Below are 57,671 nucleotides of genomic sequence, written 5' to 3'. Positions count from 1 at the left end.
TTATAAAATTATTAATGCTGAAACATTGGATAGTAAAAACTTAAAAGCAATTTTAAGTCCGTTTCAAGCATTAGTAGTGCCTGGTGGTTTTGGTATTCGTGGTGTCGAAGGTAAAATCCTTTCCATTAATTATGCTAGAATTAATAAAATCCCATTTTTAGGATTATGTTTAGGGATGCAATTGGCTTGTATTGAATATGCTCGAAATGTATGCAACTTAGAAGACGCTCATTCTACTGAATTTAATGAGAAAACTAAAAATCCGATTTTTGATTTACTACGTGGTAAAACTAAAACTGACCAAATTGGTGGGACATTACGTTTAGGAAATTATCCAACCACATTAGTTGATGGTTCATTAGCAAAAACACTTTATAAACAAACAGTAGTTATTGAACGTCATCGTCATCGCTATGAATTCAATAATGAATATAAAACATTTTTAGCAGAAAAAGGTTTAATTTTTAGTGGAACGTATGTAAAAGAAAACTTAGTAGAAGTAATTGAACTACCAACCAAAGTTCATCCTTACTTTATTGCTAGTCAATATCACCCTGAATTTACTTCACGAATTAACAAACCAAATCCTTTATTTTTGGGATTAATTAAAAGTATTATTAACAAATAAAATATTAAATAAAGATTCTGTATATAAAATTGTTATAATTTTTATGAAATATATATTCACATTAATCTCATGGAGGAAGAAAATGATAAAATTCGTTAGTGCAACAAGCATGATTAACAAAGCCAAAGCAGGTAAATATGCTGTAGCTCATTTTAACATTAATAACTTAGAATGAACAAGATCAATCTTAGAAATAGCGCAAGAAACTAATTCACCAGTAATTATTGGTGTTTCAGAAGGTGCTATGAAATACATGGGTGGGTATAAAACTGTTCACGATATGGTATTTGCTTTATTAAATGATTTAAAAATTACTGTGCCTGTTGCGTTACATTTAGACCACGGTCAATCAGTAGAATCATGTAAGAAAGCTTTGGATGCTGGATTTAGTTCTGTTATGTTTGATGGTTCACATTTAGAATTTAATGACAATGTAAAAGGAACAAAAGGAGTAGTAGCATATGCTAAAAAAACTCATGCTTCAGTAGAAGCAGAAGCTGGAACTATTGGTGGTGAAGAAGATGGTGTAATTGGTAGTGGTGAAATTGCTAGTGAAGAAGACTGTATGGCACTTGCTAACCTAGGTATTGATTTCCTTGCTGCTGGAATTGGAAATATTCATGGTAAATATCCTGCTAAATGATCTGGATTGAAATTTGATGTGTTAGAAAAACTATCTGTTGCCTCTAAAAAACCAATGGTATTACATGGTGGTTCAGGAATTCCTAAAGACCAAGTGTTAAAAGCTATTAGTTTAGGAATTAGCAAAATTAATGTTAACACTGAACTCCAAGAAGTATTTGCTTTTGCGACTGAGAAATATGTTAACTCTGGAAAGTTAAAAGAAGATAAAGGTTTTGACCCAAGAAAAATTTTTAAACCAGGAATGGAAGCTATTAAAACTAAAGCCAAGGAATTACTAACTGAATTTGGTTCATTAGGAAAAGCATAATTATAAATAATTAGTGAAAGGGTTAACTCTTATTCAAAGTTAACCTTTTTGTGCATAAAATAAGTGTTCGTTTAAAATGTGTATATAATTTAAAGTAAGATAAAACAAGGGGGTAAGATGATATGAAAAAAACTTTAAAAATATTATCAGCAATTGGTTTGACGACACCATTATCAGTTAGTGTTATAGCCTTGTGGTCCTGATAATGTTAAACCACCATCAATAGTAAAATCACCACATTTAACAGATTTAGGGTTTCCTACTCATGAAGTATACCCACTATCTGCAACTACTGCTATTTTTAAGTCTACTACTCATGGTGAAGCTTGATTTTTTGATAGTTCTAAATCAGCAGGAAGTCAGAAAACAGATTTAAGTAAATTTATAAATAATTTTTTTCGTCTTAGTGACAAAACAGGCATATTTTTGGACAGTACAACAGCTCCTGCTAATAATACTTGATTTTTTGATCTCTTACTACTGGATCACCAGTAGTTACTGATTTAAAACAAAATTTAAATATTCAAAATGCTGAAGACAACTGCGATTGTTAAGTCTGCTTCATCAAGATTGTTATTTTTTAATGTTGCTAATCTTACAACTACACCTCTTGTAGAATTAGATCCAACTAATCCTGCTTTAGTTGATTTTTATGCTCTTTCAGAAACAACAGATAATAAAACATTTTATTTTCAGTATAAATAATTTATAATTCAGGTAAATAAAAAATTATATCCTTAAATTTTATTTTACGGGTATAATTTTATGTTTGTGGTTTGATAAATATAATATATTAAGAACAATAGTTTATCCAACTATATATTTTTTTAAATATCTCAAACATGGAAGTTTGATTTACTATCAATTACTTGATAGATTTGTTTATCATTTAAGACATCTATAATCACTTCGACTTTGATAGCAACTTTAGCATCTTGCATATGACCACCAATGACCTTAAAATTATCGTCACCAATGATAGTGTGGCAGTGAATAATAGGGTGTCATACTTTCTTTATCTCAACAAATAGTGCCTGTTCCTGAAAGTAATTCTCATTGGTTTTGAAATGTTTTTCACACATACTCATTATACTTTTAGGTGGTACATATCCTAAAGTGACATCAGTAATAGAACCAATCATTTGAAATTGGGCCATTCCAATTTTTTCACTATTAGCAAATTAGCTTAACATCTCAATAATCATTTCATCTTTTTCGATAATTAAAGCATATTTATTACCTAACATTTTTTTAATTTTCATATTTATTACCTCACTCTAGAAATTATCTTTATCTATTGTAACACACACATTTAGAATAGAAAATTTATTTATTCAACTGTTAATCTAAGAGGAAAAAGTCACCCTTTTCCCCTTGACTTCAAAACCCAACGTGAAACTTTCATTTCATTGGGCTCCTCTATAATTTGGTGCTTGTCATACATACTTTTTGTGTAAGTAATTATAACAATATACGTGCAGTAAAGATAAATTCTCATACATGTTATTCTTTTTATTTAAATCTTTATGATGAATTTCTAATTTATCATCACTTTTAAATCAAAGATTACAATTATTACATTTACTTTGTTGTAACTTCAATAAATTTGTTATTATTTTTGGTTTTCCTAGCACTTTTCTTTAAACGATTACCCCAGTAAACTCAATCACCATCATATGGGGATTTAGTTCCTTGTACTTTGATATGTCGTTTAATAACATGCTCACTATGTCAAATAAGGTATGCTGTGTTATTTGTCATAAATCGCCAGTTATCATTCCCTAATGTTTTAAAGTACTTTTTCTTAACTCAAATTTTGCCTTTTTTTGGATGCCTAAATACTGCTCATTTTCAGAGTTTTTTGTACATTAAACTATCTAGTAAAGAAAAAGTTGCTTTGGAAACTGCTGAAGAAAAATATTGGCTTCAACCCCTAATAATGGGATTTAATTCTTTTATTACTTCTGCTTGTGTTGCTCCAAGTTTACTTTTAAGTCTATGTTTTAGTTTTATAGACTGTTGTTTTATGGAATTTTTACTTGGTTTGATTAATAACTTGTAACCTTTCTTGTTATTTTTCGTTGCATAGTGTCTTATTGAAAATCCAAGAAAATCAAATCCTGATTTTTCCCCATTAAAAGTATGGGTAATTCTTGTTTTAGATTTATTTAGTTCTAAACCAATAGTTTTTAACCATTTTTCCACTAGGATTTTTGCTTTAAGAATAATTTCTTTACTTTCATGTATTATCACAAAATCATCAGCATAGGGAATTATACTAATGTTGTGTTGAGCCGTTTTATGTGTCGCCTTTCCATTTTTCTTTTTCAAATATTGAAACAGTTCATCAGCTAGGGTTTCTTTAATGTGACTCTCTAAACCATGTAGTGCAATACAAGCAAGTAGTGGTGAAATTGCCCCGCCTTGAATTGTACCTGTCTCTGTGGATTTGAACTTTCTGTTTTCCATTATTCCTGCTTTTAACCAACCTTTTATAATTTTCTTAAAGGTTGGTGTAGTATTAAGTTTCCCTAATAGAGTTTCTTGATTTATGTTATCGAAACATGCAGAAATATCAGCATCTAAAACATACGCTGTTTTTCTGTTAAGAGCATTAAATATGGCTTCTATGGCATCATGACATGTTCTGCCAAGTCTAAAACCATAGGTGTTAGGTTCAAATTTTGCTTCTAACTCTGGTTCTAGTGCCATTTTCATCAGTGTTTCTTTTACTCTATCAGTAATAGTAGGTATACCTAATGGTCTTTTTCCTGTTTTATCAGGTTTTGGAATTCAAACGCGCCTTGTTGGTTTTGCTTTCTCTCTTATATTTAGAGAATATGCTAGTTGTAATCTTTCTTTTTGATTAAGATTTGCTTTTCCATCAATTCCTGCCGTTTTCTTTCCTTTATTATCTTGGGTTACTTTTCTAACGGCTAGTAATTTAGCACTAATTGAATTTAATAATAATCTTTGAAGTTTATGTACTTTGTTAATATTTTTACATTTTTCAGCTTGATAAATTCGTTTTTGTAACTTAAAAATATCCTTTTCCAACTTTGGTCAAGGAATATTTTTTCATTCATACCTAACAATTTCTTGTTGGTTCATAACATTTGTATTACTGTTCACGACTTTACCTTCCAAACTAAAGTGTCTATGTCTGCATATCCCAAACATTACTTTGGGCATTGGCTTTTAGACAATCCTTCCACATAAATGTATACGGTTGGCACCTGCTTATTATAAACTAAGAGCATTTATGTGGTTATCCCGTTCCATAATTTTGTTTCCCATCAAAACTTAGATTCCTACTATTTGCCGGAAACTGAGAACATCAAAAATCAAGATAGATAAACTTGATTTCTCTTACGTTTCAATACCATTTTGGTGTATGCGTAACAGCCTTTTCGCATATTATTGTTAACGACAATTCGAACATAGGTTTCTTGCGTAATCATATTTGGCTTTGCTTGCGGTGGTATTATTATTAGGCTAAATGAGTTCCCGCTTTTGTCTCATGCTTGCACCCTAAAGGTTGCCAATCTTTAAAATGTGAGACATGCTTTATCTCTGATGTCTAGAGAAAAGGGAATTGAACCCTTACAAAATTACGACTTTCGGGTCGCACTATCTAACCGATCCCATTCTTTTATATACAAAATTACAGTTAAAATTTAAAAAAATTAGAAAAAAATAACATCTATAGTTTATTATTAAATTAGGATATAATTTTTAAACATTAGAATGGAGAAAAAGCATGGATAGAAATAACCCAAAAAAAGGAAAAATATATATACCCATAGCCCAGAAGACATAGAAGCTGCTCTTGAAAGATGAAGCAAAGGGACGTTAAAATATTCATCCTTAGGTAATTATGATCTGACAAAGCCCGAAATTAAAAAATATGCAGGAGAACATGATTGTTTACACAAACTTAAAATAGTGTAGGGACAAAAAAGGAAAGAAACCACCAGAAGAATGAGGAGAATATTTTCGAAGATGAAACAAAGGGAAATTAAAATATTCATCCTTAAATAAGCATGTGCCAAGCAACGTAATTGAAAAATATGCAGAAGAACATGGTTGTTTAAATGAATTTAAACAAGCCAGGAAAATTGAAAACAATAATAGGAACCAAAGAAGAAAAAAAGCACTTTCAATTAAAGCAAATTCCGAACAATTAAATTCAAGAAGGATAATAAATGATTCAATGCCAGATAATTTATCATTACATACTAATGATAATGATTTAAATAAACCATCTACTTCTTCACAAAATCAAACTGTTTATACTTCAGGTGTAAATTGGCATAAAGTACCTACTGTTTTAAGAGAAATATCTGAAACAAAATATCCAGAACAATATGAACTGAATATGAAATCATTCAATACACCCTTATTCCCACGCGCAAATGAAGACTGTGGTGAAAATGAACAAGCAATAAACAGTTTGGGATCAATAGAAAAATTAATAAGCAATATAAATCTTGACAAATCAAATCCAAGAATAATAAATTATTCAATGTCAGATAATTTATATTTATCTAATGATAATAATTTAAATGAACCATCTACTTCTTCACAAAATCAAACTGTTTATACTTCAGCAGGTGTAGATGGGCATAAATCTACTGAAAGTAACAAAAATGATGATCATTTATTTAAAAAATTAAAATTAAAACTAATTAAACATCATTCAGAACTTCCACCAATGACTAAAACGCCATCTATGAAAGAGTGCTCTTTTAAACAACCTGTACTTGCTTCTTACAACAGTGGAGATAGTGTTAAAGTTGCAAAATTAGTCCAAAAAGTTCAAGAAGAAAAACAAAAAACTCAAGAAAAAACAATTCCAAAACGCAGAAATGTTCTTTAATTTTGTAGAAAAGTAGTGGGATTACTGATTACTTAAAACAACTATTAGCAGAAGATAGTGAAAAAAATAGTACTATAAGTAATATAGAACCATTTACCAATTGATTAGTTCCAGAAGAAAAGTCATTAGTAGAACCTACAGAAAAGTATGGAGTTTTATGATTTAAAATTATCAAATAATAAAACTATTGATTGAAATGAAGATGCAGTAATTAAAAAAAGAAAAATTGAAGAAAAAGAATCGTCAGAATCAAACAAAAAATTAAAATTTAATTTAGCGAGTTGTTAGTTCTTTATTTGATTAGGCTCTTAAACTAAGTATGTGAAAGGTAAAACCTGAGTAATAAATTTCATAGTTTATGTGTCTGATTTTTATTATTCCTGAATTATAAAATTAAATCGTTTAAATAACTGAAAAAGATACTATCTTTGATAATTTGTTAGTATAATAAATTTAAGTTTTATTATTATAAAGTTAAGGAAGTGATAACGTTGAAAACAGAAACGTTAGTAGTTGCTATTGGTAATGACCATACTGCTTATGAATTTAAATTACCAATTATTGAATATTTAACAACAGCGGGTTATGAAATATTAGATCTTGGTGCTAATAATTGTGAACCAGTCGATTATCCTGATTTTGGACAAGCCGTGGGACAAGCACTTATTGATAAAAAAGCTAATTTTGGTATTGTTATTTGTGGTACAGGTATTGGCATAAGCATTGCTGCTAATCGAATTCATGGCGTTAGATGTGCGCTATGTTATGAAGAAGAAACAGTTAGAATGGCACGACTGCATAATGATGCCAATGTCTTAGCAATGGGCGCACGAATTATTGCAAGTCATAAAGCTGTGGAATTAGTAAAAGTATTTTTAACAACTAAAACTAGTACCCAAACAAGACATAAGGTAAGAATTAAAAAATTAAATTAAGATAAGGAAGTAATTATAAATGGATAAATCTTTTACCAAGGGACTTGACCCAGAAATTAAAAAAGTTATTGAACAAGAATTAAATCGTCAACAACATCATGTGGAGTTAATTGCTTCAGAAAACTACGTATCACCAGCAGTTTTAGATATTGCTGGAACCATTCTAACTAATAAATATGCCGAAGGTTATCCTAATGCTCGTTATTACAATGGTTGTGAATTTGTTGATAAAATTGAAAACTTAGCTATTGAACGTTTTAAGAAATTATTTGATTGTCAACATAAACCAGGGGCATGTAAGAAAGGTAACTTTCACGCTAATGTGCAACCTCATGCTGGCAGTCAAGCTAACGCTGAAGCTTATGCTGCTATTTTAAAACCAGGAGATACCATTTTAGGAATGGAACTTGATGCTGGTGGTCACTTAACTCACGGTTACAAAATTAATTTCTCAGGTAAAACTTATCATGGCGTTGGTTATGGTGTCAATAAAGATGAATTACTAGATTATGACGAAATCTTAAAAATTGCTAAAGCATGTAAACCACAAGTTATTGTGGCTGGTGCTAGTGCTTATTCTCGAAAAATTGATTGATCTAAATTTCGCAAAATTGCAGATGAAGTTGGAGCATACTTAATGGTTGACATGGCTCACATTGCTGGCTTAATTGCCACAGGGTTACATCAAAATCCTATTTGTTATGCTGATATTACTACAACAACAACTCATAAAACATTGCGAGGGCCACGTGGTGGCGCCATTCTTTGTACAGAAGTTTTAAAAAAGAAAGTTGACAGTGCTGTTTTTCCTGGTAACCAAGGTGGACCATTGGAACATATTATTGCTGCTAAAGCACAAGCGTTCTATGAAGCATTACAACCTGAATTTAAGGTTTATCAACAACAAGTAATAAGGAATGCTCAAGCCTTAGCAAAAACATTTTATGCTGCTGGTTTCCATGTTGTTGCAGATGGTACAGATAATCATTTATTAACTATTAATGTTACTACTATTAATGGTTTAAATGGTGCAGTTGCTGTTAATATTTTAGAAAAAATTAACATTGTTGCTAATAAAAATGGTGTACCATTTGATAAATTGCCACCAATTACTACGAGTGGTGTTCGATTTGGTAGTCCTGCTATGACAACAAGAGGCTTTAAAGAAAAAGAATTTATTGAATTGGCAAATATTATTATTAAAGCATGGAAATTACCAAAAGGAATTGAAGATAATGGTTTACATGACTTACGAAAAGAAGTAGATGATTTATTAAAAAAATTCCCAATTTATGAAGGTATGGAATTACCAAAATAAAATAGTACTTTACTAGATTAAGTAACACAATTCAATTAAGTAACACAATTCACCGCAAGATAATTTATTAATTATTTTGTTTTTTGTGTTATGATTAGTTTGTTAGTAAAAATATATAAAATTATTAAAAATGGTTGGAGTTTTATATATGCAAGAAAATTTTTATATTAAAAAAGTTTATTATGGTGCTTATGTAAAAAATATAATTTTACCTATGAGTGCTATATTAAATAATAAACGTAATGAAGTTGGTATTAAAAATTTAGGTATTAATGATAAAAAGTTACGTAATAGTACTATTCGTACTAAAACAAAATTAATACATAAAGCGTATCATAATTTTTATAATTCAAAGATTTTAAGTTTTGTTACTTTAACTTATGCTGATAATATGCAAGATATTAACAAAGCAAAACATGATATTGCTATATTCTTTAAACGTTTAAAGCGTTGATGAGATGACCCTAAGCGTTCCAAATATTTAGGTGAATTAAAATATATGTATGTTTATGAATATCAAAAACGTGGTGCTATTCATTTTCATATATTATTTAATAGAAAAATATATAAAAGTATGTTACCACAATGATGACCATTTGGTTTTAATGATGTAAGAGTTGTTCAAAAAGGTACTAATGAAAATATAGTTAAGTATTTAAGCAAATATGTTGTAAAAGTACAAAATGATATAAAATCTCAAAATCAGTATGATTTAGGTGTGCGTGCTTATGCTTTTTCTCGTAATTGTTCTAATCCAAAAGTGATTAAAGGTCAAAAAATAATGTTATATCAACGTTTAATTGATGCTTCTGTTAATGCTTTACATACACAATTTTTTAAAAAGAAAATTGATAATTTGGGTCGTACTATACTTTTTGGTGGTAGTTTTGATACTACTGTTTTTGGTGATAATTTTAAAGATTATGATGAATATGTCTCAATTGATAGTATTAGGTTTAGAAATGCAATTAAACGTGTACCAAGAATTTTACATTAAATTTATTTTTTTTCTTTTTTATATTATAATTATTTTATTAAAAAGAAAGGTAGAAAAGTTAAACATAATGAATTTTTTTGATATTAAAAAAGAGAATGGATTAGTATTGATAATTATGTTGATGTAATCAAAAAAGATTTGGATATTAAAGAAAAATTGGATTTACATGTTGCAAAGTTAGATAATGACTGTATTATTTGTTATGAAATTTTATTAAAATTATCAAAAGAAAATGTGATTTTTTATTCTTTTAGTTGCTCCTTTATCTATGTTATTTTGATTAACATTAATTTTGTGTTTTTATTTTTTTGTTTGTAGTAAATGGTAATTTAATTGAATTATTTTAATAATATAACTTGTATATATATAAATGGTTAATAGCAAAGATGTAAAATTTTACCAACCATTTAACTTTATGTTTTTGCTTTTTTTTGTTGCTTTTTTATTTTTTTATGTTATATTATTAACTAATTAGTAATGTTAATTACCCGCATTATTAATCTAGGTATTATGATTTTAATATCTTAAATGGTTAGAGGTTAATAAAATTTTATTTTTTATGTCAATTGACAAAAATTAGAAGTAATGAAGTAATTAAAGATGAGAAAAGTGGTAAGTCCAAAAATTATGATGTACTTACTTTTTCGCCTTTTTATATTACTGATAAAGGTATTAAAATATCAAGTGGTGAAAAATCTAAGGATAAATGAGTTTTACATGATAGTGAATTATTTACTAAACTTTCTAAAATGAATTTAAGTCTTGGTTCTTATTATGATATTGCTAAAAATATGATTAAACATGTTAAGTATAATGATTTTGATGATTGGGCAACAATTCCATGAAATTCTGCTTATTTTGATGTTGACCAACCAGATTTAAAATTAGTTTCTGGTGAAATTATAGGTGGTTTTGGTAATCATTTGAATATTGATTACCAAAGTGATGTTGTTGGTGTTCAAAAGAAATTAATTGATGTTGGAACTGGCGTTTATGATTTTAATAGAAATCAATTAGATGATATTTCACGTATTATGTTTAATCATAATTTTGTTGAATATGGTAAAACAAATTGTTTTATGGTTTATAATTTAAACCGCGAAGATAAACCTTTAAATTTACGTTTTGAATTAAATTTTGAAATTGATAAACCATTAAGTTTTTATATTCAAGGGTTTATGTTTTATTTTAAATTAGTTATCGTTGTTCTTATGATGATGTTTTTAAATTTAATCAATTAAATACTAATTATGCTTTTAAAGAGAATGATATGGTTGTTTTAGATGAATTAGGTTTAAAGATTAATAGTAACGATTTGTCACCTGAATTTAAAGAAACACAAGAAAGTTTGGGTATGTTTTGTAAATTAATAGGTCATAATTTTAACGGAATAATGTATATGATTGAACAACACCCTGATAGAATACCAGAACAAGCACGTGAAAAAGTAGAATATATTGTTCAAGTTAAGAGAATGCGTATTTTATTATTTTTAGTTAAGTTTAAATTAAATATTTATACTAATGTTGATGATTATAATAAAATTGTTTTGTCTAAAAGACAAACTAAGAAAATAATTAAAAAGGGTGGTTTTCCGCCAAGTTATAGTGGTGAAACTATGACTTTTAGTTTATGACTTCCTAGGTCTTATTTACAAAAGTATAATAGTCGTGCTTTAAATTATATTCATTCCTTAAAAGGTGAATTAAGTAATGTTAAAGAATATGACCAATCACAAGGTTTAGATTTCACTGTTGATGATATTAAAGCAAGTTGGGTTAGATAAGTTGGATAATATATTACAGACTGAAAAAAAAGAAATTGATAATACTGCATGCCGTGTTTGTTATTATAGAGATTTACATTCTAAAAAAAATAAAAAAAATGTTAAAATAAAATAACCTCATATTAATGGTCGGTGCCAACCAGAACCTTGGTTGGTTGGCCGTGGGGTTTACCCCACTACTGGGGTGAGTTGCGAAGCAACGAGGGGCAAAGCCCCTACTACTTGAGACTAAATATAGTTTTTTACTCATTGCTTTAATTATAAAGTAAATGGGTTTTTTATTTTTAAAGGAGGAAAAATATGAAGAAGGAAAATATGAAAGATAAACCTTTATTAAAAGAAGTTTTAAGAAATAATTTTTTAAATAGATGACTATACTCAGATCTTAAAAAAGACTTAGAGAGTAAATTATTAACAATAAATGGATTAATATCAAATTATTATAAGCCGAAGTTTTTTCCTTTAATATTTACCAAAATAGAAGAACTTTTTTCTTATAAATATAATAAAGAAATGTCATTAATTGATAATATTTCTTCAATTAATGAAAAAATAAAAAGAGTTAATAATTTTATTCAATATGAATCTTTACTTGAAGATTTAGTAAAATGAATTACTGAACAATGTGGTATACAATATGAATCAATAATTAAAACTAAAGACATTTTTGATACTGATGAAGATGAAGAAGAGCATCCACCTCAATTCTTTCAAGTTGAATCAGAAAGTGATTCTAGTTCAACAGTACCTCTTTCAAATGAAGTCAATTGTGAATCTGAAAAATCTCCAGATACAGATAATTTTGAAACAGTAAAAAAAGTAACGGAAAGTATAGAATTACCGCCACTAGAATTGCCAAACTGGAAGCAACCGAAAATTGTAATTCATGTATGATAGTTTAAATCAAGAAATTTTAAAGGGTTTAGTTAATACCATTACTAGTTTATAATAGCTTTGGTGCGAAATAATACTCAGAATAATAAAAAATAATCAGTCTTTGTATTAAAAAGACTGATTATTGAACTTAATTATTTTTTAAACTATCTTTTCTTTTCAAGATTTTATTATTGAGTTTGACAATAGTTGTTTTAATATTATTGTAATAAATAAAGATGAAGGTAAATAATAAGACACTAACTGCTCCCATTGTTATACCAATGGTAAAAAATACAAATGGATTAGCATTAATATCATTAAATAATTTATAGAAAGCAAAACCTAAATGAATGAGAATAATTACAGGAATGACAATTAAATATAAGTATTTAAATCATTTATGTCATTTGATAGCAGAATATTTATTATTAAATTCAGCAAGTTCATCCAACTAAATGAGGACATAATTTTATTGGAAATCAACTAATAAAATTGATTGAAAAATGATAACACAAGGTATTTTTTATTAATTAAAAGGCACCAACTAATTCAAAGATACCAATTATCATTTGTCAAATGCCAGCAATGATCAAGCAACTAAAACACTATATAACACACAACAACTGTTTGTAAAAAACCAAAGAATGTACCTGAAGTTTTAGTTAAGTCAGTAAAAAAAGAGTTCATAGAACTCTTTTTTCGTATATACCAATAATATTTTAACGCTTTGAAAATTGGGGTGCTTTACGAGCAGCTTTTAAACCATATTTTTTACGTTCTTTTTTACGTGCATCACGAGTTAATAATCCGAATTGACGTAATAATATTCTATAATCTTCTGATACTTTCACTAAAGCATTTGATAATGCTAAACGTGCAGCACCAGATTGACCAGTTCTTCCTCCACCTTCAACTTTAATATTGATTTCAAAACTTTCTAAAGTGTTAGTTACTTTTAAAGGTAATAACATATCTTGAACTAGGATTTCTTGCTCTAGATACTTTATTGGTTCTAAACCATTAATTAAGATCTTTGTTTGACCACTGTTTTTTAAGTGCACACGTGCAGTTGACGTTTTACGTCCACCTGAACTTGAATAAGTTACGGGTTTGTTAGATGTTGTCATAAAAGTCTACTCCTCTTGGCCTAGTGTTAAAACTTCAGGGTTTTGGGCTTGGTGTTGGTGTTGGTCTTGATTATAAACATGAAGATGTGTAAATTGTTTACGACCTAAAGTAGTGCTTGGAAGCATACCTTTAATAGCTATTTCTACTAATTCAGAAGCATTTTTAGCAATCATACTTTGGGCATTACGTGTACGTAACCCTCCAGGAAATTGTGAGTGATTGTAATACTTCTTGTCTTGTAGTTTATTACCAGTTAATTTAATTTTGTTAGCGTTAATAATAATAATATAATCTCCACAATCAAGATGAGGTGTGAATGAAGGTTTATTTTTACCACGCAATATCATTGCAACTTTAGTTGCAAGACGTCCTAAAACTAAACCGTTGGCATCAATAACATATCATTTTTTTTCAATGTTCTTGAAATTCATTGTTGTTTGACGCATATTTTTCTCCTTACAGTGTAATTTTACCGGGACTACATTGCTTAAAGCATTAATAATTATATATAATATTAAGAACAAAAACAAGGATAATTGTCAATTTTAATACAAATATTTTTAAATTAGTTGGTATCTAGTAACACTAAGTGAATTATATCGTAAAATCAGCAATATTTTACATTTTTAACTTTAGAATGTGCCCTTTTTTTAATAAAAAATACCTTGTGTTATCATTTTTCAATCAATTTTATTAGTTGATTTCCAATAAAATTATGCCCTCATTTAGTTGGATGAACAGAATCAAAGAAAAAATAATTGTCAATATTTTCAGGCTTAACATCAGGGTTATATTTTGGTGTTAAAGTACCAGTTTTTAATAACTGTTTAAAATCAGTAGTTACTGCATTGTCAGTAATATTGCGATTAGGATCTTGTTTAAAAGCACTTATTGCTTGATTCATACCATTAAGTAAACTATAACTTTTAATAGAATTATTATATTTTGCATTTAAATTATTAATCATTACTGTTCATTTATCATTAAACATGTTAACTAATTCTTTAACTCTTGAACTTTTTGTTGTGTCTTTGTTAAACATAGGAATTGTACTAACATCAGGCAAATTAGCAACTAAAATATGATTTTCACCCTTAGTAATTAATTTTTCTAATGCTGTTTTTTCATTAAAAATAGCATTATTAATAATAATGTTTTGCTCGAAATCAAAATCTTTTGTCATTGCATAAATAATATCATTACCGCCAATTTCTAAAAAGATTTTATCATTTTCTTGTACTGGATGTTGATCTAATAAAGCATTAACCTGGGCATTAATATCAAATTTATTAATAAATATTCCTTGTGCATCAGTACGTAAACTAGATTGTGTACCACCAACGGCATAATTGTTGCCTACTTGTTGATGTGTTTTAAGTACTAAATCATTGAATTTTCAGCCAGGTGTTAATTTAACTCCTAATTTATCTGCTACAATTTGTGCAGCAACATGACCATTTGAAAATGAATTATTATAATATGGAGCTTCTAATTTTACTTCTTTAATATTGGGAAACAGTAAACTACTTGCTTGAAAAAATTGTGTTCCAGCACCAGCTAAGGCTCCTGTATCTGATAGACTATCTCCTAAAACATAAAGATTAGTGTTGATAGTTGTTTTATTATTAATAGTGTTAGTAATGATTGGTGTACTCACTAATACCGTTGTAATAAGTTCTAAAAGAGATTTCATACTTTTTCATCTCATTTCTATCTTCTTTGTAAATATCTAAAAAGTAATATTTACTAATTTATGATATTACACTATATTTAATATTAAAAGTGTTAATTTTTATTATATACTTATAATAGTAAAAGAAAAGAAAATAATTTCAAAGGAAAGAGAGGAAGTTATATGCCACTTACTTCATGAGCATTTATTTATTTAAGCCCTGGTTTCAATGAACAAAATAATAGTTTTAAAACTAAAGTTGGACCATGTCAATTTCAAATTATTGGTTTAAATGTTAATGATAAAGCACTAACAATCAATATTGCTAAACGCTTACTATCTCAGAAGGGGGTACAAACCATTGAGTTATGTGGGGGCTTTGGACCACAGTGGGTTGCTAAGATTAGTGAGGCTATTGATAATAAAATTCCAGTTGGCGGGGTTATGTATGGTCCTGAGTTTCGTAAGTCTTTATATGAGTTAATGAATTTTAATACATAAATTATATTAGGGTAGGGTAACTTAAGATAAATAACTAGGTAATTTTTTAGTAAAAAAACTATTTAATAATTCTCAATCTCAAGTACGATTATTCTTTGGTGTATAATAGATTGTATAAAAAACGTATGGCTAAGGGAAATAGAACCCCAATTGATACTGTTAAAAATGCAGGTTTAATTAGAAAAAGCAATGAAAAATATTAAGTAACAAAAGACACCAGAATATGTGGTGTCTTGTTTTGTATTAAGGAAAGGGAGATGTTCAAAGTTATATAGTTTATTGGATATTACTGGAAAGTTTCTAGCAATAATTGGCTCTGAGTAGAATATAAGAGATGCATTATCTCTGATCTCTAGAGAAGAGAGAATTTAACTCTCACAAAATTACGACTATCTAACTCATGGCAACAAACGTTTTTTAAATGCTTGTTTTCCTTATTTATTATTTAATAATTTAATTTCGTTAAAATAATGATATATAGTAATATAGTAAACAAACTTTTAATAAAGGAAATGATAACATGTTTAAACTCGTAGCCCCATATCAACCAACTGGTGATCAACCTGCTGCTATTAAAGAATTAGTAGTGGGTATTAATAAAAAGATTAAACACCAAGTCTTATTAGGCGCCACAGGAACTGGTAAAACTTTTACAATGGCTAATGTAATTGTTCAAGTTCAAAAGCCAACATTAATTTTAGTTCATAATAAAACTTTAGCTATGCAACTGTATGGAGAATTAAAAACTTTTTTTCCTGAAAATCGGGTTGAATATTTTGTTTCATATTTCGATTTTTACCAACCCGAAGCCTATTTACCAAAAACTGATACTTATATTGATAAAAATTCTAAACAAAATCAAGAAATTGAAATGTTACGACTAAGTGCACTAAATGGACTTTCTACTAGTAAAGATGTCATTGTTGTCGCATCAGTAGCTGCTATTTATGGTGAACAAGAACCAGCAGAATATAAAAATAACTTTTTTGAATTACGCAAAGGTCAAGCAATTAATCGTAAAGATTTACTTTTAAAATTAATCAAAAATGGTTATGTTCGCAATGATACTACTTTAGACCCAGGAAGTTTTAGTGTAAAAGGCGATTTAATTAAATTAGCACCATCATGAAATGACCAATACTATTTACGTATTAGTTTATTTGGTGATGAAATTGAAGAAATTGCCCGCATTGATACTTTAGGAGCAAATGTTTTAGAACGTTTCCCTTTTGTTACAATTTTCCCTGCTCAAAACTATATTACTAGTAAAAATCGTGTCGATAAAGCCATTGTTAAAATAAGCGAAGAATTAAAAGTGACATTAGCGCAATTAAAAGCAGATAATATGTTGGTAGAAGCCCAACGTTTAGAACAACGTACTAATCATGATTTAGAAGCATTAACTGAATTTGGAATTTGTAGCGGAATTGAAAACTATTCTCGCCATATCGAAGGACGACTAGCTGGGACATCACCTTTTACGTTAATTGATTTTTTTCCTGATGATTTTTTAACTATTATTGATGAGTCACATATGACCATCCCCCAAATACGTGGTATGTATAATACTGATCGCAGTAGAAAAGAAACACTAGTTAAATATGGATTTCGTTTACCTAGTGCTATGGATAACAGGCCACTAAACTTTAATGAATTTTCTAATAAGTTAAAACAAATCATTTATACATCAGCAACGCCAGCCGATTATGAATTGGAATTAATTAAAGATGAGCCTGCACCATTTAATGTTCCTATCCAGCAAGTTATTCGCCCCACAGGATTATTAGATCCAACCATTGAAGTTAAACCACCAGCTAATCAAATTGATGATATTATTACACAAATTAAAGCTCGTATTAAAAATAATGAACGTGTTTTTATTACGACATTAACTATTAGAATGGCTGAAGAGTTAACTAACTTTTTACAAGAAAAGAAAATTAAAGTGGCATATATTCACAATGAACTAAAAACTTTAGAGCGAACGAAAGTGTTATTAGATTTACGAAAAGGGGTATTTGATGCGATTGTTGGAATTAATTTATTACGAGAAGGCTTGGATGTACCTGAAGTTTCATTAATTTGTATTCTTGATGCTGATAAAAGTGGGTTCTTACGCAATACTAAATCTTTAATTCAAACCATCGGAAGAGCTGCGAGAAATGTTAATGGTCATGTTATATTATATGGTGATTTTGTTACTGATGCTATGACACAAGCGATGAATGAAACTAAAAGAAGACGAGAGATTCAAATTGCTTACAATAAAAAACACAATATTACTCCCATTACTGTAAAAAAACCGTTAAGTGAAATTGTGAGTACCAGAGAATTGGATAATGATTTGAAACTATTGAATGCTAGTAAGGGAAAAGCCAAAATTACTGCTAAAACCAAAATTATTGCTGATTTACACGTGGAGATGTTACAAGCAGCAAAAGATTTAGAATTTGAAAAAGCAGCAGCATTACGTGATTTAATCTTGAATATTGAAAGTGATAAATAAATGATCGGAGATAAAATTTATGAAAAAATATGGATACTTTAATAGTAAGACTGGATTAATTGAAATCATTGTTGAAAATGAACAATTAGTTAACCTTAGTTTTGTTGAGAAACCACAATTTGTTAATAGAAAAGATGATATAGTAATTGCTAACTGTTTACAACAGTTAGCAATGTACTTTGATAAAAAATTAACTAAGTTTTCACTACCAATGGTATTGAAGGGAACACCGTTTCAAGAATTAGTATGAAGCAAAACTTGTGCTATTTCCTATGGTACTACATTAACTTATGAACAATTGGCTATTAATATTGGTCATCCTAAAGCAGTGCGTGCTGTGGGAACTGCATTGGGCAAAAATCTAGTTGCTATTATTGTACCTTGTCATCGTGTAGTTAGTAAAAATAAAAATATTATTAATTATCGTTATGGTGCTGATATTAAAACATTTTTATTGAATTTAGAGAAATTATAGTCCATTAGTACTAGTAGTGGGGTTATTTTCTTGCATTGTTGGTGTATCATGGTCAGCACATATACTTTGTAAAACGGATTTTTGTTCAAGATTATTGTTTATTACCATTCGACCTTCTGTGTAAAAATTAACTAAACTTTTTTTAAAGACTAAGCGTACTAATTGCTCAATAGCAAAATCTTGTTGTGAATTTTTTCTTTCCAAAGTTTTTGTTGGTAGTGCAATGTTTTCTCTAGTTATTTTACAGTCTAAATTTGAATAGGTGATCATATATTGTTACTCCTTTTCGAAATTTTGACATAAAAAATCCCTAAATATAACAAGATGTTATAATTAGAACTTAAAGTCTAATCTTATTTTTAGTATTTACTATTAATAATAAATACTATAAGTGTTTAAATATAATCATTAAATTCATTTTTTTAGGTTAATAATTATCGGTAAAATGTTCCGTATATAGTATAATTAAACAAGAATGAAAAGTAAATGGAGGAGCAAATGGCTGATAATCAAAAATATATTAGTGTTAAAGGGGCACGTGAACATAATTTAAAAAATATAAATATTAAAATCCCTAAATATAAATTAGTAGTAATTACTGGGGTTTCAGGTAGTGGTAAATCATCATTAGCATTTAATACGATTTATGCTGAAGGCAGAAGACGTTATGTTGAGTCATTATCGGCGTATGCCCGTCAATTTTTAGGTAATAGTGAAAAACCTGATGTTGATGCCATTGAAGGTTTAGCACCTGCTATTTCGATTGACCAAAAAACAACGAGTAATAATCCACGAAGTACAGTCGGAACGGTAACTGAGATTTATGATTATGTTCGTTTACTATATGCACGAGTAGGAACACCATATTGTAATAAAGGTCATGGTCCGATTAGCAGCCAAACCTTAAAAGAGATGGTGAATAAAGTTAAGACCTTACAAGATAGTACTAGTATTGAAATTTTATCACCAGTAGTTGTTGCTAAAAAAGGTAGTCATCAAGAGTTATTAGTCAAATTAAAAAAAGAAAATTTTTTACGTGTTAAAATTGATGATAAAATTTATAGTTTAGATGAAGAGATTGATTTAAATAAATCATTACGCCATGATATTGATATTGTTATTGATCGCGTTAAATTTGCTAATAATGATAATATGATTTCTCGCATTCATGATGGGTTAGAAGTTGCTTTAAATCATAGTGGTGGTTTAGCTAAAATTATTCTAACTGATAATAATGAATCATGATTATTTTCACAGAAATATGCATGCAAAGTTTGCGGATTTGCCATCCCCACTTTAGAACCACGTTTATTTTCTTTCAATGCTCCTAGTGGTGCCTGTTTTGAATGTAAAGGATTGGGAATAAAATTAGAAGTTGATGAAGACTTACTAATGCCTGATACTAGACTTTCCATTAATAATGGTGGTGTTGAATACTATAAAAATGTTGTTGATACTAGTAATTTAGAATGACAACGTTTGAAAGTGCTTTGTCATCATTATTTAATTGATTTGAATCAGCCGTTAAAAAACTTAACTAAAGAACAAATTAATTATATTATGCGTGGTAGTGATGAAACCATTAGTTACAACTTAGTTTCTGCCAACGGTCGTAAATATCCTAATCATGATTATATTGAAGGAATAAGCACCTTAATTGAACGACGATATTTAGAAACAACTAGTGATTTTGCTCGTGAGTATTATCGTAAATACATGAGTGAACGTACATGTTTAACATGTAAAGGAACAAGACTAAACGAATTTGCTTTAGCAGTTAAACTTACTAATGAAAAAAATCAAAAAATAAATATTAGTGAATATACTAAATTAGATATCGAAGAAAGTTTAGCATTTATTTTACAACTAAAACTAACAACCAACCAAGAAGAAATTGCGAAACTAATTTTAGTAGAAATTGTTAATCGATTAAACTTTTTAACTAATGTTGGGTTAGGCTACTTAAATTTATCACGAATGGCACAAACCTTATCAGGTGGTGAATCACAACGCATTAGATTAGCTACCCAAATTGGATCACAATTAACGGGAGTTTTGTATGTTCTAGATGAACCTTCGATTGGTTTACATCAACGTGATAATGCTAAACTTATTGAAACGTTAAAAAAAATGCGTGATTTAGATAATAGTCTATTAGTAGTAGAACATGATGAAGATACAATGTGAGCAGCAGATTGGTTAATTGATGTCGGACCAATGGCTGGGATTTATGGCGGTGAAATTATCGCTGAAGGGACACCCCAACAAGTAGCAGATAATCCTAAATCAATTACTGGTCAATATCTAAATGGTACTAAGTACATCCCCCTACCAAAATCACGAAGAAGTGGTAATGGTAAAGTTATTGAAATTGAAGAAGCGCAAGCTAATAATTTAAATAAAATTAATGTTAAATTTCCATTAGGTAAATTTATTTGTGTAACTGGGGTTTCAGGTAGTGGTAAATCAACTTTAGTTAATGATGTTTTATTAGCCAGAATTCAAAAGAATTTAGGCATTAAAGGTGAACGACCAGGATTATGTAAAAACATAAAGGGTATGGAATTCATTGATAAGATTGTTTCTATTTCCCAAGAACCAATTGGTAGAACTCCAAGAAGTAATCCAGCTACTTATACTTCAGTATTTGATGATATTCGTGATTTATTTACCCAAACTCCTGAAGCAAAAATTCGTGGTTATGCAAAAGGACGCTTCTCATTTAACGTATCAGGTGGCAGATGTGAACGTTGTGCTGGTGATGGTGTCATTAAAATTTCTATGCATTTTTTACCTGATGTTTATGTTACATGTGAGATTTGTGAAGGTCAACGTTATAATAGTGAGACTTTACAAGTAAAATATAAAGCAAAAAATATTTTTGATGTGTTGGCATTACCAGTTGATTTGGCATTAGATTTCTTTGCTAACCATCCGAAAATTAGTAAAAAATTAAAAATGATGCAAGAAGTTGGATTAGGTTATATTACTTTAGGGCAACCAGCCACTGAATTATCAGGTGGTGAAGCACAACGAGTAAAACTAGCCAAAGAATTACAAAAACGAGCAACAGGTAAGACTATGTATATTCTTGACGAACCAACAACGGGGTTACATGTTCATGATATTAAACATTTAATTGAAGTGTTAAATAAAATTGTTAATAATGGTGATACTGTGGTTGTGATTGAACATAACTTAGATGTAATTAAAGTTGCTGACTATATTATTGATTTAGGACCTGAAGGTGGTAAATATGGTGGTGAAGTAATTGCAACAGGAACGCCTGAGCAAGTTGTAACAGTTGCAAAATCATATACTGGTCAATACTTAAAAAAAGTAATAACTCGTGATTTAAAACGAAAATAGAGTGTACCCCAAGTAGTAAGCAAGAGTAAAAAAACCTTAAAACAGATTCTATTCATAACACTCAAAACTTTATTCTAAGCATATGAAGAAGGCTGTTAAATAAACCATGTAAAATATAAATAGTAGAATGAAGATTAGGAGAGTGGTTTATATGCCAATTGTTACAACTAAATGTTATTTATCATCATGTGAAAAAGAGCAAACATTTGATTCTTTGTATAGTGATAAATTTATATATTGTAGTGGAGAGTGTTATCAAAAATCATTTGATAATACAATAACAAAATATGAACAAAAATAAACATATGAGAGAGTTGTGTTATAACTATTTAATTTTGATTTTAGAAATCATCGTTGATAGATAATAAATAAAAATTATTATATGATTATTTTTAAAAACTAAATATAAGTTTTTAAACCAATACTTTAATTTTAAAAGTAAATGGTTTTTTTAAATTACTCAATTGTGAAAATAAAAAAGGAAGATATTATGATTAATAAAAATAATAATTCAGATAAATTCATGAATTACATAGAATCTTTAATTAAAACAAGATTAAGAAAAATAATCAATGAATTGCTAAGTGTGCACCCGATTCTGATAATTATGTAATAAGAACACCAGACAGAGAAGATGTTTTTAAAAAGTTAGATGAAAGAATAATCGATTCAACTATGCAAAAAGACGAATTAGATAATAAAATTATTGATATGGTTAGTAACTTAAAATTATTTAAAGAAAGTTTATTTAGAAAATTTATTGAAAAAATAAAATCAACTATTAAAAAATTTATTAGTAAGAAACCAAATAATAATTTAAATGAAAATCAATTAAATATAGAAATTGAACTTAAAGTTTTAAAATCTGAATTTAATCCAGAACACAAGTTAATTCCCAAGACACTCCTTATATTAGCGAAATCTTTAACAAACACCCTCAAATGGGAATGTAAATGTTAATTATAATAAATTTGTTTTAATTTTGTAGAAAAACACAGTAGTGATGGACTAATTTTTCTCATCCACACCACATTTATATGATAAATTTTTAACGATATTTTATTGATTAAAAATTCACAATTAGTGAAATTTGTACTTTCACTTTTTTCGTTATTTTTGAATGTTTTATCTACTTGCATATATTTCTTTTCTCCTTTAAAAATCATAAAAAACCATTTACTTTGAAATAAAGCAACGGGTTTAAAAAACTATATTTATTTATAAAAATTTTGCTACTTTTGAATGTTATCATAATTTTTATGAAATTGCTATTTACTTTTCTTCTATCTTCAGTATTACTTTTTAGTTAAACTAGATTTAACATCCAAAACTTTAATTATTACAAAAATAAAGATTTTTAAGAAATTATTACAAAAATCATGTAAAATAATATAATTAATTTAAATTTTTAAAATATGAAAGGATTTGTTATTTTGGAAAAAAGAGTATACTTTTTAAAGTTTAATAAAAAGATTCTTAAACTGGACTTAATAAGTTTTGGTTCTGGTTTAATTGGTATATTTTTAGGAATCCTAAGTATTTTGGCACTTCAACCTTTTTGAAATAGTGATAAAGCATCACTTTGAATCACTGTTATCGCAATTTTCTTTGATATTACCAGTTTTATTTTCGCTTTTCTGCCTTTTTTCTTAATGTACCGTTTAATTAGGATAAAAAGAACTTTAATCAAACAAAATATGGCACTGTATCGAAAAGACCAAATAAGTATTTCACTTGATTTTATAAGTTTTTTTCTAGGTTTTATCGGTACAACTTGTGAAATTATTAGTGTTGTTGTTCTTTTACCCCAATTCAATAATTCAATTTTTTCCTATCAAATTACTATTGTTGCTGTTATTTTAGATGTTATTAGTTGTATTACCTGTTTATTAGCATTGTTAATTACTATTAATATTGTTAAAGACTATCGAAAAAGAGGAAATTCTATTATTTAAAATACTGGTTATGAAAAGAACAAAAAAGCGAGATTCTCCCTACATGTATTTATGTTTTGAGGAACAAATGAAACTCAGTGAGCTTTTCAAACTAAATAGTAATGATTTGAATATTTCTGATTTTAAAAGATGTGCATATTGAGATAAATTCGTAGTTAGGATTTTCTTGACATTTTTGTGGTAAAATTTCAATCCTATACGAAGATAGAAAAGCCATAAAAAATTAAATGAAATATAGATGAATCGGATAGGTGACATGAATTAATTAAGTTCAATAAGGCTACTTACTATTTTAAAAATAGTAAGTAGCCTTATTTGATACAACCGAGTATTTTTAGTGCAAGATATTATTAATTTTACAATTATAAGCTGTACTAGTTATTTTATTCTTGAACTAAGATTATATATTAAGAAAAATAATGTTCCCATTGATGATAGTTTAAGATACTTAACTCTAATTGAGGACAAAAAATCATTGCCAATGAAAGCACCCTAAAAAAATTAGTTATATCATACACCTAAGGAACCAGGTGCATTACGACCTCATACATACCCACATGTTGGAGAAGCTCAAGATTCTCCATAAAGATATGCGCTAAATATTATAATTAAATTACCTTCAACTATTTTATATCCAACGTATAAATCTAGTTTTATTTTTGCTTTTGAAATATTTATTAAACTAAATTTCTTTGCATGGTTCGTTCAATTTCCAACATTAGCATGTGCTGCATAACTACTAAAGGGTTTAAAATCAATTACATGTAAGCCATCACCTCTTCAGTTATAATCTTTTCCTCAAGTAGCTTCCGAATAACTATCACCATAGAAAGCCATGCTTCTAATATCATTTGGATTAATATTTGAACCAATGTTTATTTCATGTTGTTGTCAATCAGTTTCACCATTACATCACCCATCACCTTAAACCAAAGCTAGTATCACTTTTGTGGGAGTATCTCTAAAACCTTTTAAATTAACTTTATTAATCTCTGTTGTTGCTTGTTGATTAATGCTGCTTACAATATTACCTCCACTTGTTCCTAATGTTGTGATTGTTAAAAAAGATGTTAATAATAACTTCATAGTTACGTGTTCCCCTTAAAAAATTTATATCAATTAAATACAATTGATATAAATATTATACACTTATTTAATAAATTTTATTAATGTTTCATTACTTTGTAAAACATCTTTTAAAGTATAAGAATCTCAATGGCCTGGATAAACTTGATATTCTTTATCAAGTTTAGTTAATTTAATTAATGACTTTTTAAAATATTCATCATCACAATAAGGAATCCCATGGTAACCAATTTTATCTTTAAAGATAGTATCACCAATAAAAACAGCATTTAATTGTTTAATTAAAATGTACTGACTGCCAGGGGTGTGCCCAGGAATATGTTGGCATAAAAACTCATATCCAATTAATTTAAGAGTAGTACTGTCAATAATGGGAACTAAATTAATATTAGTTTTAGTTACTTCACTAATTTGTTCACGGTCAACTAGCATTTTGTTATGAGGATGATGATAAATAAAATTTTCATCTCACTGATTAATATATACAGTTAATTGAGGATACTGACTAATTAAAGTATTTAAACCAATAATGTGGTCCCAATGACCGTGAGTAATAATAACGGCTTTTAGTTGTAATTTTTCAGTTACTAAATAGTTAATAATTTCTTTAATATTAATTGAAGCATCAATTAATACACATTCTTGGTTATTAATAATTAAATATGATTTTTGATTGTTAATCATAGGATTAATAAATTCTTTTATCATTAAATAATTTCCTTTCAGTGGTAATTGTTTATATATGAAATTGTAACATATTGTTTTATCATTTTTTAGTCTGTGTTATAAAAGGAATTTTAATAATATAAATGAAAAAAATAATATCTGTTCACTTTAAGTATTATAATATTTAAATAAGCATATATTTAAGGAGGAAATATGAAACATCGTGAATTATTAAATATTGAAGCACAACCAACAATGTATGTTATTGGTGATAGTTTATCAGACACTGGAGCATTAGTTTGTGGAGCAACCGCATTATTTAAACATTTAAAAATGCCCAAAATAGTAAAAATGTTACCACCATTTTACAATAACTCGTTTAGTAATGGACCTGTAGCAATTCAAATTGTAGCAGAACACTTAGGGATAACCTTAACTTCAGGTTGAAAATTTGAATTATTTGGTTTGGGTGATGAACAAGTTGGTAATAATTATGCTTTTGGTGGTGCATTAGCAAGTAAAATTAAAGATTTTAGTGTTGAATCGTTTATTTATAATAATTTTGATAGTTATCATCAAGTGCAAGCGCTAGTGCAGCAACATAATTTTCATGAAAAAGACTTAATTTTTATTGCCATTGGTGGTAATGATATTCTTCGTGCTATTAAAATTAAAGATTTAATTGAACAAGAAAAAATGATTGATAATGCCGTTGAAGCCTTAAATTATAATATAAAACTATTATTAGAAAAGGGAGCAGTTAATATTATTGTTGCTAATGCTCCTGATATTAGTATTGTTCCATTATTTAAAAATAATGCTACTGCAAAAATTAGCGCCTTAGAATTAACTAATAGATTTAATAGTGCACTATTTACGATGATTGATACAATTAATGAAAAAACTAAGACCATTGTTAAATATGATTTATTTACTAGTATTCACAATGCTATGAAGAAATTTAAAAGTTTGGATGAAAATCATAATACGATTGATGGAGCAGTTACAACTAACTTTAATTGTTTTATTAAAGATGGTGTTATTACTCCTCATTTTAATAAAGGTGTTAATGAAAGTAACATTGATGAGTATTTCTTTTTTGATGATGTCCATCCTAGCAAATGAGTTCATAATTACGTTGCTCAAGAGATAATTACACTTATTAAAAATAAATAATCAAATCAATAATAAATGAATTTATAGCAAATTTGTTGCTTCACTAATTTCTGAATACCAAGTAAAATAAAATAAGATAACGATAGTTTTGTTTTGCTTTAAAAATGAATACTACCAGTTGCTTATATTTTTAATTTTGTTTTAGTATAATGTTCATAAACTAAATATAGTTTTTAACCTATTTCTTGTTTTTTCAAGGAAATAGGTTTTTTATTTTAAAGAAAAAGGATGAAAAAGGATGAAAAATACCATTGGAATAAATTCAATAAGAAAAAAGAAACGAAGAAAATTCCAAACTATAATTAAAGACAAAACACCTTTATTGAGAAAAGATATTAGAAAACGTGAAAATGATATAAATCTTGAATTAAAACAAAAAATAACAAAAAGTGAAAACCAAATTCAACAATTAAAACAAGAAAAAGAGAAATGATGAAAGAATATTTGAACTATAAATTGTTTCTTTTGGTCGTCGTAATAGAAAGAACGAAATTCAAGAAAAAATTGATGAATTAGAAGAAAGTATAAAAAATGAAAAAATTGCAGTAGATTCATTTAAATATTTGTTAGAAAGAAATATTGTCAAGTCCACTAATAATCTTGCAGCTAAATTAAAAATAGAAAATTTAACTAATGAAAATAATAGATTAAAAACAGAACTAAAAAATGCAAAAGTTAAACCGACTTCATCAAAAATTTGCTGGAAAAAAATAAAATTGAATTATCCAATAAATTAACTAAAGCAGATAATACAGATAAAATAAATACTAGTTTAAAAGATACTGCTTTAAGTATTGTTTCTGATGAAAAAAACATAATAAGTGTATTAATAAATGCTGGAAGTATGTTTGCAGATTATATTTTAAAACCTAAAAAAGGAACACCTTCAAAGGAAGAATGCTCTTTGCAAGTCAATTGTAATAACTTTAATTATAATATTCTGAATTGTAGAAATCATCTAAGTAGCCCTTTTTTAATTTCAATAATTAGAAATAACGAAAATGGAATCATGGGAAATTATATTAATGCTGAAAGTGCCCTAACTAAACCTAATATTAATTTTAATCGTTGATGAAAATTATAGGAGGTTTAGGAGTCGGAACTGGTATTTTTTGATTTTTTTTACCAATTTTATAGTAAAAAAAATCAAAAACAAAATATTGAAATAAAAAAGCAAAATGAACCAACTATTAATAAAATAAATTCTCAAATACCGACTCCTAAACCAGTATCTATTTCGTCTAGTAAAGAGCATATAGATGTTATAAATAATGATAATAATAATCTGTATACAAAAAAAGGAGGATAGGTCACTGTCTTTAACTTTTATAGAATCCATGAAACATGTGATAACTATGTTAGGTGTAAATGCAAACTTCCACAAATTAAGTTGAATTGTAGACAAAACCTTTTTAATTTACTTTCTATGGTAGCGAGATTTAAATATTTTAAATCATTCAAATACCTGTTCTATTCTAACTCTATTCAATCTCTAATTTTTATAGTTAACAGCTGATTTACTGCTTTCTAATTTTTGAATAGAATAACCTATTTTTTATATTCTTAACTGTTTATAACTCAGGGTAATATAATAACTTATGCACGTTGAGCTATTCTACTGGTAATTTTTTCAGTTGATTCATTCTGTTTTGTAGAATTTTGATTATCCATTGAATTTATTTTGTTTAAATTTGAAAATGAATTTTTTTTACTTTTAGAATTATTTTTTTTCAAAAGTTGCATTAGTAAGTAAATCAATAATATCGCTTACTTTTTTTGTTTCTTCTTCAATTTCTTCTTTGCTAAGAGTTAATTTTTCTGGTTTTATTTTAACAATTACTAATTCATCATTAGTATCACCACCAAATATTTCTTGAAATCCAGGTTTTGTTTTATTTTCATTGGGTGTTAACGTTGTATTTTCCGTTTTATTAACAGCAGTAATTATTCTTCTTTTATTTCTTATTTCAACTGTTGCTTTTGTTAAAACTTGTATACTTTCAATATTAGACATATATAATCACTTCTTTCTTCTAGTTTTCAAAAAACCCACTAACTTACTTTGAAATAAAGCAACGGGTTAAAAGCTTTTTTATCTTATGATTAACTTTATTATATGCTTTTCTTATTTAAAAACAAGATAATAATTACTATTTCTTGTGTCATAAAACTTAAATTTGGTGGTATAATAATCACTACAATTATCACTCTTTCTTTTTTTACAAAGTAATTTATTTTTCAAAACTATTTTTTTAATTAGGATTTATGAAATTGGTTTAAATTAGGTGACGTTATGTCATATTATCTTCCTTTTTAGGATAAACTCCCAAAAAAACTTTATTTAATCCAAAATTAAATAATAATTAATCAGATATTATATATAATTAATTACATAATTATAAGTTTTAAAAAATACTTTACAATAAAGGTAGGAAACAAAATGAACAACTTCACCATTAATGAAATCGTAGAAAAATTTAATTTAAAAGTACAATATGAAAGTGCTAAAGAACCTATTAACAAAAGAGTTATTTCTAGTATTGGTACTAATCGTGGTGGACTTGAACTAACAGGTTTTAAAACCAAACAAGTCTCACGTAGTCGTAGGATTATTTTACTAAGTAGTAAAGAAAGTGAATATATTGCTTCTTTAAAAAAAACCGATTATAATAATCATTTTAAAAACATTTTAGAAGACCATATTCCAGGAATTTTTGTTACCCCTAATTTTAAATATATTAAAGAATTATGTGCTTTCGCCAAAGAAATTAAATCCACAGTACCTATCATTGAAGTTTCATTTTTTACTTCAGAATTTGCTGCTACTGTTTCTATTTACATTGTTGAATGCTTAGCTGAAATAAAACGCGTTCATGGCACATTAGTCAATATTTTTGGTTATGGTGTCTTAATCATGGGAGAAAGTGGAATTGGTAAATCAGAAACTACTTTAGAATTAATTCGCAATGGTCATCTTTTTATTGGTGATGATAGTATTGATATTTTAAAGATTAATAACAAGTTAGTAGGTAAAGTTAACCCTCCTGTCAAAAATTTAATTGAAATTCGTGGAATTGGTATCCTAGATGTTACCAAAATGTATGGATATCATGTTATAATGCATGAGAGCCAAATTAATTTGATTATTAGTTTAAATCGAATTGAAAGTGAAGACTGAAGTAAAATTGACCGTCTTGGCGACCAAAATGATTTTGAGACATATTTCGAAATTAAAATCCCTAAAACAATCATTCCTGTTAGTCCAGGAAGAAATCTAGCTGATTTAATTGAATCAGCCGTTATTAGTTTAAAATTAAAAAACGAAGGACAAGACGCTACAAGTCAATTTCAAGCACGTATTATTAGTGACTTAACAAAAAAATAATTTATTTATTAAATTATCAAAAAGGAAAATATTATATGTTTAATTTTTTAGGATACAATGATGCTATTGACGATATCCCAGGAACTGGTATTCACATTTATTCAGTCTTAGTAGCAATCGGATTTACTGTTGCTATTATTGCTTCATGAATTAAATTATATCGTCGTAATATTCCCACTAGAACCTTAGAATGAGGTTGTCTAGTAATAGCATTATCTGGAATTATTGGTGCACGAGTATGGTTTGTTTTAAACAATACTAGTGACATGGATACTATCCTTGATGTGATTGCCGTTTGACGTGGTGGTATGGCCATCGAAGGTGGTGTAACAGTTGGTATGATAGTTGGATTCTTTATATTCTATCGTGCTTCAAAACAATTACAAATTTCCATGTGAGTATTTATGGATTGTATTATTCCTAATATTTTATTAGGGCAAGCTATTGGACGATGAGGTAACTTTTTTAATCAGGAATTATTAGGTGCTAATATGGGCCATCCATTTAGTTGATTACCAACATGAATGAATAATCATTTACATTATTCTGGTGATTATCCCGATCCCGTTGAGGTTTATCGACAACCATTATTTTTATATGAATCATTAATTTCGCTGTTTGGATGAGGATTTTTAACTTTCTTTGTGCCCAAAGCCGGACAAATATTTAGTAAAAAACCATGAAAACTATTTGCTGGTGAATTTGTTTCATCATTAAAAACTAACCCTATTACTACAAAAGATTATATTTTACCATGAAAAGTTATTAAAAAATATCATGGTTATCGTCAGTTTAAAAAACAAGCATGAAATACTGCTTATTTTGATTTTAATCCAAATCCAAGTATTGTTAAAAATTTTGTTAAAAAACCATGAAAAAATGTTAGTATTAACAAGGAATATAAGCAAAATATCAAAAATAAAATCAAGCAAAACTTTCAAAAATTTAAATATTATATGCAACCACATGCCAAACCTTTAACCGATGCATTTAATCCTAATCAATATCAGATAACATACACTGGTGTATGTGGAAGTCTATATTTTGCTTTTTATGGTATTATTAGAATGATTTTAGAACCATTACGTGATAGTCGTAATATTATGATGATTGGTAATGTCTCAACATCAATGTTATTATCGGCCATATGGGTTATTTTTGGTGTCACATTAGCAATATGTGCCCAATTTTTTGCCCCATCAAGATTTCGTAAAGGAGAATGATTGTATGAAAGATCATACTAAAGACAAAGTTAAATATGATTATGATTTAATAGTTATTGGTGGGGGTCCTGCTGGAATGACCGCAGCTATTTACGCCCAAAGAGCTAATTTAAAAACTGCTATTATTGAAAAATATATTGTTGGTGGAAAAATGATTAAAACTTCAGAAATTGAAAATTATCCTGGTTATGATTATATTTTAGGACCAGATTTATCAGAAAAAATGCAACAACAAGTAGAAAAATTAAAAGTTGAATTTATTTATGATGAAGTAAATACTATTGTTGATAACGAAAACCATACATCTAAAACAGTAGTCATGATTGGTGGTAATAAAATTACAGCTAAAGCAGTTATCATTGCTACAGGTTCTTTAGAGCGTAAAATTGGTTGCCCTGGTGAAGAAGAATATGCTAATCGTGGTGTATCTTATTGTGCCGTTTGTGATGGTGCATTATTTAAAGGCAAAATCATTACCGTTGTTGGTGGTGGTTATGCTGCTTGCGAAGAAGCATTATATTTAACAAGATTTACTAAACAAGTTAATCTAATTCATCGTCGAGAACAGTTCCGTACTGATGAAAAAACAGTTAATAAAGTTAAAAATCATCCTAACATTACTTTAATCACAGATTATGTAGTTACAGAAGTAATAGGTGATGATTTAAAGAAAAAAGTTATTAAATTAAAAATTCAAAATGTCAAAACAAAAGCGATAAATGAAGTTGCTACGGATGCATTATTTCCGTATATTGGTTCAGACCCTGTAACGAGTTTTGTTAAAGAATTGGGTATTTGTGATAGTAATGGATGCATTATTACTAATGATAAATGTCAAACAAAAATCCCTGGATTGTATGCTGCAGGTGATGTTATTGCTAAAAATTTACGACAAATCGTGACAGCAGTCAATGATGGTGCTATTGCTGCACAATATTTAATAAATTTTATTGATAATTTCAATGAATAAAGTGTACAATTGATGGGGGTAGTAATGGTGTCATTTACAACAACAGTTAAAGATGAAATTTGTCAAAAAAATTTTAAGCCTTGTTGTCAAAAAACCTTGTTATCCGTCTATACACTAATTAATGGAAAAATTATAAGTCAGCAATGTATAAATTCTGAGATTATAGTTCATAGTTTCCATAATCGAACAACGAGATTAGTGTATAAATTTTTCAAAAATCAATATCCAGATATAAGTTTAAAAATAATAGTAGATGTTTTACACAAATTTGAACGCCCAAAGGTGTATAATATTCATATTAATAATAATGTTGATTTTATTATTAATGATCTTATGTTTTTAGATAAACATCTTTATATTGATAAAGAAAAAACCCAACAGCATTTAGTAAAAGACCATTGTATTAGAGCATATATTGCCGGAATTTTTCTTGTAGTTGGTTCTATCAATTCACCTTCAACTTCTAATTATCACTTAGAACTACAATTTAGTGATGATTTGTTAGCAAAGAAAATAAAAAAAATTTTATTGCAAAACTTTAAATTAACTTTTAAATCAATAAAACGTCGTAATAAAACGGTGCTTTATTTAAAAAAATCTAATGCAATTTCTGACTTTTTAAAAATAATTGATTGCCCACAAGCAGTTTTCGCTTTTGAAGATAAACGTATATCGCGAGAATTATTTAATAATATTAATCGTTTTAATAATATTGACATTTCTAACCAACAAAAATCTTTAAATGCTGCTAATCAACAAGTTGAAATGATTAATTTCTTAAAAGACAAAAAAGTCTTTAGTGAGTTATCATTGAAAACACAAACCATATCAAATTTAAGGTTACAAAATCCAGAAGTATCACTTTTGGAGTTGTGCGATCTTTATCACGAAGCAACTGGTTTTGTAATTACTAAATCAGGTGTTAACCATTTAATTCGTGAAATTAAAAAGAAGTATCAAGAGTCATTATAATTTATTATGACCAGAAATTTATTTTGGAGGAAAAAAAATGGGGAAAATCAATACAATGTTACACAAAAACCGTCAGGATGTTTTAAACGCTTTTGGGAAAAGAATGAAAGTTTTGCGTAATCAAAAAGGTAAGAAATTTTCACAAGAAAAACTTGGAGAAGCAAGTGGATTACATCGTAACTACATTTCAGATGCCGAAAGAGGAACAAGAAATGTTTCATTAGTAGCTATTCTAAAAATCATTCAAGGATTAGATTCAACGATTAGTGAATTCTTTGCACAAGGATTTGATAATGTTGATTCATCTGACTTAATTAGTTTAGGCGATGCTATTATAGTTGAATAGTAGAAATTTATTAAAAAATGAACACCTTTATTATAATAAAGGTGTTCATTTTTTATGTTTAAATGATATTCAAAGGGGTATAAATACCTTTAGGTATGTTTATTTAGGGGATAGATAAGCATATTTCACACTATATATATAATAAATGTTAGAATTTTTCACTAAATAAGTGGTACTTTCAATATAATAGAGAAAGAAGGGTATAATTTATGAGAAAACTACTATCTTTACTAACGGTATTAACCCTTACCACACCAGTTCCATTAAATGTGATTGCCTGTGGCGGGACTAAAACACCACCCGTAGTTGATGAAACTGATTACCTAACACTAGCACAAACAGCCAAAGCAAAAATCCAAACAGAATTTGCTAATTTGGTTAATGAGGGATTAAATCTCCGAAAAGTTGGTGATGTTACAGGTGGTGACGCCATTATGACATATTTACGAGGTACTAAGAAAGATACAGATACAGATACACGAATTACTGAAAAAACTAGTAAAGAAACGTTTACTGGTTTCTTAGAAGTTTTAACAGCACAAGTTCTTAAGATTAGTAATAACTTATTGTCTAACTATCCAGAATTAAAACCATTATTTAACGGTATCAATCCTAACGATATCTTAAAAATAAATACCAAAGAATTAGATAATCTACTGACTAACAAACGATTTGATTGAAAGAATAATGATTTTGGTTTTACAGGTTTTAATGCAGAAAAAGAACCATATGAAGTTACTGATTGATATCATATTACTGCTAATTTAAAGTTAGATTTCACATGTTTTAGATGAAAATGCCAATAAAAGTACTACTACTATTACACAATCATATGACATGTACTTTGCCAATGATGGTTCTGATTTAACTAAAGTAGTTAATGCTATTAGTAATAATGTTAAGGAAGAATTAGAGACTCAAAACATAATTAAAGTTCAATATACAACTAATGATCCATTTAATGATAGTTTTATTAATAAAAAAACAGATATTTTAAGTAAAATTAAAACTACTCTTGGAACATTAGTTCCTAGAGTTAGCATTGCTACCACCGAATTAACTAATTTGAAAGATTATTACTACATGAATAGATGAGGAACATTTGCTGATTTTTATGATAAGATAGATTATAATCCTTTAACAATAGAAAATATGCAAGATCATTTAGGTTCAATAACTAATTTTAATAATGCATGAAAAACTCCAGTTGACAATCGTCTTAATGATTTCAAAACGGTATTAGATAAATGAATTGTTGATGAAAAAGTAACAATTTCTCAACCAGATAATGTATTTGTCATTGGTAACTATGAAACTACTAATTGATCAATTGATGGTTTAGAATTAAAAACCATTACTATTCCTTATTATGTGAGTAGTAATAAAACAAGAGTTATTGATACTCAAGACAGTTTAGACATTGTTAATAAATTGTTTGTTGATGATAATCCTTTATTTAACTATCCTAATAATATTTCAAATGATAACAATAAACCATACAATTATTTTAACTTTAATATTTTACCAACTGACTTTGATAATTTTATTAATAAAGATGTTAGTTTACAAGAAATATATGAATACATAACAAATAAAACAACTACGTTTTTAACAAAGCAAGGTGTTAGTGGAAATATCACTTGAGTTAATTCTAATTTTTCTAATTTATTAACACAAAAAATTAACGACATTAGCCACATTAAAATCTCAAATAATCAAATATGAGTAACTAATTGAGCATATGTGTGAAGATTAAATATTAATGGTAATACTTTTGCTTTTAGTTTTGGTAATAATGGTAGTCTATTTTCTATTACTAGTTCTGCAGATGCCATTTGACCTTCTTAACTAAATAGTTAACGGTATTAAATAATAGTGTCATGATAATCATGACATTTTACTTTTCTTAAGTAATATTTTATTTATTTTTTCTTCCTTAATCAATAATTTTACAACTCAGATATTTAATTATTAATTAAATCCAAAGCAACTATTATGACAATACAAAAAGTAACCAATAATACTAATACCAATTCTGAAGATAGAAACATATGAATTTAGTGATATTATCTCACCAATGTTTGGTCTTAGTCATCAAATCATTGTTAGTAGTAAAACAAAACTACAAAAAAATTACCAGTAAAACTAATCAAACCACCAATTATAGTGCTAGTAATGATACAATAATAATTACCACTGATTTATTAGTTGATGACATTTTAGATGAAAAATAGGAGTTACCATGGATAAAACAACAACAAATAATATTATTGAAGAATTAAAATGACGTAATATCTTAAAAGATATTAGTAGTATAGATAAATTAATTAATGCAGGCAAATTAGGTAAAGGAATCTATTGTGGATTTGATCCAACTAGTGATTCACTACACCTAGGAAATTTATTACAAATTATTTTACTTTACCGTTTTGCTACTTTTGGTTTTCAACCAATTGCCGTTATTGGTGGTACAACTGCTATGATTGGTGATCCTAGTGGTAAAAGTAAAGAACGTAATTTATTGAGTGAAAAAGTTTTACAATATAATGTTAAGCAAATTAAAAATCAATTGACATCATTATTAAACTATGAAAATATTGAAAATTTATCAAGTTTAGAACTAATTAAAAATTATCAACTGTTAGATGATAAAGAATATGAAATATTAGAAATGGTTATCAAAAGCATTAACCCAAACAACCAATATCATGGCACATTAGTTGGTATCTTAAAAAATTTGCCATTGCCATGAGAAGAATTAAATTTGCCATTGCCATTAATGAAAAAATTGTATGAAGTTTGTAATTTAGATCCAAAATGATTATTAATCAAAAATAATTTACCTAACACTTCGTTTAAAGAATTATTAAATTATTGTAATAGTTTTGTTCAAACTTGAATCGCCTTTTCAAGATTACCAATGGGAGAAGTTAACAAAAACATTAAACCATTGAAAATTGTTAATAATCAAACATGACTTGCATCATTAACTATTACTACTTACTTACGTGATATTGGTAAGCATTTTAGTATTAACCAAATGTTAAATAAAGAAATGGTTGCTAACCGTTTAGAAACTGGAATTTCTTATACTGAATTTTCATATATGGTTTTACAAGGTTATGATTTTTATAATTTATATACGCAAGAAGAATGTTATATCCAATCAGGTGGTAGTGACCAATGAGGTAATATTACTTCTGGGTTAGAATTAATTAGAAAACAAAAAGGTGATAACCATAATGCTGCTGGAATTACTATTAACTTACTAACTAAATCTAATGGTGAAAAATTTGGAAAAAGTGAAAAAGGTGCCATTTTCTTAGATAAAAACAAAACTTCTGCTTACGAGTTATATCAATTTTTATTTAATCAAGAAGATAAAGATTTAGCAAGTTTCTTTAATTCATTAACATTCTTTAATCAACAACAAATAGCGACCATTTTAGAAATTCATAAAAGTGACATCAAACAACATTATGGTCAAAAGATTTTAGCAACTTTATTAACAGTATTTATTCATAAATTGACAGGTTACTTTAGCGCTATTAATATTACTAATGCTTTATTTCATGATCGCATTCATCAAATGAAAGTTGCTGATATTTTACAAGTATTAAAAGATGTTCCACATTTTAACTTAGCACAAGATGAAACTATCATTGATGTTCTAGTTAATAATCAAATCTGTGCTTCTAAACGAATAGCAAGAGAATTAATCGGTCAAAGTTCAATTATGATTAATGGTCAAAAAGTTAGTGATGCTAATTTTATGGTAAGCAAAAATAATGCTATTAATAAGCGGTTAACTGTTATTAAAAAAGGAAAACGTCATTATTTTGTAGTTGTACATCAATAGAATAATTTAATTATGAGAGAAGAGTACTAGTAGTTGGTTTGGTTACTGGACTTTTAGGAGTTAGTCTACAGTCTTATTCACTTTAAATTTAAAATTAATGCCATAAAATAAAAAATCTGTTATGAAATTCATAACAGATTTTAAAATAATATTTATGGAATTAACTGCGACCGTATGATTCAACAACTAATGCTTCATTAATATCAGTATTTAGTTCTTCACGTAGTGGGTGACGCACATATATTCCGACAAATGATTTTTTGTTAAATTCAACAAAAGGTAATGTTGATGCATTTGTAGCGATAGCTTCAAGAATTTTTGTATTCTTTTGTGCTTTTTCTGTTAGTGTAACTTTATCACCAAGTTTAACACGGTATGAGGCGATATTAACTTTTTTACCATTAACTAAAACATGACCATGGTTTACTAATTGACGAGCACCATTTCTTGTTAAAGATAGTCCTAAACGGTAAATGATGTTATCTAATCTTGATTCTAAAAAGATTAACAAATTAGTTCCAGTAACACCATGCGTATTTTTTGATTCATCAAATAAGTTTTTCATTTGACGTGCGTTTAAACCATAAGTGAAACGAATTTTTTGTTTTTCTTGTAATTGTAAACCAAAGTTAGAAAGTTTGATTCTTTTTTGCCCGTGTTGACCAGGAGCGAAAGTACGCTTCTTGCCTTTAGCAAATTCTTTGCCAGTTTCAAGAATTGAGAAGTTTAACCTTCTTGATTTTCTGAACACTGGACCTGTATATCTTGACATAATAAGTCCTCCCTGAGATTGTATACAAACACAAAGAGAGACTTTAATAACTTCTTATTAAGATAGTTTACAGTTCGCCAGAACAGCACTGGTTACTATTGAGATTAGTAGAATACTAATAAAAAGAATAATCTTTGGGTAAACTATTTGCAACTTAATAATACTTATTTGCTGCTTTTGTGAATGCTTGTTAAATTATAAGATAAGTAGGTGTTTTTGTCAATAGTATAAATTAGACAGGTTAGAATAATTTATAATCCAAATATCATTGATTAATAATTCTTGTTACATTTTCATTTTTTCCATCTTCTTTGATATAAAACCTGCTCATTAATTTATTTTATAATGAGCAAGTTAAATATTGAATTTATTATATGTATTGTGTATTTAAAAAAGAAAAAGAGATAGTTTTACAACTATCTCAGACATCAACACTACATTTAAGCAATCGCATTAAATGTGAGGGGATGTAGACTTATATAATTTATAATGCAATTGAATGAAAAATCAATAGTTATACAAATAATTTTTTTAATTTCAGTTTCTTAACTCATTTACAAATTATCAGCTAGATTTCTAATTTGTAAACCAACATTATTTATTTGCTTTCCATCCAAATCGTTAGTTTCTTTGGCGATTTGTGGATTTCAAGGTTCATTTTCTTTTATTTCTTCTGGTAACAAAGTCTTTAGTTTAACTATTTGCATATTAAAAAATTCAACAATATAAGAATAATAATCTTCTGTAAGTGTTACTAACTTATTTTTATTTTCTTCATAATCTTTAATAAAATTATTAAAATTAACTATTTGTTTACATATTTCATCGCTTGTTTCTGATTTTATTTTATCAAAATCTTGTCGATCACGTTTTATTAGCATTGTTTCAAACAATCTAACATATTCATTAAATTTAGAGATAAAAGAGGCTGCTCCAAAATCAACCTTTTTTAATTCATTAAGTTGTTGTTCATAATAGTTTATTACTCGTTTTGCCATTTTTTACTCCTTTAATTTTAAAATAAAAAACAATAAAAAATCGCTGTTAACTAAAATTAATTAACCACGATTTTAAATCAAATCTTCATTTCTTAATTAATTATATACTATAATTGGTGTAAAATATATTTTTATTTAAGATTTCTGTGCCCTAAAATGAAAAAAGTGTCCCATTCGTCTTTACAATTCAGGATTCTATTTATCTATTTGATAACTGCTGCTGTTTTAACACTAACATAATCGGTGTTAAAGTTAATTGTAAACTCTCTGATTTTGCCTTTCACGCTGAAATCTGTTTTTGATATTTAACCTTTTCATCATTGTTTTTACTTAGATTTATTGATAAGTGATATTTCTGCACATTATCCAAAGCATTAATTCATGCTTGAATTAAAGCACGTTATTCACTGGTAATATCAAGTAATAAATACTTTTGGATTAACTCTTTTTGAATTTGTAAGTTGTCATAAATGGTTTTATAAATATGAATTAGATTTTCTTTATGTAATTTTAGTGTTTGTTGGTTCATTAATAATCTTTGTTCCAAATGTCATTGCTTGAATTCCTTATTAGTTATGTTACTAGGATAATTTTTTTGCATAAATACATCTCTTTTTTAATTTATACCTATTTTAGCACATTTTGCAAAAAGATTCTAAACATACTCTTAGACAGGTTAGAATAAAGTTCTTAACTACTTATTCAATAGCTATTATAGAATAAAAATATTCTAGATAATTTAGTTGAAAGAGATTAAATTGTAAATCTCTTTCAACAATAACTTTTTTGGTCTGTATATTCATTTCTTGAAATAAATTAATCTCAATATAGTTAAATGCATTTAAAATACAAGCAAAATTAAAATCCTTTATGATTTTGTTTTCCTTGATATATGAAATAAATGAGTCATATTTATCTATAAATTCTAATCAATCAGTGGGGTTAGTATAAAAATGAGAAATTAAATCTTCAATCTTTTCTTTTAATATAATTCATTTTTTATTCTTAATTTTTAAAATATTATTATTCAATATTCATGCTATATATTTAATATTTAATACCCACTAGTTTATTTTCTCTAAGCACTGTATCTAAATATGTTTTTCATAAAATCAGTTCATTTTGCATTATTTCTTCTTCCTTAATTAAATAAAAATAAGGAGGAATAAAATCATATTTTATTAACTGAGATATTTTAATCTTATTTAATTTAATAGTATTTAAAAAAACCTTAAACTTTAAAAGGTTTGTAAATAAAAATGTATATTCTTCTTTTTCTTTAGTATTTCTTTCTCATTTAAATTTGGGTAGTACTCTACCAAGAGTATTACTTAATATCATTGTTAAGATAGTATTTAAACCTGTGAAAAGAGCAAAAGAAAATCAAAAGTTGGAGTCATTTGTAGTAGATTTAGTTAACACAGTAAATACAATAGTCACTGCAGGAATTAAAAGAAAAATGCTTAAAAAAATTAAACTTTTAGAATCTTTATTTTTAAAATGATTATTAATTTTACTAATATTTCCATTTCTAAGATAAGATTCTTTTGTAATATACTTATTTAAGATTGAAGTGTCATTAAATCAGTGAATTGGTATAGTAAATTTAGATTGTTCAAATACTTTACTAGTTGTATTAGTAATCTTATTATTTTTTCGCATAGTTCACAAAAAGGTAATAAGAGAAATTATAAGTCATAAAATAATAAGAATAATTAAGAAAAATGTTATAACTTCAAAAGTCAAACTTGAAAAATTAATGTACTTTCTTAAAAGAAAAAGTATTACCCCCTGTAATAAAAAAAATAAGTGTGGGTCATAGAAAAAAATAAAAATTTCTTTTATTTTGAACAAAAGTATTTCTGTAAAATGGTTTTTCCATTTCAAAATGATTCTTAATGTTATCTTGCAAAATTTACCTCTAATTTAAAACTTAATATTTTAATTCATTATAGCATTTCTCACATATAGCATGAACATGTTTTTTATAAAAAATAAAAATTCTTTATTTTGTTTATAAATAAAATTACTATGATGATGAACACCTATAAATATCAAAGGGATTAAAACAATGGAAATAACAATTGGGGCAGAAATAAAAGCACCAAAAACATCCATTGTAATTCTTGAATATGATTAGCACGTGCTTCATGGTCGTTACGGTTTTTAGCAATTTTAATTAAACTAATAATTGATTATCATCCAACTCGATAGACATATTCCGGAACTAATTTTTGTATGTCGTTATCGTAAGATAACGACATAAACTATCCCTTAGTTGAAATTGTAAATATTTTCCATAAAATTCAAATTTAATGTGTTAATATTATTATTACTATTTTATGAAATTTGGGTGCTAAATTTATGAAAAAACAAAAAAAGACCAGCATTACAGCCTGAGGTTTTATTATGTCAGTGTTAGGTGTTGCCGTTGGTTTAGGTGGAATTTGAGGATTTCCTACACAAATGAATAAACACGGCGGGATGTTTTTAATCCCATTTTTCATTGCCTTAATAGTTTGTGCGTTACCAATTTTATTAATTGAAATTAATTTAGGTAATAAATATCGAAAAAATCATGTTGATATTTTTACTGACTTAGCTAAAGTTCCAGGCACATTCTTTGGTTTTTTACAAACAGCTGTCGTGTGATTAATGAGTGTTTTTTATAGTGTTTTAGTTGCTTGATCACTATTGGCATTGGTCATGGCTTTTCTACCAGGTTTAAATCAAAACGGTTTTTTCTTAGACAAACTAATTGGACAAACTAATAGCACTCCGCAAAATTTCAGTCAACTAGGAAATATTAGTCCTTGGGTTTTAATCAGTTTAATTGTCGTGTGAGTACTAACAGGAATCATCTTATTAGGCGGAGTAGTAAAAGGAATTGATTTAGCTAATAAGATTTTTATTCCTGGACTGTTTGTGATGATTGCCTTAATGATGATTTATGTTTTACTTTAATTTTTCAAGTATTTCCTCAAATTTTTGCTATCATTACCCAGCAAACAGGCTTATCATTCTTGAGTCATATGCTAGCAGTTTTCTTTTTCTTGTCAGTGTTCTTTGCTGGTATATCTTCGTTAATTGCCATGGCCGAAACTGTAGTTAATCCATTAATTAGCAAATATCAAATTAAGCGTTATCAAGCATTACTATTAACAATAATTAGTGGATTTGCAATGGGAATTATTTTCTGTTTTAACAACAGTGGTTCGTTAATTGATGGTTTAGCCACGTGAGTTGCTGGGATTTGACAAATGATAATCGGTATCTTTGAATTAGTTGGTGCCATTCTAATTTGAAAATGTTATGATGAACTTGCTGAATTTAATAACAAATATTCTGCTATAAAATGACATAAATGATTTAAATACTTATGTTTAATTGTCATTCCATTAATTATTTTAATTAATTTAGTTTTCGCTTTCTATAAATTATTTAATGATATTACTAGTAATCCATTTGTCTTTTTATTTTTAACCATTGGTGTAACGATGGGAGCAGTTAGTGTCTTATTATAATAATATTAAAAAAACTATTGTTAAGCTCAATAATAAAACCTTGAAAAGGAGAGATAACTTAGAAAATAGTAATCTCATTGAAAGATAATTAAACTCAATAATTAGTTTTTGTATTACAAAGGTTTGATTTATCAAGGTTAAGTTCTAAATCTTGTATAAATTTAAAAAAATAAGAAAAAAGAGTCATGTAAATCCTTTTTATAGTAATTCCAAATGCGAAACTTTAATAGTTAGTATTCAAAAAATAAATTTTAAAGTTTCGGAATATGTTTAATTTATAATTATTAATATTTTTTAAAATTTTAAAAAATATTAATAATAGTTATTGCAATAGTTGTTGAACAAATATATAATATCTCTGTTGTCTCTTTTCGGGGCTATAGCTCAGTTGGTCAGAGCGCACGCTTGATAAGCGTGAGGTCGATGGTTCAAGTCCATTTAGCCCCACCATTAATTTAAAAACAACTTTATTAAATAAACATACCAGTTTATTTTTTTTATAATCAAATTTAATTTTATAGTTGAAAATAACTATTTTATGGAATTTTACACTTTACTGATTTAACGTATTTTTTAGTACTATAAGAGTTAAAAAAGTATGAAATTTTATAAATATTGTTATTTTTTATATAATATTCATAAAACGTAGAATTCCGTTATTTTAAGTTATAATATAACTATTGTGAAAAAACTTATTACAAATATTTTTGTTCTATCTGAGTTAAAACATATTGATATTGATTTGACTATTGCAGACTACATTTAAGTTTAAGTAACATTGAGGAGGAATAAGATGGAAGAAAAAAATCAAGTAGTTGCTACTGATACTAAAAATTCACGTATTAAAAACTTTTTTAGTCGTTATAACCGCAGTATATTAGTTAACCCTGAAGATGTTAAATATGCTATTTTAATTCGTGATTTTAGTAAAATCTTTAAAAAGTTTAAAGCTGTTGACAATGCTATTATTAAAGTTAAAAAAGGAACTATTCACGGTTTTATTGGTCCCAATGGTTCAGGTAAAAGACTACTACTATTAAGTGTTTAGTTAGTGCCATGGTGGAAACAAAAGGTGACTTGATTGTCCATGGTAAACGTTCATGAACAGTTGAAGCTAAAAAACAAATAGGATATATTCCTGAAGCTGCCAGGTTTCCCAAACGAATTACTACTTATGACTATTTAGTATCGATGGGTCAAATTAGTGGTTTAACTTATAAAATGGTCAAAACAAAAACAGAAGAAATTTTGAAGGGATTAGATTTATGGAAATTTAAAAAGCGTAATCCTAATGCTTATTCTTCAGGAATGAAGAAAAAAGTATTATTAGCACAATCATTACTTAATAATCCTGATGTTCTAATTTTAGATGAACCTGCTGCTAACTTAGATCCAACAGCTAGAACAGAGTTATTTAATGATTTAAAAAAATTACGTGACCAAGGAAAAACTATTTTTTTTCTTCTCATATTTTATTTGAGTTGCAACATCTAACTGATGAAGTTACTGTTTTAAACTATAGTAAGGTTGTTTATAGTGGGACTGTTAACAAGAGTGACAGCATGTACGAAATAAGCACTACTAGTAGTAATTGATAAGTTAATGAAAATATTGTTAGATAATAAATTTCACACTGAAGTTCATGAACAGCGCTTGCTAGTAAATATTGAAACCGAAGCTGAAGTTGCTAAAGTCTTAGAACTTGCTATTAATGCTCATATTACTATTACTTATTTAAAATCATATACCGTTGATTTACAAACAATGTATGAACGCATTGTTATTGAAGCTAAACAAAATAGTCAGAAAGGAGGTAAATAGAGATCCCGATATTTCGTTATACGTTTAAGAAAATGTTGTTAACGCCATCAACTTGAATTATTCTTGTGATGACTATTGCTTTTTTAGCACTTTTTAATTCATTACCATTGAGATCATTTAGTAACCTTATCGAGTCTCCTTCAATTGAAGGAGTGTTAAGTATTTATTTACCTCTTTGAAAGATGTTTGTATTTCAAATGTTTTTAGGTTTAATGCTTTTTATATTTATTGCTGTTAAGAGGCAACACAAGTATTTCGTGATGAAATTGATGATGGAACATTATTAATTTTAGTATCAAAACCAGTTAGTAGAACTAGAATTTGAACAGAAAAATTATTTGCTTTACAAACTATGATACTTTTATTTATGTTCTTATCGATTTTTGTTTCTAGTATTTTTATTGCCATTCCTGGTATTGGTTCAGAGGTGCTATTTATGGTAAAATGTTTCCTTACATGTGAATTTTATTTGGTGTGGGAATTATTTTTGATTTAATTATTTCATCAATTGCTATTTTACTATCATTAGTAATGAATGCCAAAGCTATTATTGCTACTATGATTGGTTTTGCAGCATTATTGCAAATATTATCATCATCTTTACTTATGAACCAAATATCTGCTCCAACCCGTGAATATATGCAAGCTTCACAAGCTGCTACTGTCTATAGCACACTGCTAAAAGTAAACTTAGTTCTTCAGATTTAACATGATTAGATAGTTATATTGCTGATCCTACTACTATTAATGCAATTCAAGCAGATCTTAATGCTATTTATACTCAATATATCCATGGTGTAGTTTATCCTGCTGAATACAATTATAAGTTAGAACAAGAGTTTGTTACTAAAATAGTTAAAGGTGAAGAACCACCAACGGGGGGGTATTGATATTGATTTAACTAAACATATTCTTGCTGTTGCTAATGTTTTCCGTCAATGAAATCAACAAAGTTTTAGTGAATTATTAACCGGTCAACGTGTAGGACCAAAAAAACCTTTTGATGGTTCTTCTAATGTTGGTAAAAATATAAGTTGATTACTCAGTTAAACATATGATTGATGGTCTTAATAAAACAATTACGCAAAAAGAATATGAAATTTCTAATAGCCAATTGTTAAAAACTAAAGCGCTACGTTACTTAAACATTTTTTATCATTTGGGATATATTTGAGATGGTATCTCAACATCAGATGGTGGGCGCTTTATTGCATCTGAAAAATATATTAGCAATTATGATCCTTACTTATTTAGTTGAAAGAAAAACGCAAGTGGTGAATATCAAGTAGATACAAGTAAGAAAGCTGATAGTAAAATTATTAGTTTTACTGCTGACTTGACTGTTTACCTTATTATTGGATTAATCTTGTTTGGTTTATCATGATTTGTTTTTAACCGCAAAGACTTTGCATAAACTACCAATAATTATTATTTAATATTTAAAACCAACATCAGAAACTGTTGGTTTTTTTACTTTATCTATATTCTAATTTTTCTTAATGAAATCATGTATTATTAATAATAAAGCTTATTTATGAGGGTGAAAAAATGAAACATATTGGATTTAAAATTAGCAATAAATCACAATCTCATAAATTTAGCAGTTTTTTTGCTACTAAAAAATGATACTTATTAGCATTAATGGTTATTATCCCTGCTGTTTTACAACAAATATTATCAGCATCTATGAACTTATTAGATAATATTATGGTTGGTAATTTAAGTGATAGGTTTATTTCTGATTTAAATCCCATGAATGATCATATTAAAAATATTTTTACTGAATTAGGGTTATGGCAGAATAGAGATTGATGAGTTAATAATGGGTTAGAACATTTTTTTCAATTACATTATTCAGCAGCTCAAATTGCCGTATCAGGGGTCACAGGTTCTAATCAAATTTTTGTTATTATCTTTGCCATCATGGGTGGTTTTATTAATGCAGTGGGTATCTTTGGCGCTCAGTTTTATGGTGCTGGTCGATATGGGCCCTTACGACAAACAGTACGAATGAAAATTATTTTTGGTTTCTTAGTTGGGACATTAGTTATTATTTTATCTTATACGATTGGAACTTATTTAATTTCTTATACAACAAGTCCCTTAACTGCTTTGGAGAAGTTTAATGAATTGTGTAATGCTAAAGGTTTGAATAACAATGACATTGAACGTTTAAAAAGTATTCTTGACTATAATAATCCATATGCTGCAAATGATATTACTAACTTTATAAATGCTAAGGGTATTGCCAAAGATGATGTGCAATTTACGCAAATTATTTTACGTTACTATGAATATCGTTCTGCACAATTAGCTACTATTCAAGGAGTTAGTTATAATCAATGAATTGTTTTTTCTTATCCATTGTTAGGGATTAACTTCGCTTTTGTTTCAGTGTTTCGTGAAACCAAACGTGGTTACATTCCGTTATTGTTAACATTCGTATCAGTAATTATTAACTTTTTATTAAACTTAATTTTAATTAATGGTTTAGGTGCTTTTGATGGAATTGGAGCTAGAGGTTCAGCAGTAGCAACATTAACGGCACGGATTGTTCAGTTGGCATTAATTAGTGGTTTTGTTATGTGGAAGAAGTATGAATTTCAACCTAAGATTTTAAAAATGTTTAAAATTAGACGTGATTTATTTAAAAAGATTTTAATTAAAGCATGACCATTAATGTTGAATGATTTATCATTTGCTGTTGCTTCAACGATGATTATTCGTTTAATTTCACAATGAAGTTTTGACGCATTAAGTGGTTCAGCCATTGCCTCAACAATTAATACGATGTTTTATACGCTTTATATTGGATTTGGTATTGCCTCCTCGGTGCTGATTGCTAATCGGTTGGGAACTAATGATATAGTTGGTGCTAAATATAACGCAAAACATTTAATTCGATTAGGATTTATGGTGTCATTAGGATTTGCTGGTTTACTGGTGCTTTCTTCATTCTTTTTACCACAATTATTATTTAGCGCTACGAGTGAAGCTTTACGAATTTCTAGTTGAATGATGCGGATTGATGCTATGGTGTTTAGCGCATATACTATTCTATATACTTGTATTTATGCATTCAGAGCGGGAGGATTAGGAATTACAGTATTATTAGTAGACAGTTGCTTTACTTGAATTTTTACAGTTTTAGTTTTAGTTTTACAAGTAAAATATAGTCCTTTAGATATTATTTTTATTTATGGAATTATGCGTACTGCTGATGTGGTGAAAATGATATTAGTATGATTTATTTATCATTATGGAAAATGAGCACGGAACTTAGCTGGTAATATGAATAAACCATATCCCGAAGCACCACCACCAATGATTATTGCTGCTAGTGAACAAGGAAAATCTAAAGATAAAGTGAAGATTGCTAACTTTTAATTAAAAAACGTTATTAGAAGGGTTATCTTCGATGTTGAAAAATTTCAAATTAAACATTCTGTCATTTTTGTAAAAACATGCCTTATAACACTTATGTGAATAACTATTGCAGAAATTATGTAAAATAATGCATATAAGGGGGTATTAAAATATGAGAAAAATACTAAGTATTTTAGGAGCAACTTTTTTAAGCATAACAACCAGTGCTGGTGTTGCGGCATGTGATAAAAGAGAAAAACCAATCTCACTAGCAACAAAAATTGATATTTCAAATAAAATTCCAAGTATTGTAAATTTAGGTCAACTTGTAACAAAAAATGTAGCTGTATTTAAAATTGAATTACAAAAGCAGTTAAGAAATTTAAATGAATTAAAAACAATTCAAACTACTGATTTTGCTATTTACAAAGCTGGTAAATATATAGTTGATTTACAAACTTGAGATATTTTTCATAATTCTTCATTAGATATTAAAATTATTGCTAACGGTAATCACTTTGTTGGTACTGCAAACAATATTAGAGTTAACTACAGTTAGTAACTGTTTAATATTCTATTAGTTAAATGCTTAACTAAAAGTGGTAAAATATAAACTTATAATATTCTTTTGATACTTGCTTATTTTTTTAAAACAATTTTAGTGTTATTATATGCGTTTCTCTATTAAATTTTCAATAATCTTTTTAGTTTATAACTAAAGTCATAGTACATTATAAAGTGTTAATTATATTAATAATTAAAACTAATAAGTTTATTTAATCATTAAAATTCGCTTAAAATTCATTCTATACATGTTGTCTTATAGAAAAAATTAGCCCATCACTACTTCTCTACAAAATCAAAGACAATTTCCTTTTTTAAGTCATAACCATCTTATAGCATTTTTTATGATAAAATTTATTATATAAAGTTGTAGATGTTATGGGGTTTTAATATGGAAAAACAAACTATTAGGCAACAAAATAATACTAATGACATAAAACCAACTACTGAAGTTGTTACAACAGTGGTTAGAAATAATATTAAAGGTTTTATTCGCGGTGGTATCATTATTAGTTCAGCATTAATTAGTATTACCTTTATTATTAGTTGAATATTATGACTAACGCTTTTTCGAAACGATATTAATGAGATAATTGCTGTTGTTAATGCAGTAATTACTAAGAATGGTATTACCTTTAATCTTACCTTTCAAACTTTAACTATTGCTACTTTAAGTTTTGCAATTGTCACATTAGGAGTTACTACTTTTCCTTTCATATTTTTAAAAAAGAAAAGTATAATTACATTAATTTTAGGAATTTTGATGCTAGTAATTTCGGTATTATTAATTACTGTTACTACTTCATTTGGCATTTTTGTCTATTGTAATTTTCACAACTATGTTATTAGTAAAAATAGTATCGTTGATATTTTGTTTTTTGCTATTCCTATAGGTTTGGAAATGCTTTATTGTGTCGTTTTAGTGTTGTTTTGCACATTACTAATTTTTACGAGTTTTAAAAATAAAAAAAAGATGTTTGAATTAGAAATTCCCGTTGTTAGCAAAACTAAGGAAAAAAATTCATTAGTTAGTCAAGGTATGTCACTTTTTTCAGAACCAAGTTCAGAATCAATATCATTTGTTGAACCAACTATAGATACCAATCAAATCACTAATGGTCAAACTTCACCAAATACTCCTGTTGGTCAACAAGGTATTAATATTGTTATTACTAATAACTCTTCTTTACCACAATCTCCCACTCAAACACCAGTTCCAGTTATTCCACTAGTCCCAAATACTCCTGTATTTAATCAGCAATCTCCCACTCAAACACCAGTTCCAACTCCACTAGTCTCAAATACTCCTTCTAATCGGCACTATCCCCAGTCAGAGCTAACGACAGGCGAAATGGTATGGTCTACTCAACAAATTGAAGACGTATGAAATAAAGGTGAAATTATTCCTAACTTTAATCCTTCACTCTACCGCAAAGATTATGGTGGTGCCTTAATATATAAGAATAGTTTTCTTAATCATGCTCGTTTAAACGATGATATTAAAAGTTTTAACTGAACTATTATTCATCAAAAACCACTATCATCTGGTGGTGCTAACAATATTAGCAATTTAGTACCTTTAAACAATACCAACGCTATTAGTAAAGCAAATAATTATCCTAAATGAAAAACAACTGTTACTTATAATGGTAAAGAAAATGTCTTTAAAGAAAAATCTTGAAAAGATAAAAAATAGACTTATTTCGTAACTAAAATAGGTATCTGGTTAGTTAAGCTGAATAAATATTTTAGTCTTTACCACCAAAAGTAACCATTAATTAACTTAAATTATTACTATATATCATTAAATTTTCTAGTTTATTATTACTAATATCTTGATAAATTGATATATTAGTTTGTTTATACAAATAACAAGCCCAGTAATATCAAATTAAATCTTGATAAGCCATTCATTTTTTAACGATTGTTATTTGCTCATCAGTTAAATTGAAGCACGCAAATCAAATATTAACATCAGTATCATTAGTTAATGTTTCAGAAGCAAAAGAAGCAATATCAAATAATGGATCATTCCAACAAGCAAAATCTCAATCAATAATATACCATTGATTATTATTTTTTACAAAATTATTAATACTTAAATCATTATGGCATAATACTAACTTTTCTGGTTGGTAAGTTGTAATTCAAGTAGTAATACTTGTTTTAATTTTAGTTAAATCAACTGTACAAGTAACTAAATCACAATAAGATTTTAATTGTTCTAAACCATTTCACGTAATAATATTTAAATTGTTATCATAGTTAATTTTATGTAATTGTTTTACTAAATTAGATAAAGTAGTTAATATTTCGTCATAAATTGGCTGTTCTACTAAAGTTATTAAATCATGATAGTAGGGCATTAATGTTAGTAATCTATTATTTTGAATATTAATTTCAATAATTGGTAATGTAAATTTTTGTCATTGGATTAATCGGACAACTTTAATTTGATTTTCTGTATTTAAAAATGGTTGCTTAATATTTTTACTTTGTTTTAAAAAATATTGTTGATTAACTAAGAATAAATCATTAGTTAGTCCTTTATTCATTAATTGTTCACATTGGAGGGGTGACTTTATAGTTTTAAATTTCATGTGATTCACCTTTTCAATTTATTTGTATCTATCTCAATAAAATTATACAATTTATTTAATTAAATTATTGAAAGTAGTGAGATAATGTTAGAAAAAGGTTATGTTCATATTTACAAAGGTAAAGGCAAGACAACAATCCTTAATGGAATGGTTGTGCGTGCGCTTGGTAATAAACTCAATGTTATAGTTACTTGCGATTTTTAAAGAATCGTCCGTCGGGCAAAATTGCCTTTTTTAAAAGTAATACTAAAGTTAAAATTGAAAGTTTTTATGAATCATCACAAAAATTTTTTTGAGAAATGGATGAGAAAGAAAAAACTATTTTAAAACAAGAAACTAATGAAGGACTACAACGCTTAGCAATTTTAAGTCAAAGTGATATTATTGATTTAATTGTTGTTGACGAAATCTTAGGATGCATTCAAAATAATTTAATTAAAGAGCAAGATTTAATTAAAATTTTAAAAAATAAAAAACCAAATATTGAAATTGCCATATCAGGACGATATGCTTCATTTGCTTTAGAACAAGTTGCTGATTTAATTAGTGAAGTTAAACCAATTAAACATTACTTTGAACAAGGTCAAATTGCACGGGAAGGAATTGATTATTAATGATTACTAAAACATTATGATTTGCTTCAAACAATCCAGGCAAAATTATGGAATTAAAAGCTATGTTAGCACCATATGGGTATGAAATTAAATCAATTTTAGATCTTAGGTCACCAATTGAAATTAATGAAACAGGGAGTTCATTTTCCGAGAATGCTGTTTTAAAAGCAAAAACTTTAGCACGGTTAGTTAATACTCCTGTAATTGGCGATGATTCAGGATTGGAAATTTTATCATTAAATAATTTTCCTGGTATTCATTCAGCACGTTGAAAAGGCAGTATGTCTTATCATGAAGCTATGGTTGATATTTTAGAACAAATGAAAGGCCATAGTGACCGTAGTGCCATGTTTATTTCAGCAATTGCTTATGTTGATTTAAATCATAGTATTAGCAAAACTTTTATTGGTAAATTGGAAGGTGAAATTACAACAGAAATTAAAGGTAATTATGGTTTTGGGTATGATCAAATCTTTTATATTCCATCACAACATACCACATTAGGAGAAATGACGTTAGAAGATAAAAATAAGATTTCTCATCGTTATTCAGCGCTTAGTCAATTGTTAAAGTTTTTAGAAACATTAAAATAAATTATAAATAGAAAAAGATGGGTTACCCATCTTTTTTAATACTAATGCTAAACTTGTAGTTATTTATGTTTTATAATTTGTCTAATAAATTCCCACTTATTAAAGCTGTAAATTTATCAAAAAATTGTTTTTGATTACTAATATTTTTTGAATCTCAACCAACACCAACAGTTAATAAATGTCCTTTACTTACAATAAAGATAATTGGTAATGATGTAAATTTACGTTTCTTATCAGTGCCAGGGTAAGTAGGAACAACAGTTGTAGCAGAGTCTGTAACAGGTTCTGTGTAGTTGGCATCTGTTTTGTGATCAATTAATCAATGGTAGATATTTTTTTGTCAACTAATAGAAGAATCATTTCAAAAATCATCAGCTGATGTCTTACTTTCATCAGCAAACGGTCCTCTTTCAAACGTTAGAATATTAATTTTAGTATTATCTTTATCTAAAGCGGGTTTTACACGGTCTGACTCTAGATATGCTTCTCACTGACTTTTACCACCTGTTAGAGGTATTGCCTGCATAGTAGTTAATCCATCAGTAAGTGCTTTTTCATCGGTATTACTTTTAATACCAAGTACACCAAAAAAAGTTTCATTGTTATTAACATAACTTTTAAAATCTTGAAATTTTGAATCATCACTACAAGCGACAACTTGTAAAGTTGTTGTGCTGCCTAGTACTATAGCAGCCATTAATCCTAGTATTTTACGCATTTAATTTTCACACCTTCAATATTATGTTTTAGCATTTAAGCATAAACAAATAATATATAATAAAATATAACGTATTAAGTATACTATGTTATAATCTTAATAACAATAAAAAAATACAAAGGAGCAAAAAATTTTCTATATGGAAAGTAATTGGTACATTTATACAATCATATTAGTAATTCTATTATTTTTAAGTAGTTTCTATTCATCAGCAGAAACTTCTTTAACCTCATTAAACGTTATTAGAATTAAATCAATTGGTAAATTACGTAGCAAAAAAAATCATCGTGCTAATACTGTTTTTAAATTAGTAAAAAATTATAATACAACTTTAACAACTATTTTAATTGGTAATACATTAATTAATGTTGCCATTGGTACTTTAAGTACAATTTTATTTATTGATAGTTTAAATTTACCAACTTATGGGCCATTAATTTCAACTTTAGTTTCTGCTACTGTCGTTTTAATTATTGGTGAAATTATTCCCAAAAGTGTTGCTAAATTACATCCTGAGGCAGTGGCGTTAAATTATGCTTATATTTTATATACACTGAATATTATTTTTTATCCTTTTACTTTTATCTTTAAATTATTTCAAATTAAAAGTAAAAAACCAACTAGTTCAGAACAAGAATTAATTGAATTAATTTCAATTATTGAACGAGAAGGAGTAATTGAAAAAGCAGAACGCGATTTAATTGAATCAGCAATTAAATTTGATGAAAAATCTGTGTTTCAAGCTATGCATCCCAAAAGTAAAATCAAATATATTTATGATGATACTCTTCCTAAAACAATTAAACAACTGTATCTAGAAGAAAAGTACAGTCGCATTCCAGTTATAGATCGTAATAATGATAATGTAATTGGAATTTTGAATATTAAAGAATTTATTATTAACATGTTAGAAAATGAAAATCCTGATTTATTAAAATTAATGTTACCACCCATTTTTATTTCAAAACGTGCAAAGTTAAATGAAGCATTGGAATTACTGCAAAGTGAAAGAATGCACTTAGCTATTGTGTGTAATAATAAAGAAAAGAAAGATTTTAGCGGAATTATTACCTTAGAAGATATTCTTGAAGAATTAGTTGGTGAAATTTATGATGAAACTGATGAAATTGGTTTAATTCAAGAAGTTGGAACCCATAAGTTTCGTGTTGACGGTTCATCAAAATTAGAAGTATTGTTCAAACGTTATTTAAAGAAAAAACCACCTAATAGCAATAATCAAACTGTCCAAGAATGATATATGATGAAAACTAAAGAAAAGAAAGTTCGAAAGAGTAGTCCTGTCTTTAAATTTCGTAACTTTTCATTTAAAGTAGTGAAAGTAAAAAAAGAATATGCTGTCTTTGAAGTAGAAATATTTACTAACAAAAAAATTAAAAATGAATGAGAATAAACGTTAGGTAAATTTTGTTATAATAAATATATAATTATTTTTAGAAAGAATGTGACCTTATGTTTGGAAAACATCAACATGAAACAGAAAAATCTGATTGTCTAAGATGTCAATATAATTCTTTAATTAAAGAAGGTAAAATTATTATTGATGGGTGAGATAAACAACCACCAACACCAGAAAGATTAGTTGAAATTCAACAAACATTAGCAAAATTACAATCTGAAATTGAAGAACATAAAAATGATGCTGAATTAAAGTTCTGTGCTGACCATCCTGAAATATTTGAATTCTTACCCATTGAATTATAAAAATAAGAATTAAGCAAGAATAAAAAGGGTTAGGAGTTGCCTATCCAATTAAAAACTTTTTTCTAAAGAGGAGTTTCAACTCTAAGTTGAAACATGAATTTTTGTACTGTCAAATCATCATGCCTGACCTGTCTCATCTTTAAAAATTCCGGTTGTGTTTGAAAATTTAAAAAAACTAGAAATTTCTTTTCCCAATTTGCTAAATACAGGTATTGATGGGGTATTACTACTATCAACACAACATGCTGTGGCATTTAATGGAACTGGCGTTGTAAGTGTTGAGATTGTTAGTAATGATAGCAGTTTTTTCATAATTTGTTATCTCCTTTGTATAATGGCATGCTTTAGTGACACATTCAATATTTATAACTATATATAGTATAAATATATAATGATAAATATGATAAATTAGCCAAATAATAACCTGATTGTGTTCTTGATTTAACCAGAAAAATAGAACTTATGAATGAAGTAAAGGAAAATTTAGTAATCTTGTAGAAAGGTGAATAGTTTATAATATTCTGTAAATTTAGGAAAGATAACAAAAATTAAGAGTTGGTGGTCATTTTGAAATATTTCAATTTTTATACACTATTAAAATCTTTAATGATATAATTAGATTACAAATGCATAGTTAAGTTAAGACACTCATCTAGTTCTAGTTAACCCTAAATGCAATACGACCAAAATAATTTTTAAAAATATGGTAAAAGGGTAAAGCTTGTTTTAATTTTAAAATATTTAAAAATTTTAACATTGAAGGGATTTGAGTTGAAACATATTGATATTGATTTGGATATTGCCGATTACACTTAAGCTCAAGTAACATTGAGGAGTTTATTGAGGGTGGACTTTCGATTGCTGAAATTGCAGCTATGATTAGTGTGAAGCATGTCCACCATTAGCACCCGCAGCACTTGCCATTGCTGCAGTAATAACAGCAAATGCATTTTAAAAGCATATGACCATGGTCGTGGTGCTTGAATGGAATTGTATTTATTTACTATTCCGACATTAAAATTTGGAAGTAATTAAGAAGTTAAGAAAGTGTTTAAGTCTTTTTTTGAAAATCTTAAAATTGATCCATTATGAAAAAACACAATAAAAGTAGGTTTAATATTTTATTTTATCTTATATATTTGAATTTTAAGTTTTATAAAAAATGAATGATGAGATATTGACAAAAGTTTTATTATTTTTTCTATTTTTTCTTTTCAGTCAGTATTCATTTCTTATAGCTTGAGTGTTTTTGTCCTTAATAGTAATGAAAATCAACAAAAAAAATATCGTTTTTTATGATTATTTTTGTTTTTACTTGCCCTAAATCCTATTGGTTTCATTGGTATTTTAATGTTAGTTGATGAACAAAAATGAAAAAGCAAACATAATATTGTTGAAATCCAAGAAAACACAACTATGATTAAAACTGAAAAATGATTTTTGTTTTGAGCATTATATAGTTCTATTGGAATGATGATTTTTATTATTTTTATACCTATTTCTATTTTAAATATTATAAAAATAATAAGAAATTGAAAAAATGACTTAATTGAAATTAAGGAATTAAAAAAAAGGCATTATTTTAGTAGTGACCTAACTTTAATTATTACAAGTAAATTTGCTTTTTAAAGTTAAAAAATAAACAACAGGAATTTAGTTGTGTTGCACTTCGTTTTACAATTCGGGGTTGCTGTTGACAATGTTTTTGTTATTCTTAAAAAATTTAAAGTGATTTCTGAAAAATATCGTAATCAAAGAAAACATTTTGCTTTAAGATTTAATTTAATAACAGCAATTTATAATTTAGAAATTATTTAAAGTTAGTTCTGCAAAGAACTATTAGATTCAGAAACCAAATATTTAAATTAACAAACTGATGTTCTTTATTGCCCCCCCTATATTAAATTTTTATTTCATTTTCTTCATTTAAACTTAAAAAATTTGATAAATGGTCACCAACACCACCTTCATCATTAGTTTTTTTAGTAATGTCATTAGCAATACTTTTAATAACGATATTACCATTCTTCATAGTCACACCATAACCAACAGTCATTAACATTTCTATATCGTTGATTTCATCTCCATAAGCAACGACATCCCTAATATCAATATTGTAGTATTGTGCTAAGATACGCGCAGTCATCCCCTTATTAATAAACTTACTTGAGATTTCAAAAATTAAACTACCATTATCATAACGTGTTCATGTATTAACTTTAATTGCATTAGAATATTTTTCAAGTACTCGGTATACTTCATCAAGATTAGTCTCATCTTTAAATTGAATTAAGATAGCATTAGCACTACCCTTTCAATCTCTAATTAATTTACTAATCGTAAAGGTATCATTTTCAATAGTATCTAAATGGAAATAAGTTTCAAAGAAATCATCTTTTTTTCAACATACCGCTTTATTATAATATTCAATAACTGAATTTTCAATTTGGTTATAGATATATGATTCATTTAAAATACTTTTAACAATACTCTCGGAAATAGGAAATACTAATCGTTTGAATTGTTTAACTTTCGGGTCATGAATGTGGCCACCATTAAAGTTACATAATAAAGTATTAAGACCTAGTTCACGATAAAACTTAATTGATCCACGATATGGTCTTCCTGTCACAATACAAACAATATGTCCTTGTTTTGTAGCTTGTAATAAAGCTTTTTTAGTATTGGGATGGATTTCTCTTCCTCCACTTTTTAATAT

General features: G+C 27.3%; 68 protein-coding genes, 1 tRNA gene and 2 pseudogenes (2 of these 71 running past the window's edge). 49 read left to right on the top strand and 22 right to left on the bottom strand.

Going from position 1 to position 57,671, the window contains the following annotated elements; all coding sequences use genetic code 4:
- Together AAHM98_RS07110 and fba are read left to right on the top strand one after the other, a co-directional pair.
- On the top strand, positions 1-628 hold the end of the coding sequence (locus AAHM98_RS07110) for a CTP synthase (RefSeq protein WP_342276160.1). 977 nt of this gene lie to the left of the window's left edge; the window shows 628 of its 1,605 coding nt (coding positions 978-1,605); its start codon lies off the left edge, out of view; its stop codon occupies positions 626-628.
- Between the two features lie 82 nt (positions 629-710).
- Positions 711-1,580 carry a class II fructose-1,6-bisphosphate aldolase gene (gene fba, locus AAHM98_RS07105; RefSeq protein ID WP_342276159.1) on the top strand — a complete coding sequence of 290 codons (870 nt, stop codon included), beginning with the start codon at positions 711-713 and terminating at the stop codon, positions 1,578-1,580.
- A 170-nt stretch (positions 1,581-1,750) separates the two neighbouring features.
- Here fba and AAHM98_RS07100 read toward each other — a convergent pair whose 3' ends face one another.
- Positions 1,751-1,993 (bottom strand): hypothetical protein, encoded by a 243-nt coding sequence (locus tag AAHM98_RS07100; protein WP_342276158.1) that lies wholly within the window; start codon positions 1,991-1,993, stop codon positions 1,751-1,753.
- Between the two features lie 115 nt (positions 1,994-2,108).
- On the opposite strand from AAHM98_RS07100, the gene AAHM98_RS07095 reads away from it, so the two are divergent.
- Positions 2,109-2,285 (top strand): hypothetical protein, encoded by a 177-nt coding sequence (locus AAHM98_RS07095; RefSeq protein WP_342276157.1) that lies wholly within the window; start codon positions 2,109-2,111, stop codon positions 2,283-2,285.
- Positions 2,286-2,407: 122 nt separating this feature from the next.
- Here the strand turns inward: AAHM98_RS07095 and AAHM98_RS07090 are convergent.
- Both AAHM98_RS07090 and ltrA read right to left on the bottom strand, forming a co-directional pair.
- Positions 2,408-2,749, bottom strand: a pseudogene (locus tag AAHM98_RS07090) (PCC domain-containing protein); the annotation flags it as partial.
- Between the two features lie 412 nt (positions 2,750-3,161).
- A complete protein-coding gene (ltrA, locus tag AAHM98_RS07085; protein WP_342276156.1) occupies positions 3,162-4,712 on the bottom strand; it encodes a group II intron reverse transcriptase/maturase in 1,551 nt (516 codons plus the stop codon).
- A gap of 913 nt (positions 4,713-5,625) precedes the next feature.
- Here ltrA and AAHM98_RS07080 point away from each other — a divergent pair.
- The 8 genes from AAHM98_RS07080 to AAHM98_RS07045 all read left to right on the top strand — a co-directional run bounded on the left by AAHM98_RS07080 (position 5,626) and on the right by AAHM98_RS07045 (position 12,392).
- Entirely contained in the window at positions 5,626-6,459 is an 834-nt protein-coding gene (locus tag AAHM98_RS07080; protein ID WP_342276155.1) for a hypothetical protein, read from the top strand.
- 147 nt (positions 6,460-6,606) lie between these two features.
- Complete coding sequence (locus AAHM98_RS07075) at positions 6,607-6,747, top strand: hypothetical protein (protein ID WP_342276154.1); 141 nt, start codon at positions 6,607-6,609, stop codon at positions 6,745-6,747.
- Positions 6,748-6,950: 203 nt separating this feature from the next.
- Entirely contained in the window at positions 6,951-7,394 is a 444-nt protein-coding gene (gene rpiB, locus AAHM98_RS07070) for a ribose 5-phosphate isomerase B (RefSeq protein WP_342276153.1), read from the top strand.
- A gap of 19 nt (positions 7,395-7,413) precedes the next feature.
- Positions 7,414-8,712, top strand: coding sequence for a serine hydroxymethyltransferase (gene glyA, locus AAHM98_RS07065; protein WP_342276152.1), 1,299 nt, complete (start codon positions 7,414-7,416; stop codon positions 8,710-8,712).
- A gap of 148 nt (positions 8,713-8,860) precedes the next feature.
- Positions 8,861-9,709 (top strand): rolling circle replication-associated protein, encoded by an 849-nt coding sequence (locus AAHM98_RS07060; protein WP_342276151.1) that lies wholly within the window; start codon positions 8,861-8,863, stop codon positions 9,707-9,709.
- A gap of 566 nt (positions 9,710-10,275) precedes the next feature.
- Complete coding sequence (locus AAHM98_RS07055) at positions 10,276-10,950, top strand: hypothetical protein (protein ID WP_342276150.1); 675 nt, start codon at positions 10,276-10,278, stop codon at positions 10,948-10,950.
- Positions 10,951-10,979: 29 nt separating this feature from the next.
- Positions 10,980-11,495 (top strand): hypothetical protein, encoded by a 516-nt coding sequence (locus AAHM98_RS07050; RefSeq protein ID WP_342276149.1) that lies wholly within the window; start codon positions 10,980-10,982, stop codon positions 11,493-11,495.
- Between the two features lie 300 nt (positions 11,496-11,795).
- Positions 11,796-12,392, top strand: coding sequence for a hypothetical protein (locus AAHM98_RS07045; protein WP_342276148.1), 597 nt, complete (start codon positions 11,796-11,798; stop codon positions 12,390-12,392).
- 127 nt (positions 12,393-12,519) lie between these two features.
- Here AAHM98_RS07045 and AAHM98_RS07040 read toward each other — a convergent pair whose 3' ends face one another.
- From AAHM98_RS07040 to AAHM98_RS07025, 4 genes are all read right to left on the bottom strand, one after another.
- Entirely contained in the window at positions 12,520-12,822 is a 303-nt protein-coding gene (locus AAHM98_RS07040) for a hypothetical protein (RefSeq protein WP_342276147.1), read from the bottom strand.
- A gap of 268 nt (positions 12,823-13,090) precedes the next feature.
- Positions 13,091-13,498 (bottom strand): 30S ribosomal protein S9, encoded by a 408-nt coding sequence (gene rpsI, locus AAHM98_RS07035; RefSeq protein WP_342276146.1) that lies wholly within the window; start codon positions 13,496-13,498, stop codon positions 13,091-13,093.
- A gap of 6 nt (positions 13,499-13,504) precedes the next feature.
- The gene (rplM, locus tag AAHM98_RS07030) at positions 13,505-13,945 is read right to left on the bottom strand and encodes a 50S ribosomal protein L13 (protein ID WP_342276145.1); all 441 of its coding nucleotides are present in this window, start codon (positions 13,943-13,945) and stop codon (positions 13,505-13,507) included.
- Between the two features lie 224 nt (positions 13,946-14,169).
- On the bottom strand, positions 14,170-15,207 hold the full coding sequence (locus AAHM98_RS07025) for an SGNH/GDSL hydrolase family protein (RefSeq protein WP_342276144.1): 1,038 nt from the start codon (positions 15,205-15,207) through the stop codon (positions 14,170-14,172).
- A 147-nt stretch (positions 15,208-15,354) separates the two neighbouring features.
- Here AAHM98_RS07025 and AAHM98_RS07020 point away from each other — a divergent pair, with 147 nt between their 5' ends.
- The 3 genes from AAHM98_RS07020 (at position 15,355) to AAHM98_RS07010 (ending at position 18,653) form a co-directional block, all read left to right on the top strand.
- A complete protein-coding gene (locus AAHM98_RS07020; protein WP_342276143.1) occupies positions 15,355-15,672 on the top strand; it encodes a DUF6506 family protein in 318 nt (105 codons plus the stop codon).
- Positions 15,673-16,192: 520 nt separating this feature from the next.
- The gene (gene uvrB, locus AAHM98_RS07015) at positions 16,193-18,178 is read left to right on the top strand and encodes an excinuclease ABC subunit UvrB (protein ID WP_342276142.1); all 1,986 of its coding nucleotides are present in this window, start codon (positions 16,193-16,195) and stop codon (positions 18,176-18,178) included.
- A 19-nt stretch (positions 18,179-18,197) separates the two neighbouring features.
- Complete coding sequence (locus AAHM98_RS07010) at positions 18,198-18,653, top strand: methylated-DNA--[protein]-cysteine S-methyltransferase (protein ID WP_342276141.1); 456 nt, start codon at positions 18,198-18,200, stop codon at positions 18,651-18,653.
- On the opposite strand, the gene AAHM98_RS07005 is transcribed toward AAHM98_RS07010, so the two are convergent.
- Positions 18,648-18,923 (bottom strand): hypothetical protein, encoded by a 276-nt coding sequence (locus tag AAHM98_RS07005; RefSeq protein WP_342276140.1) that lies wholly within the window; start codon positions 18,921-18,923, stop codon positions 18,648-18,650. The two genes, AAHM98_RS07010 and AAHM98_RS07005, sit on opposite strands and share 6 nt — an antisense overlap.
- A gap of 228 nt (positions 18,924-19,151) precedes the next feature.
- Here AAHM98_RS07005 and uvrA point away from each other — a divergent pair, with 228 nt between their 5' ends.
- The 4 genes from uvrA (at position 19,152) to AAHM98_RS06985 (ending at position 23,977) form a co-directional block, all read left to right on the top strand.
- The gene (gene uvrA, locus AAHM98_RS07000; protein ID WP_342276139.1) at positions 19,152-22,022 is read left to right on the top strand and encodes an excinuclease ABC subunit UvrA; all 2,871 of its coding nucleotides are present in this window, start codon (positions 19,152-19,154) and stop codon (positions 22,020-22,022) included.
- Between the two features lie 151 nt (positions 22,023-22,173).
- On the top strand, positions 22,174-22,323 hold the full coding sequence (locus AAHM98_RS06995; protein ID WP_342276138.1) for a hypothetical protein: 150 nt from the start codon (positions 22,174-22,176) through the stop codon (positions 22,321-22,323).
- A gap of 374 nt (positions 22,324-22,697) precedes the next feature.
- Positions 22,698-22,982 (top strand): hypothetical protein, encoded by a 285-nt coding sequence (locus AAHM98_RS06990; RefSeq protein ID WP_342276137.1) that lies wholly within the window; start codon positions 22,698-22,700, stop codon positions 22,980-22,982.
- A gap of 473 nt (positions 22,983-23,455) precedes the next feature.
- Positions 23,456-23,977, top strand: coding sequence for a hypothetical protein (locus AAHM98_RS06985; protein ID WP_342276136.1), 522 nt, complete (start codon positions 23,456-23,458; stop codon positions 23,975-23,977).
- 501 nt (positions 23,978-24,478) lie between these two features.
- On the opposite strand, the gene AAHM98_RS06980 is transcribed toward AAHM98_RS06985, so the two are convergent.
- The 3 genes from AAHM98_RS06980 to AAHM98_RS06970 all read right to left on the bottom strand — a co-directional run bounded on the left by AAHM98_RS06980 (position 24,479) and on the right by AAHM98_RS06970 (position 25,771).
- Positions 24,479-24,814 carry a hypothetical protein gene (locus tag AAHM98_RS06980; protein WP_342276135.1) on the bottom strand — a complete coding sequence of 112 codons (336 nt, stop codon included), beginning with the start codon at positions 24,812-24,814 and terminating at the stop codon, positions 24,479-24,481.
- Between the two features lie 87 nt (positions 24,815-24,901).
- Entirely contained in the window at positions 24,902-25,063 is a 162-nt protein-coding gene (locus tag AAHM98_RS06975) for a hypothetical protein (protein WP_342276134.1), read from the bottom strand.
- 63 nt (positions 25,064-25,126) lie between these two features.
- The gene (locus AAHM98_RS06970) at positions 25,127-25,771 is read right to left on the bottom strand and encodes an MBL fold metallo-hydrolase (RefSeq protein ID WP_342276133.1); all 645 of its coding nucleotides are present in this window, start codon (positions 25,769-25,771) and stop codon (positions 25,127-25,129) included.
- Between the two features lie 171 nt (positions 25,772-25,942).
- Between AAHM98_RS06970 and AAHM98_RS06965 the strand changes: the two genes are divergently transcribed.
- The 3 genes from AAHM98_RS06965 to AAHM98_RS06955 all read left to right on the top strand — a co-directional run bounded on the left by AAHM98_RS06965 (position 25,943) and on the right by AAHM98_RS06955 (position 27,989).
- Positions 25,943-26,905, top strand: coding sequence for an SGNH/GDSL hydrolase family protein (locus AAHM98_RS06965; protein WP_342276132.1), 963 nt, complete (start codon positions 25,943-25,945; stop codon positions 26,903-26,905).
- Between the two features lie 238 nt (positions 26,906-27,143).
- Positions 27,144-27,383: a hypothetical protein gene (locus AAHM98_RS06960; protein ID WP_342276131.1), complete on the top strand. Its 240-nt coding sequence runs from the start codon at positions 27,144-27,146 to the stop codon at positions 27,381-27,383.
- 219 nt (positions 27,384-27,602) lie between these two features.
- Complete coding sequence (locus AAHM98_RS06955) at positions 27,603-27,989, top strand: hypothetical protein (protein WP_342276130.1); 387 nt, start codon at positions 27,603-27,605, stop codon at positions 27,987-27,989.
- Positions 27,990-28,625: 636 nt separating this feature from the next.
- Here the strand turns inward: AAHM98_RS06955 and AAHM98_RS06950 are convergent.
- Complete coding sequence (locus AAHM98_RS06950) at positions 28,626-28,919, bottom strand: hypothetical protein (protein ID WP_342276129.1); 294 nt, start codon at positions 28,917-28,919, stop codon at positions 28,626-28,628.
- A gap of 426 nt (positions 28,920-29,345) precedes the next feature.
- On the opposite strand from AAHM98_RS06950, the gene hprK reads away from it, so the two are divergent.
- From hprK to tyrS, 9 genes are all read left to right on the top strand, one after another.
- A complete protein-coding gene (gene hprK, locus AAHM98_RS06945) occupies positions 29,346-30,290 on the top strand; it encodes an HPr(Ser) kinase/phosphatase (protein WP_342276128.1) in 945 nt (314 codons plus the stop codon).
- 35 nt (positions 30,291-30,325) lie between these two features.
- Complete coding sequence (locus AAHM98_RS06940; RefSeq protein ID WP_342276127.1) at positions 30,326-31,534, top strand: prolipoprotein diacylglyceryl transferase; 1,209 nt, start codon at positions 30,326-30,328, stop codon at positions 31,532-31,534.
- Positions 31,518-32,483 carry a thioredoxin-disulfide reductase gene (gene trxB / locus AAHM98_RS06935; protein WP_342276126.1) on the top strand — a complete coding sequence of 322 codons (966 nt, stop codon included), beginning with the start codon at positions 31,518-31,520 and terminating at the stop codon, positions 32,481-32,483. Before AAHM98_RS06940 ends, trxB begins: the two co-directional genes overlap by 17 nt.
- A gap of 24 nt (positions 32,484-32,507) precedes the next feature.
- Positions 32,508-33,455: a DNA-binding protein WhiA gene (gene whiA / locus AAHM98_RS06930; protein WP_342276125.1), complete on the top strand. Its 948-nt coding sequence runs from the start codon at positions 32,508-32,510 to the stop codon at positions 33,453-33,455.
- A gap of 37 nt (positions 33,456-33,492) precedes the next feature.
- Positions 33,493-33,801, top strand: coding sequence for a helix-turn-helix transcriptional regulator (locus AAHM98_RS06925; RefSeq protein ID WP_342276124.1), 309 nt, complete (start codon positions 33,493-33,495; stop codon positions 33,799-33,801).
- 209 nt (positions 33,802-34,010) lie between these two features.
- Positions 34,011-34,607 (top strand): lipoprotein, encoded by a 597-nt coding sequence (locus AAHM98_RS06920; RefSeq protein ID WP_342276123.1) that lies wholly within the window; start codon positions 34,011-34,013, stop codon positions 34,605-34,607.
- 31 nt (positions 34,608-34,638) lie between these two features.
- Positions 34,639-35,649: a hypothetical protein gene (locus AAHM98_RS06915; protein WP_342276122.1), complete on the top strand. Its 1,011-nt coding sequence runs from the start codon at positions 34,639-34,641 to the stop codon at positions 35,647-35,649.
- Positions 35,650-35,852: 203 nt separating this feature from the next.
- Entirely contained in the window at positions 35,853-36,035 is a 183-nt protein-coding gene (locus AAHM98_RS06910) for a hypothetical protein (RefSeq protein WP_342276121.1), read from the top strand.
- 8 nt (positions 36,036-36,043) lie between these two features.
- Positions 36,044-37,660, top strand: coding sequence for a tyrosine--tRNA ligase (tyrS, locus tag AAHM98_RS06905; RefSeq protein WP_342276120.1), 1,617 nt, complete (start codon positions 36,044-36,046; stop codon positions 37,658-37,660).
- Positions 37,661-37,820: 160 nt separating this feature from the next.
- Here the strand turns inward: tyrS and rpsD are convergent, their stop codons facing one another.
- The 5 genes from rpsD to AAHM98_RS06880 all read right to left on the bottom strand — a co-directional run bounded on the left by rpsD (position 37,821) and on the right by AAHM98_RS06880 (position 41,092).
- Positions 37,821-38,432, bottom strand: a complete 612-nt coding sequence (rpsD, locus tag AAHM98_RS06900; protein WP_342276119.1) for a 30S ribosomal protein S4 — start codon at positions 38,430-38,432, stop codon at positions 37,821-37,823.
- Between the two features lie 554 nt (positions 38,433-38,986).
- On the bottom strand, positions 38,987-39,430 hold the full coding sequence (locus tag AAHM98_RS06895; protein ID WP_342276118.1) for a hypothetical protein: 444 nt from the start codon (positions 39,428-39,430) through the stop codon (positions 38,987-38,989).
- Positions 39,431-39,830: 400 nt separating this feature from the next.
- On the bottom strand, positions 39,831-40,031 hold the full coding sequence (locus AAHM98_RS06890; protein ID WP_342276117.1) for a hypothetical protein: 201 nt from the start codon (positions 40,029-40,031) through the stop codon (positions 39,831-39,833).
- A gap of 97 nt (positions 40,032-40,128) precedes the next feature.
- Positions 40,129-40,461, bottom strand: coding sequence for a hypothetical protein (locus AAHM98_RS06885; RefSeq protein WP_342276116.1), 333 nt, complete (start codon positions 40,459-40,461; stop codon positions 40,129-40,131).
- A 16-nt stretch (positions 40,462-40,477) separates the two neighbouring features.
- Positions 40,478-41,092 carry a hypothetical protein gene (locus tag AAHM98_RS06880; RefSeq protein ID WP_342276115.1) on the bottom strand — a complete coding sequence of 205 codons (615 nt, stop codon included), beginning with the start codon at positions 41,090-41,092 and terminating at the stop codon, positions 40,478-40,480.
- Positions 41,093-41,794: 702 nt separating this feature from the next.
- Here AAHM98_RS06880 and AAHM98_RS06875 point away from each other — a divergent pair.
- From AAHM98_RS06875 to AAHM98_RS06850, 6 genes are all read left to right on the top strand, one after another.
- A complete protein-coding gene (locus AAHM98_RS06875) occupies positions 41,795-42,394 on the top strand; it encodes a hypothetical protein (RefSeq protein WP_342276114.1) in 600 nt (199 codons plus the stop codon).
- Between the two features lie 59 nt (positions 42,395-42,453).
- Positions 42,454-42,954 carry a hypothetical protein gene (locus AAHM98_RS06870; protein WP_342276113.1) on the top strand — a complete coding sequence of 167 codons (501 nt, stop codon included), beginning with the start codon at positions 42,454-42,456 and terminating at the stop codon, positions 42,952-42,954.
- A 373-nt stretch (positions 42,955-43,327) separates the two neighbouring features.
- Positions 43,328-43,404: transfer RNA gene (locus AAHM98_RS06865), tRNA-Ile, on the top strand.
- 343 nt (positions 43,405-43,747) lie between these two features.
- Positions 43,748-44,002, top strand: a complete 255-nt coding sequence (locus AAHM98_RS06860; protein ID WP_342276112.1) for a hypothetical protein — start codon at positions 43,748-43,750, stop codon at positions 44,000-44,002.
- An 8-nt stretch (positions 44,003-44,010) separates the two neighbouring features.
- On the top strand, positions 44,011-44,448 hold the full coding sequence (locus tag AAHM98_RS06855) for an ATP-binding cassette domain-containing protein (protein ID WP_342276111.1): 438 nt from the start codon (positions 44,011-44,013) through the stop codon (positions 44,446-44,448).
- A gap of 108 nt (positions 44,449-44,556) precedes the next feature.
- Positions 44,557-44,775 carry a hypothetical protein gene (locus AAHM98_RS06850; RefSeq protein ID WP_342276110.1) on the top strand — a complete coding sequence of 73 codons (219 nt, stop codon included), beginning with the start codon at positions 44,557-44,559 and terminating at the stop codon, positions 44,773-44,775.
- 234 nt (positions 44,776-45,009) lie between these two features.
- On the opposite strand, the gene AAHM98_RS06845 is transcribed toward AAHM98_RS06850, so the two are convergent.
- On the bottom strand, positions 45,010-45,183 hold the full coding sequence (locus AAHM98_RS06845) for a hypothetical protein (RefSeq protein WP_342276109.1): 174 nt from the start codon (positions 45,181-45,183) through the stop codon (positions 45,010-45,012).
- A 48-nt stretch (positions 45,184-45,231) separates the two neighbouring features.
- On the opposite strand from AAHM98_RS06845, the gene AAHM98_RS06840 reads away from it, so the two are divergent.
- From AAHM98_RS06840 to AAHM98_RS06815, 6 genes are all read left to right on the top strand, one after another.
- Entirely contained in the window at positions 45,232-45,483 is a 252-nt protein-coding gene (locus tag AAHM98_RS06840; RefSeq protein ID WP_342276108.1) for a hypothetical protein, read from the top strand.
- Positions 45,484-45,636: 153 nt separating this feature from the next.
- Entirely contained in the window at positions 45,637-45,825 is a 189-nt protein-coding gene (locus AAHM98_RS06835; protein ID WP_342276107.1) for a hypothetical protein, read from the top strand.
- A 4-nt stretch (positions 45,826-45,829) separates the two neighbouring features.
- Positions 45,830-46,189 (top strand): hypothetical protein, encoded by a 360-nt coding sequence (locus AAHM98_RS06830; protein WP_342276106.1) that lies wholly within the window; start codon positions 45,830-45,832, stop codon positions 46,187-46,189.
- A gap of 134 nt (positions 46,190-46,323) precedes the next feature.
- Positions 46,324-48,162: an MATE family efflux transporter gene (locus tag AAHM98_RS06825; protein ID WP_342276105.1), complete on the top strand. Its 1,839-nt coding sequence runs from the start codon at positions 46,324-46,326 to the stop codon at positions 48,160-48,162.
- A gap of 151 nt (positions 48,163-48,313) precedes the next feature.
- Positions 48,314-48,700, top strand: coding sequence for a lipoprotein (locus AAHM98_RS06820; protein ID WP_342276104.1), 387 nt, complete (start codon positions 48,314-48,316; stop codon positions 48,698-48,700).
- A gap of 396 nt (positions 48,701-49,096) precedes the next feature.
- Entirely contained in the window at positions 49,097-50,401 is a 1,305-nt protein-coding gene (locus tag AAHM98_RS06815; RefSeq protein WP_342276103.1) for a hypothetical protein, read from the top strand.
- A gap of 82 nt (positions 50,402-50,483) precedes the next feature.
- On the opposite strand, the gene AAHM98_RS06810 is transcribed toward AAHM98_RS06815, so the two are convergent.
- A complete protein-coding gene (locus AAHM98_RS06810) occupies positions 50,484-51,305 on the bottom strand; it encodes a phosphotransferase (RefSeq protein WP_342276102.1) in 822 nt (273 codons plus the stop codon).
- Positions 51,306-51,389: 84 nt separating this feature from the next.
- On the opposite strand from AAHM98_RS06810, the gene AAHM98_RS06805 reads away from it, so the two are divergent.
- Genes AAHM98_RS06805 through rdgB form a run of 3 tightly spaced genes read left to right on the top strand, consistent with a single transcriptional unit; the run spans position 51,390 to position 52,512 of the window.
- A complete protein-coding gene (locus AAHM98_RS06805; RefSeq protein ID WP_342276101.1) occupies positions 51,390-51,509 on the top strand; it encodes a cob(I)yrinic acid a,c-diamide adenosyltransferase in 120 nt (39 codons plus the stop codon).
- Entirely contained in the window at positions 51,497-51,919 is a 423-nt protein-coding gene (locus AAHM98_RS06800) for a cob(I)yrinic acid a,c-diamide adenosyltransferase (protein ID WP_342276100.1), read from the top strand. The genes AAHM98_RS06805 and AAHM98_RS06800 overlap by 13 nt, the downstream gene beginning before the upstream one ends.
- Complete coding sequence (gene rdgB / locus AAHM98_RS06795) at positions 51,919-52,512, top strand: RdgB/HAM1 family non-canonical purine NTP pyrophosphatase (RefSeq protein WP_342276099.1); 594 nt, start codon at positions 51,919-51,921, stop codon at positions 52,510-52,512. The genes AAHM98_RS06800 and rdgB overlap by 1 nt, the downstream gene beginning before the upstream one ends.
- 70 nt (positions 52,513-52,582) lie before the next feature.
- Here the strand turns inward: rdgB and AAHM98_RS06790 are convergent, their stop codons facing one another.
- Positions 52,583-53,230: a hypothetical protein gene (locus AAHM98_RS06790; RefSeq protein ID WP_342276098.1), complete on the bottom strand. Its 648-nt coding sequence runs from the start codon at positions 53,228-53,230 to the stop codon at positions 52,583-52,585.
- Positions 53,231-53,369: 139 nt separating this feature from the next.
- On the opposite strand from AAHM98_RS06790, the gene AAHM98_RS06785 reads away from it, so the two are divergent.
- On the top strand, positions 53,370-54,641 hold the full coding sequence (locus AAHM98_RS06785) for a hemolysin family protein (protein WP_342276097.1): 1,272 nt from the start codon (positions 53,370-53,372) through the stop codon (positions 54,639-54,641).
- A gap of 59 nt (positions 54,642-54,700) precedes the next feature.
- Positions 54,701-54,952 carry a hypothetical protein gene (locus tag AAHM98_RS06780; protein WP_342276096.1) on the top strand — a complete coding sequence of 84 codons (252 nt, stop codon included), beginning with the start codon at positions 54,701-54,703 and terminating at the stop codon, positions 54,950-54,952.
- Positions 54,953-55,033: 81 nt separating this feature from the next.
- On the opposite strand, the gene AAHM98_RS06775 is transcribed toward AAHM98_RS06780, so the two are convergent.
- Positions 55,034-55,264, bottom strand: a complete 231-nt coding sequence (locus AAHM98_RS06775; protein ID WP_342276095.1) for a hypothetical protein — start codon at positions 55,262-55,264, stop codon at positions 55,034-55,036.
- Positions 55,265-56,191: 927 nt separating this feature from the next.
- Here AAHM98_RS06775 and AAHM98_RS06770 point away from each other — a divergent pair.
- Positions 56,192-56,581, top strand: a complete 390-nt coding sequence (locus AAHM98_RS06770) for a hypothetical protein (RefSeq protein ID WP_342276094.1) — start codon at positions 56,192-56,194, stop codon at positions 56,579-56,581.
- Between the two features lie 87 nt (positions 56,582-56,668).
- Positions 56,669-56,770, top strand: a pseudogene (locus AAHM98_RS06765) (IS5/IS1182 family transposase); the annotation flags it as partial.
- 82 nt (positions 56,771-56,852) lie between these two features.
- On the opposite strand, the gene AAHM98_RS06760 reads toward AAHM98_RS06765, so the two are convergent.
- A protein-coding gene (locus tag AAHM98_RS06760) for a Cof-type HAD-IIB family hydrolase (RefSeq protein ID WP_342276093.1) crosses the window boundary here: on the bottom strand, positions 56,853-57,671 show its 3' portion. The gene runs 63 nt beyond the window's last position; the window shows 819 of its 882 coding nt (coding positions 64-882); its start codon lies beyond the right edge, outside the window — the gene reads right to left on this strand; it ends in the stop codon at positions 56,853-56,855.

It is taken from the genome of Spiroplasma endosymbiont of Nebria brevicollis, from assembly GCF_964030895.1.
In the GTDB taxonomy this organism is placed as follows: Bacteria; Bacillota_I; Bacilli_A; order Mycoplasmatales; family VBWQ01; genus Spiroplasma_E.
Note: the sequence above shows the minus strand (reverse complement) of the source record. Positions and strands in the feature narration are given on the sequence as shown.